This is a genomic window from Bradyrhizobium tunisiense, from assembly GCF_042263385.1.
GTDB lineage: Bacteria > Pseudomonadota > Alphaproteobacteria > Rhizobiales > Xanthobacteraceae > Bradyrhizobium > Bradyrhizobium tunisiense.
Genome location: NZ_JBHLEV010000003.1, coordinates 283,391 through 340,016, shown reverse-complemented (window position 1 = coordinate 340,016; position 56,626 = coordinate 283,391). Strand labels below are relative to the sequence as shown.

The window sequence follows — 56,626 nt, the reverse complement described above, 5'->3', positions numbered from 1 at the left end:
CACGCTGGCGCCGATCCGTCCCGCCGAACCGGCTGCATCCTGAAGTAGCCGGTTCGGTGCTTCCGGGCTGGCAGTGCCCGGGTCGGTAGGACCCGACCTGCAGGGCCCGCGCGGCGTGTCCGTGCCGCCGCGCCCGGCGACGTCAGTTCATCCCGATTTCCACCGCGATCCTGATCAGGTCGGAATGGTTCTTGGCCCCCAGCTTCTGCTTGAGCAGAGACGTGGTGTTGGCGACCGTCTTGTAGGAGATGCCAAGCGCCTCGGCGACTTCCACGATCTTGTCGCCGCGTCCAAGCAGGCGGAGAATTTCGAGCTCCCTCGGCGTCATCTGCGAGGCCGGGTTGGCCTTGATCGCCGCGCCGGAAAACGTCACGGCTTCCGCAAGCTGCGGCGAGATGAAGTTGTCGCCTGCGACCACCTTGCGCACCGCTTTCAGCAAAATCCTGGGATCGTCGCCCTTGGAGACATAGCCCTGAGCCCCGAGCTCGACTGCCCTCACCACGAAAGCCGGATCGTCGTTCATGCTGAACATGATGATCTTGGCGTCGGGATCGTCCTTGCGGATGCGTCGCATCAGCTCGAAGCCGGAGACATCGGGCAGGCTGATATCGATCACGGTGACGTCCGGCCGCTTGCTGACATAGGCGCGATGTCCGGACTTGGCGTCCGTCGCCTCATCGATACGAATCGAATGGTCCGAAGCGAACAGGGTGCGGCAACCGGACAGCACCACGGGATGGTCATCCACGATAAGGACCCGGGTACCCGGCTTGGCAGTATCTTGCATCGCGCACTCGCTTTTTCTTGACTCATAGACCGGCGGGAACAAATGGAAAGAGAAAATTCCGTCGATGAGCGTTAGAATTGACCTAATGTGGCAACGACTCTCGTTCAGAACGCAACTGTTTCTTCCACTCGGCGCGAGCTTTCTTGCAGCCCTGATCCTGGGCGGAGTGCTGCTCCACATCTTCGCAAGCGGTCAGTTGGCCGACGAGAACGAGCCGGCGCGACGTTCGATCCGAACGATCGCCAGCGCGCTCAACAGCACTTTGCGCGCGTCGGACAATCCGCAGAAGATTCTCGACGCCTTTGTCCAATCCTTGACAACGTCCTCGGACATCCAATTCCGGTCCGCGGAAGGTACGACTGTGCCTTCGCCAACGAACGACAGACACAACCTTAAAGCTGTTCCACAGTGGTTCATCAACCTGGTCATGGTACCGGACACGGATGCTGTGGCCCCGGTGCTGATCGATGGCAAACGTATCGGCGACATCGTGTTCCTACCGGACCTCTCAGCCGACCTGTTCGAGAAATGGATCGGCTTCCTGGCGTTAGCCAGCCTCGTCGCCATACTGACGGTGCTCACCGGGATTATCGCATACGTCTTCGCGGGATCGACCCTTCGTCCCCTGCAGCACCTCGGTGAAGGCCTGACGCGGATGCGGCGGGGCGACTACGCAAAGCCGATCCCGGTGGGAGGACCGTCGGAGATTCGGCGGAGCTGTATGGAAGCAAATGCGCTGGCTGCAACGCTGGCGCAATTGAGCCAGGACAATCGCGATCTGATGCACCGCCTGGTGTCGCTCCAGGACGACGAGCGGCGTGATCTCGCCCGCGAATTGCATGACGAACTCGGGCCGCTGCTGTTCAGCATCCGCGCCGGTACGATCGCGCTGATCGAAGCCTCGCCTCCGGTGGGAAATCTCGGCAACTCGGCCCAGGAGCTGCTGCAATCGGTCGAGGCGCTCCAGCAGACCAACCGCCGGATCCTCGATCGGCTGCGGCCGCTCTACATCGAGGAGCTGGGCCTTGCGGCCAGCGTGCAGACGCTGCTCCGAAACTTTCGCAAGCAGGCGCCGCATGTCGTCCTGACGGATGCGATCGATCCCGATCTCAACGTGATCGACGGGCCGTTGGCTCGGACCATCTATCGGGTGATCCAGGAGGCACTGACCAACGTGCTGCGCCACGCCAGGGCCAGCAGCGCCCATGTCCAGGCGACCGTCAGCGGCGAGGCGCTGGTGATCGAGATCTCCGACGACGGCGGCGGCTTTCCCGCCGACAATGTCTTCGGCCGTGGCCTGACCGGCATGCATGAGCGCGTGCGTGCGCTCAGCGGATCGCTGTCACTGCTGCGCGTGGATGGGCGAACCTATGTCCGCTGCCGCCTTCCGGCCGAACCCGCACGCGAGGTGCCGGTCGGCGGCTAGCATGCACAGCAGCCGTCAAGCGCGTTCTGTCGCGCCGGCTCGCACAGCGTGCTACGGATCTTGCCGTCCGGGCTGAAGCGAAACGAGGCGTGAATGCGCAGCGCGCCGGCGACGGAATATTCGAGATCGACGCCGTGGGACACTGGGCCGATCTCCTCCAGCCCGAAACCCGCCAGGGAGAAGGCGCTGAGCCGCGGCTGCCAATAGGCCTCGAGCTCGTTCCGGCCGCGATAGCGCCGCGCCCCGTTACACGTGCATTCGACCTGTGCATCGTCCGCATAGAGGTCGAGCAACGTCGCAAGGTCGCCCCTCCGGCAGGCGTCCACCCAGTCGACGACAATTCCCATCTGATCGAAATCGCTCACGCCGCAATCCTGTCTGCCGCGGGACACTACCGGCGGCTTAGGACCACACTCGTGAATGTGCGCTGAATAATATACCCCGGGCGATACCGGGTTCCCCTCGGGGGACCTCCGACGAGATCAGCTCTGCCGCCGGCCTCTTGCCCACACGGCAAAGGCGACCAGCACGGCGCCTGCGAGCGTGAACCAGGTGATGGCATATTGCAGGTGATCGTCCTTCAGATGCACGTCGAGCGGTCCCACGCGCGGAATGCCGTTCTCGGACGCCGGCTGCTCGAGATCGACATAGAACGGCGCAACCGCACCCCAGCCGAGCGCGCCCGCCATTGCCAGATGATCGCGCACGAACCAGAGCCGCTTGTCGCGATTCTCCGCCGGCGTCAGCCAGCCGGCCGCCTCGGGAAAGCGCAGATAACCGGTGAGCGCGACCGGCTGCCCGGTGACGAGCTTCTTCACCGCGCGATCCTCGACGCTGCGATCCTGCATGGTGTTCTCGACGAAGCCCGCATCGATCACGACGGTTTCGCCGCTGGGAAGCCGCGCTGGCAGGAACGCCCAAGTGCCCGGTCCGGAGGCGTCCTTGCGCACCGCCGAGCCGGAGGAATAGACCATCGCATCGGGCAACGCTGCGTAGGTGGCGGTGAAGCTGACGCGTCGGAATTCGTCGCGTGCGGGATTCAGCGCGGCCCATTGCGCCGGCGGCGGCAGCGCGACAGGGGCTTCCGCGAGACGCTCGGTGAGTGCCGCGATCAGCTCGTGCTTGGCCGTTCGCCGCTGCAATTGCCAGACGCCGAGCGCGACGAAGACGGCCGTCAGGAACAGCGTGAACAGCGCGAAGCCGGCCACGCGGGGCTTGCGCGCAGGCTCGTTCATTTCGCGCGGTCGACCAACCGGCCCGGCGCCGCCTTGTGGTGGAATTGCAGCGCGATCAGCAGCGACTTCATCGCACGCAGCGGCAACAGCGTGGTGGCCAGAATCAGCGGCAACCACAGCGCCGCATGCAGCCAGTATGGCGGCTGGTATTTGACCTCGACGATGAGTGCGGCCGCGACGACGATCCCGCCGGCCAGCATGATGATGAAGATCGCCGGACCATCGCCGGCATCGATGAAGGCGTAGTCGAGGCCACAGCGGTCGCAGGCGGGGGCAAGCGTCAGGAAGCCCGCATAGAGCTTGCCCTGGCCGCAGCGCGGACATTTGCAGGCAAGCCCACGCAGCGCGCTTTGCAAGACTGTGGTTTCGGGCTCGGGCCTGCCGGCGGTGTCGTTCATGATGGCGAACTCTATCACAATTTTCGTCGAAGCTTCCGGCTGCCCAAAAGCGAAAGGGCGGCCCAGCGGCCGCCCTTGCTGATCGGTTCGTCGCGCGCCTCAGTGCGCGCCGTGGGCCATGGACTCGGCGCCGTGTCCCCAGACGTAAATGCAGAGGAACAGGAACAGCCAGACCACGTCGACGAAGTGCCAGTACCAGGCGGCAAACTCGAAGCCGAGGTGCTGTTTCGGTGTGAAGTGGCCGGCATAGGCGCGGATCAGGCACACCAGCAGGAAAATGGTACCGACCAGCACATGGAAGCCGTGGAAGCCGGTCGCCATGAAGAAGGTCGCGCCATAGACGTTGCCACCGAACGAGAACGCCGCGTGGCTGTACTCATAGGCCTGCACGCAGGTGAAGAGCGCGCCGAGCACGACGGTGAGGATCAGGCCGTATTTCAGGCCCTGGCGATCGTTCTCGAGCAGCGCATGGTGCGCCCAGGTCACGGTGGTGCCCGACGTGAGCAGGATCAGCGTGTTCAGGAGCGGCAGATGCCAGGGATCGAAAGTCTCGATGCCCTTCGGCGGCCAGGTGCCCGGCACGGCGCAGGCCCCGGCCTGGGTGCCGAGGCCGCAGCCGAATACGGCATCGCGGGTGGCGTGGACGGCGTCGGCGGGAAACAGCGCGGCGTTGAAATAGGCCCAGAACCAGGCGACGAAGAACATCACCTCGGAGGCGATGAACAGGATCATACCGTAGCGGTGATGCAACTGCACGACGCGGGTGTGGTCGCCCTTGTACTGGGCTTCCTTGATCACGTCGCCCCACCAGCTCGCCATGGTGTAGAGCACGCCGACGGTGCCGACGCCGAACACGATCGGCGCGGCCGAGAACATGTGATGCATCCAGGCGATCGCACCGACCGCCATGATGAAGGCCGAGAGCGAACCGACGGCCGGCCACGGAGAGGGATCGACCAGGTGATAGTCGTGATGCTTGGTGTGCGCCGTTGCCATTTGCGGTCTCTCTCCTCAATCCCGTGCCTGTCAGGCACTTATCCCCTCGTTTCCGACCTCCCGGGCGCGAGCCCGGCGATCAGAGATTTCCCTTGCGCTTGTCGTTTTCACCCGAAGCCAGCGGCTTCACCACCGGATCCTTCACCGGATAGAAGGTGTAGGACAGCGTGATCGTGTTCAGCCCGTCGTTCTCGTGGTCGCTGACGATCGAAGGATCGACGTAGAACACGACAGGCATCTCGCGTTTCTCGCCGGGTGCCATGGTCTGCTCGGTGAAGCAGAAGCAGTTGATCTTCTGGAAATAGGAGCCGACCGTCAGCGGCGCGACATTGTAGGCAGCCTGCCCGGCCGTGGTGCGTGCAGCCTGGTTGGTCACGGTGTAGAACACGGTCGTGACCTCTCCGATATTGACCTCGATCTCGTTCTGCTCGGGCTCGAACTTCCAGGGCAGGCCGGGCCCGACATTGGAGTCGAAGCGCACCGTGATCTTCCGCGCGATCGGACCGGTGGCCGGCGCGGAGGTCGCAACCTGGGTCGTGCCGTTGAAACCGGTGGCACGGCAGAACCAGTCGTAGAACGGCACCGCGGCATAGGAGGCTCCGACCATCAGCGCGACCACGCCGCCGCAGATCGAGGCGACCAGCGCGTCGCGGCCGAGGCCCTTGAAAGGCGCGCGCCTCTTGCTGGCCGTCCGGCTCTGATCCCGCGATATGGTCGGCTCGTGATGCATGTTTCCTACATCGGCCGCACGAGAACTGCCGGTCCCTTGACCATGGTGACGGCAAAGAACAGCATCACGAGCACGCCGAGCGCCAAGGCAATGGCAATGGAGCGCTGACGACGGCTCTTCTTTTGCGCCTCGGTGAGGACGATTCCGTCTGTCTCGGGTTTGTCTGCCATCGCTGTGATCATGCGCCCCCAACCATCGGAGCCAGTGCCCGGAACACGACCTCGGCCAGCAGGGTCGCGAACAGCGCGAACAGATAGAGGATCGAGAAGGCAAACAGCTTGCGGGTCGCGCGCAGCGATTCGCTGCGCTCGCGACGCACATAGACGTTGATCGCGAGCACCAGCATGCCGGCCCCCAGGATCAGCGAGACGATACCGTAGACGGCGTCGAAATAACCGAGCGCCCAGGGCGCGGCGGCGACCGCAATCAGCACGATGGTGTAGAGCAGTATCTGCAGGCGCGTCGCATCGGGACCGGCGACGTTGGGCAGCATGGGAATCCCGGCGCGCGCATAGTCGTCGGAGCGGAACAGCGCCAGCGCCCAGAAATGCGGCGGCGTCCAGAAAAAGATGATGGCGAACAGCAGCAGCGGCTCGACGTCGACGGTGCCCGTCACGGCGGCCCAAGCCACTACCGGCGGCAGCGCGCCGGCGGCACCGCCGATCACGATGTTCTGCGCGGTCCAGCGCTTCAGGCCCATCGTGTAGATCACGACGTAGAAGAAGATGGTGAAGGCGAGCAGCGCGCCGGCGACCCAGTTGACGAGGATGCCGAGCGTCATCACCGAGAAGAAGGACAGCGTCAGGCCGAACGCCATCGCTTCGGGCCGGGTGATGCGGCCGCGCGGAATCGGCCGGTTCGCCGTACGCGACATCTTGGAGTCGATGTCGCCTTCGAGCGCCATGTTGAGCGCGCCGGAGGCGCCGGCGCCGACGGCGATGCAAAGCAGCGAGGTGAATGCGAGCACGGGGTGGAAGTGTCCCGGCGCCATCGCCATCCCGACCAGCGCGGTGAAGATCACCAGCGACATCACCCGCGGCTTCAGGAGCGCGATGTAGTCGCCGACCTCCGCCTCGGAGATGCGGGGATTGATGTCGATGGCGTTGTGGTCGAGGACGGACACTAATTCAACTCGCTTCGTTATAGCACCGCGGCGCCCGTCATGGGCGCCGCGGGAGATTGCTTACTGCACGCGGGGTAGCACTTCGAACTGGTGGAACGGCGGCGGCGAAGGCAGCGTCCATTCCAGCGTGGTCGCGCCCGCACCCCAGGGGTTATCGCCCGCCGGCACCTTTTTCGCGAAAGCTTCGATCACGCCGTAGAGGAAGATCAGCACGCCGAAGCCGGAGATGTAGGAGCCGAAAGACGAGACCAGGTTCCAGCCGGCGAATGCGTCGGGATAATCGATATAGCGGCGCGGCATGCCGGACAGGCCGAGGAAGTGCTGCGGGAAGAACACCAGGTTGACACCGATGAAGGTGACCCAGAAGTGCGCTTTCGCGAGCCACTCGTTGTACATGTAGCCCGACATCTTCGGGAACCAGTAGTACCAGCCAGCGAAGATCGCGAACACCGCGCCCAGCGACAGCACGTAGTGGAAGTGCGCGACGACGTAGTAGGTCTCCTGGAGCACGCGGTCGACGCCCGCGTTCGCCAGCACGACGCCGGTGACGCCGCCGACCGTGAACAGGAAGATGAAGCCCACCGCCCAGATCATCGGGGCGCGGAATTCGATCGAACCGCCCCACATGGTGGCGATCCAGGAGAAGATCTTCACGCCCGTCGGAACCGCGATGACCATCGTGGCGGCGACGAAGTAAGCCTGCGTCGCCGAGGACATGCCGACCGTGTACATGTGGTGCGCCCACACCACGAAGCCGATGCCGCCGATCGCGACCATGGCGTAGGCCATGCCGAGATAGCCGAACACGGGCTTGCGCGAGAAGGTCGAGACGATCTGGCTGATCATGCCGAAGCCGGGCAGGATCAGGATGTACACTTCGGGGTGGCCGAAGAACCAGAACAGATGCTGGAACAGCACCGGATCGCCGCCGCCCTCAGGCGCGAAGAACGTCGTGTGGAAATTGCGGTCGGTGAGCAGCATGGTGATGGCACCTGCGAGCACCGGCAGCGACAACAGCAGCAGGAACACCGTCACCAGGATCGACCACACGAACAGCGGCATCTTGTGCAGGGTCATGCCCGGCGCGCGCATGTTGAAGATCGTGGTGATGAAGTTGATGGCGCCGAGGATCGAGGAGGCGCCCGCCAGATGCAGCGACAGGATCGCGAAGTCGACGGCCGGGCCCGGATGACCCGAGCTCGACAGCGGGACGTACATGGTCCAGCCGGCGCCGACACCGTTGGCGCCCGGCTCGCCCTCGACGAAGGTCGACATCAGGAGCAGCGCGAAGGAGGCCGGCAGCAGCCAGAACGAGATGTTGTTCATGCGCGGGAACGCCATGTCCGGCGCGCCGATCATCAGAGGCACGAACCAGTTGCCGAAGCCGCCGATCATCGCGGGCATGACCATGAAGAAGATCATGATCAGGCCGTGAGAGGTCACGAACACGTTATAGGTGTGCGCTTCATGGAAGATCTGCACGCCCGGATACATCAGCTCGGCCCGGATCGCGATCGACATCGCGGCGCCGATGACGCCGGCGATGACCGCGAAGATCAGGTACATCGTGCCGATGTCCTTGTGGTTGGTCGAATAGACGTAGCGGCGCCATCCGGTCGGATGGGCATGCTCGTCATGTCCGTGGGCGTGATCGCCGTGTGCCGCTGCGCTCGTTGCCATTTTCAAATCCTGCCTTGCGTCCCATTCGGACCTGTGGAGGTCCCGCCCTTATGTCGCTTTCAGTCCTTCGAGCCGTGACCCGACGCTTATTGCGTCGGGCCGGCCGCGGAGGCGTAGGTGCTGGTGCCGCCGCTGGCAAATTTCTTCTTCGCCGCCTCGACCCAGGACGCGAACTCCTGGTCGTCGACCACGCGGATTGCGATCGGCATGAAGGCATGATCCTTGCCGCACAGTTCCGAGCACTGGCCGTAATACATGCCGATCTTGGTCGCCTTGAACCAGGTCTCGTTCAGCCGGCCCGGAATGGCGTCGATCTTGACGCCGAAAGCCGGCAGCGCAAAGGCGTGGATGACGTCGGCGCCGGTAACCTGGACACGAACCACCTTGTTGACCGGCACGACCATCTCGTTGTCGACGCCGAGCAGGCGGGGCTGCTTGTCCTGGGCCATCAGCGAGTCGAACTCGAACTTGCCGTTGTCGGGATAGGCATAGGACCAGTACCACTGCTTGCCCGTCGCCTTGACCGTCAGGTCCGCCTTCGGGATGTCGAGCTGCAGAAACAGCAGCCGGAACGACGGCACCGAGATGCCGACCAGGATCAGGACCGGAACGAGCGTCCAGGCCACCTCGATCAGCGTGTTGTGGGTGGTCCGCGACGGCACCGGATTGGCCTTCGCGTTGAACTTGACGACCACGATGACGAGCAACGCCAGAACGAACAGCGTGATCAGCGTGATCAGCACGAACAGGAAGTTGTGGAACCAGACGATGTTGTCCATCACCGGGGAACCGGACTGCTGGAGCGTCCACTCCCACGGCGCCGGCTGCCCGAGCTCGGCGAACGCCACACCGCCCGTCGCCAGCGTCAGACCCGCCACGGTCAATCCCAGCAACTGCCGGCCCATCCGGCCTATCGACATCCTCATGCCGTTCGCGCTCCCCTTACGAAATCACCCCAAGTGCGCCGCCCTATGTCCGGGAAACGCTTATTCGATCCGCCCGCCTGACAAACCGCCGCGCAAGAATACCTCTAAGAGGAATTGGGGCCAGATCGCTAGAACGCCGAAATCAAGCCTCTCAAACCATAATTCTTGATCTATCGCAATGCAGTCTTGAGCCTGACCTGCCAGCGATCACCCGCAAGATATTTCCTAGTAACATCAAACAAAAATACCGTTTCCCGGGATGCTGTGGCTTGACAGCGGAATTGCCCGCGGTAGGCACTGGCGGATGGCCGCGCAGGAACCTGATTCGTGCGGGCGGCGGCGATGCCAAGCGGCGTGGAATTTGCTTGGGAATCGCCTTCAAGACGCCGTCATTCCCGTATCAGTCCGCCAGATTAGTCCGCCAGGTGCGAGCGCCCCCGGCGAGCAAAGGGACCGACCCGATGGGGCTTTCGAAATCGACCGCAAGGCCGGCTACAAGGAAGGTTGACCGCCTCCCGTCGCTGGCGGCTCTGCTGGCTGCGATCGTCCTTCTGGCACTTCCCGGCCTTGCCCATGCGCAGGGCGCGGTACGCTCCGTCCATGGCGACTGGCAGATCCGCTGCGACACGCCGCCGGGCGCCCAGACAGAGCAATGCGCCCTGATCCAAAGCGTGGTGGCGGAGGACCGCTCCAATGCCGGCCTGACCGTCATCGTGCTGAAGACCGCCGACCAGAAGAGCCGCCTGATGCGCGTGGTCGCGCCGCTAGGGGTCCTGCTACCCTCCGGCCTCGGCCTCAAGCTCGACAACCAGGACGTCGGCCGCGCCGGATTCGTCCGCTGCCTGCCCAATGGCTGCGTCGCCGAGGTCGTCATGGACGACAAGCTGCTCGGCCAGCTTCGCAACGCCAAGACCGCCACCTTCATCATCTTCGAGACCCCGGAAGAAGGCATCGGCTTCCCGCTCAGCCTGAACGGGCTCGGCGAGGGTTATGACAAGCTGCCGTAGCGGTCTGGACCGCCGGTGAGCGATCCTATTGTTTCCGTAATGTGAGACTTGGCGCCCTCGCGGAACCGGTCCGAAACCATTATCTTGCCCTACATCTTCCGCTAATGGACGGACGCATGACAAACCCTGCCACGACCTCCCTGCTCGACCGCGCCAATCTCGATCGCGACCAGGTTCGCAGCGAGGTGGCGCGCGGGCTCGCTGGCGCCGACGACGGTGAGCTGTTCCTGGAATACAGCCAGACCGAAGCGCTGATGTTCGACAACGGGCGTCTGAAGCAGGCGACCTACGACACCTCGCAAGGGTTTGGCCTGCGCGCGGTCAAGGACGACGCGGTCGGCTACGCGCATTCCTCCGACGTGTCGCTGCCCGCGCTGATCCGCGCCGCGGACGCGGTCGCGGCCGTGCGCGGCGGCTATTCCGGCAGCTTTGCGTCCCCGCCCCCGCGTACCAATGTGCGCCTCTATGGCGACGACAATCCGCTGGACGCGCCGGGCTTCGAGACAAAAGTCAAACTGCTCGCCGAGATCGACGCTTACCTGCGCGACAAGGATCCTCGGGTGCGGCAGGTCAGCGTCAGCCTGGGCGCAACCTGGCAGGTGGTCGAGATCCTGCGGCCCGACGGCGAGAGCTATCGCGACATTCGCCCGCTCGTGCGCGTCAACGTCTCCGTCGTCGCCGGCCAGGGCGATCGCCAGGAGAGCGGCAGCAAGGGTTATGGCGGCCGGGCCGGCTATGCCGAATTCATCGAGAGCAAGAACTGGCGCGACGCCGCCGATGGCGCCCTGCGCGAAGCCCTGGTCAACCTGGAATCGATTCCGGCGCCGGCCGGCGAGATGGACGTCGTGCTTGGCGCCGGCTGGCCCGGCGTGATGCTGCACGAAGCGGTCGGCCATGGCCTCGAGGGCGACTTCAACCGCAAGAAGACGTCTGCATTCGCCGGCTTGATGGGCCAACAGGTCGCAGCCAAGGGCGTCACCGTGGTCGACGACGGCACGATTGCCTCGCGCCGCGGCTCGCTGTCGATCGACGACGAGGGCACGCCGACCAATCGTACCGTGCTGATCGAAGACGGCATTCTGGTCGGCTACATGCAGGACCGCCAGAACGCACGCCTGATGAACATGAAGCCGACCGGCAACGGGCGCCGCCAGGGCTATGCCCACGTGCCGATGCCGCGCATGACCAACACCTACATGCTCGCGGGCGACCGCGATCCGGCCGAGATCCTCGCCTCGGTGAAGAATGGCGTGTTCGCCGCGAATTTCGGCGGCGGCCAGGTCGACATCACCTCGGGCAAATACGTGTTCCAGTGCACCGAGGCCTACAAGATCGAGAACGGCAAGCTGGGCGCCCCGCTGAAGGGCGCCATGCTGATCGGCAACGGGCCGACCGACCTGCACCGGATCCGCATGATCGGCAACGACCTTGCGCTCGATACCGGCATCGGCACCTGCGGCAAGAACGGCCAGGGTGTGCCCGTCGGCGTCGGCCAGCCGTCGCTGCTGATGGAACGCATCACGGTGGGTGGAACGGGCGCATGAGCGTTGAAGAAAAGGTCACTGTCACGCCCAAGCGTAAGAGCAGCGGCTGGGGCGGACAGATCGTTCAGCTCGCCGGTATCGTCGCCGCCGTCTTCATCGCCAAGGGCGCGCTCGCCGAGCCGTTCTACGTGCCGTCGGGCTCGATGGAGCCGACGTTGCTGATCGGCGATGCGCTGCTCGCCTCGAAATTTCCCTATGGCTACGGCACCTCGTCGCTGCCGATTCAGATCAGCCTGCCCGAGACCGGGCGCGTGTTCGCGGAGACGCCGAAGCTCGGCGACGTCGTGGTGTTTCGCTGGCCCGGCGATCGTTCGCAGGCCTGGGTCAAGCGTGTCGTGGGACTGCCGGGCGATCGCATCCAGATGCGGCAGGGCCAGCTCTTCATCAACGACCGCCCCGCCGAGCTCAAGCCGGACGGCGTCGGTGCGGCCGAGGACGACAATGGCGGCAGCGAGCCCGCCTACCGTTATGTGGAGAAGCTGCCGAACGGCGTCTCGCACCTGATCTTCAAGATGCGCGACAACGGTCCGCTCGACAATACGCCGGAAGTGACGGTGCCATCAGGCCATCTGTTCGTGCTCGGCGACAACCGCGACAACTCCTCTGACAGCCGCGTGCCGCTGCGGTCCGGCGGCGTCGGCCTGTTGCCGATCGACAATCTGATCGGCCGTGCGGACGCGGTGCTCGGCTCCTGGGATCTCGGCATGCGCGGCCAGCCGGTGTGGACCTGGCTGTCGGGATTCAGGCTGGCACGGTTCTTCACCGCGGTACATTAAGTCACCTCATTGCACGACGATGAACCGTGACGAATTCCTCGCGCTCGCGCTGAGAAATCCCGTCAACGTCGCGATCATCGATGAACTGCATCGCCTCGGGCTGCCAGATGCCTGGCTGGTTTCCGGATGCCTGGTGCAGACCGTGTGGAACGTGCTCACGCGCCGCCCGATCGATCACGGCATCGCCGACTATGACGTGTTCTATTTCGATCCCGACACTTCGTGGGATGCGGAGGACGCGGTCATCCGCAAGCTGCACGCGCGGCTCGCGCATCTCGGCGTCAAAGTCGAGATCCGCAACCAGGCCCGCGTGCATCTGTGGTACCCCGCCAAGCACGGCTTGCCCTATCCGTCCCTGAGAAGCTCGAGAGAAGGCATCGATCGCTTCCTGACGCAGAACACGCAGGTCGGCGTCCGGCGCGCAGGAGATGGTTACGAGGTCTACGCGCCGCATGGGTTTGACGATGTCGTAGGGTTGATCGTGCGGCCAAATCCAAGCCCGAATTTTTCAGCGGCGAACTACGCGGCAAAGGCCACGCGATGGCGGGCGCTGTGGCCGGAGCTCACCGTGATCGCCACAGAGTGAGATCTCGTAGGTGATTGTCAGTGAGAGATCGCAGGTGGGCAAAGCGTAGCCTGCCCACTCGTCTGTCGTCATATCGCAAAGATCGTGGGCACGGCGCTTTGCGCCTTTGTCCACCCTACGGCAGCGCCGACGACGAAGAGAGCGGAGCTTATCTCACCACGCCCGAGGTAAATCCCGCCTTGCGGCGCGGCGGCTTGATTTCCTTTTTCAGGAAGCAGCGCGCCTCACGTCCGGTGTAGCCGGGGCGGGCATAGGTGAAGGCGCGGCATTTGTTGTCGGCGGTGCACGCGGCCTTGCAGGCCTCGACGCCCTCCCCCTCCTTCAGCTCGAAATTGCGCAGATCACCGCCGGGACGGTCGATCGACGTCTCCACGCCCTCGACCCGCGGCTCGATCACGCCGGCGCCGCGCACACCGGAGATGCAGCAACTGCCCGGCACGCGCGCCGGCACGGTGTTCTTCAGCCAGCACACCGCCGAACCGCCTTCGACGTCGGGATAGTTGAAGCTCCAGGAACGGCAACGGCGGTCACGCTCGCACAGCAGCGCGCAATCCTCGGGATCGCCTGAGGCGACCGGTGAGCTGAAATAGTCGCCGCCGGGCCGATCGAACGCAGTCTGGGCGCGCGCCGGCGCGCTCGCGCATGCGAGCGAGAGCAGCGTGACACATGCCACGACGCTTGGCAGGACCTTTGCCATGACGGCGCCGGACAGGCGGCCCTTCCCCATCGGAACAGCTTTCGAGTTATTGACGACGCTCAGGTTTTTTCAGCCGGTCATTTGATCGCCGCAAACCTGTATGGGCGATGAACGGCTGAAATCCCGAGCGGCGGCCTACCGCCTAGAACGCGTATTCGGCGTAGGCCGGTTCCACCGAGCCCTTCCAGGGACCGTTGAACTTGTCCAACATTTCCTCGGCCGGGGTCCGGCCGGAATCGATGATGCGGTCGAGCGGCTCCAGATGCCGCGTTTCGTCGCGACCGAGCTGGTCGATGCGGCCGCGCCGACGCAGGCCCGCATGTGCCAGAGCGAGGCATTCCTTGGCGATCTCGAACAGATAGCGGTCCTTGATCCGTGCCTTGAAGCCGAAGCGCGGCACGTCGTCGCGCAGGGCCTGACGCTCAGCCGCGCTCCAGTGCTTGACGATCTCCCAGGCGGCATCGAGCGCGACATCGTCGTAGAGCAGCCCGACCCAGAACGCCGGCAGCGCCGGCAACCGTCCCCACGGGCCGCCGTCGGAGCCGCGCATCTCCAGATAGCGCTTGAGCCTCACCTCCGGGAAGATCGTCGAGAGATGGTTTGCCCAGTCCGACAGGGTCGGACGCTCGCCGGGAAGGTTGTTGTTGCGGCCGTCGAAGAACGCGCGGAACGAGGAGCCCGACACGTCGATGTACTCCTCGCCGCGCTTGACGAAATACATGGGCACGTCGAGCGCGTAGTCGACATAGCGCTCGAACCCCATGCCGTCCTCGAAGGCCCACGGCATCATGCCCGACCGCGCATTGTCGGTGTCGCGCCAGATCTCCGAGCGGAAGGAGAGAAAGCCGTTCGGCTTGCCTTCGGTGAACGGCGAATTGGCGAACAGGGCGGTGGCGACCGGCTGAAGCGCGAGCGAGACGCGCAGCTTCTTGACCATGTCGGCTTCGGAGGAGAAGTCGAGATTGGTCTGCACCGTGCAGGTCCGGTACATCATGTCGAGGCCGTACTGGCCGACCTTCGGCATGTAGTTGGTCATGATCTTGTAGCGGCCCTTGGGCATCATCGGGATGTCCGCGCGCGACCAGGACGGCGTCATGCCGAGACCGAGGAAGCCGATGCCGAGCGGCGTTGCGATCTCGCGCACCTGCGCCAGATGCGCCATCAACTCGCTCTGGGTCTGGTGCACGTTCTCGACCGGCGCGCCTGACAGCTCGAACTGTCCGCCGGGCTCGAGCGAGATCGCACCACCGCCGGTGACGTCGTAGAGGCCGATGATGTTGCCCTTCTCCATGATCGGCTCCCAGCCGAGCAGGAGCTTCATGCCCTCGAGCAACGCGCCGATGCCGCGCGCGCCCTCGTAAGGCACCGGACGGTGGCCTTCGAGCGTGAACGGCGTCTTCTCGTGCTCGGTGCCCATGCGGAATTCGGACGGGTCCTTGCTGCCGGCCTCGAACCACGCGACGAGCTCGTCGCGCGATTGCAGCGGCGTCATATCGATCTGGTCTCGCGCCATATCAAACTCTAATCAAAAGGCGCTTCGACCGAACGCGCGCGGGTGACAGGATGGTCCGCGAACCCACCGGTTGCGCGGACGCGTGGATTTGCCGCGCGATCATCGCGACGGCATGCTTTCGTTGACGCCCGCGGGCGGTAGTTTCATCTCGCCGCACGAGCAGCCCAGGCGGTCGAGCAGCCCGCTGAGCTTGATGGCGTCGGCGTCGGACAGTTTCGAACCGACATACTTCTCGATCGCGGCCGAATAGGCACTCCACATCCGCTTCTGCAACTCGCGGCCGGCTTCCGTGATCTCGACGAATTGGCCGCGCTTGTCGATCTTGCATTCGCGCCGCGACGCCAGGCCCTCGTCGACCAGGCGGTCGATCAGGCGCGAGGTGGAGTATTGCGGGATCAGCATCTGCCGTTCGAGTTCGACCGGCCGCAGCTCGCCCGAGGGCGCCCGCGACAATTCGAGCAGGGCGTCATACCAGGCCAGCGGCGGGAAGCCGGCCTTCTTCAGGTCCTGCTCGACGCAATCGAGCACCCGGCTCGGCACGCGCATCAGGCGGATCCAGGCGGACGTCGCTTCGGTCGATGGTTTGCGTTTCATGGTCCCAGCTCAAGCTCGTCGCCGTCTCTTACCCCATTTGATGCAGCTGCATCAATCTTGACTATTCCAAGCAGCTGCATGTAATCGCAGTTTCGGCCGAACCAAGCTTCAAGAGAAGGAAATTCCATGAAACTGTATTATGCGCCCGGTGCCTGCTCGCTGTCCCCCACATAGCGCTCCTGGAAGCCGGCCTGCCCTATGAGCTGGTCAAGGTCGATCTCCGGGCCAAGACGCTCGAAAATGGCGAGGATTATCTGAAGCTGAACCCCAAGGGCCAAGTCCCTGCGCTGGGCCTCGACAGCGGTGAGATCGTGACGGAAGGCCCGGTGATTGTCCAGATGATCGCCGATCAGGCTTCAGCCAAGGCGCTGGCACCGGCCCACGGCAGTTCCGAGCGCTACAAGCTGCTGGAGTGGCTGAATTTCCTCACGTCCGAGGTGCACAAGAGCTTTGGTCCGCTGTTCGCGCCGGCCCTCAACGACGAAGCCAAAGCCTTCTTCAGGGATCGCGTCATGGGCAAGCTGAAATACATCGACAGCCAGCTCGCCGGCCGCGACTATCTCATGGGCAAGCAGTTCACGGTGGCCGACGGCTATCTCTTCACGATGCTCACCTGGGGCGACCGGATGAAGTTCGACCTCTCGGCGATGCCGAACCTCGCCGCCTACAAGGCGCGCGTCGCGGCGCGGCCTCAAGTGCAGGAAGCCCTGAAGAAGGAAGGGCTGGTCCAGGCGAAGTAAGGCCGGGGCTCAACATACGAGATGATGGAAAGGCCGGATCAATGATCCGGCCTTTCATTTGTGCGTAGCCCGGATGGAGCGCAGCGCAATCCGGGGGTCCGGCCCCCGTCAGGCCGCCGCCTTCTTCGGCGCGAAGCGGCCGTAGAAGGTTTCGCCCTTCGCGGCCATCTCCTCCAGCAGCTTCGGCGGCGTGAAGCGCGAGCCGTATTTCGCCTCCAGCTTGTGGCAGAGCTCGACGAACGTCTTGGGGCCCATGAAGTCGATATAGGACAGCGTGCCACCGGTGAACGGGGCGAAGCCGAAGCCGAGGATGGAGCCGACATCCGCCTCGCGCGGATCGGTGATGACATGGTCCTCGACCGTGCGCGCGGCTTCCACCGCCTGCACCACCAGGAAGCGTTGCTTCAGCTCCTCGATATCGAGCGTGTCGGGGTCGAGCTGCTTCGGCTGCAAGGCCGAGAGGCCCGGCCACAGGCTCTTCTGGCCCTTGCCCTTCTCGGGGTAGTCGTAGAAGCCCTTGCTGTTCTTGCGGCCCAAACGGCCCTGCTTCTCGACCATCTCCACCATCAGCTTCTTCTGGTCGGGGTTGATGGCGTTGGGACCGAGATCGGCCTCCGTCGCCTTCATGATCTTGAGGCCGAGGTCGAGCGCGACTTCATCCGACAGCGAGAGCGGACCGACCGGCATGCCGGCCATCTTGGCGCAGTTCTCGATCATCGCCGGCGGCACGCCTTCGAGGAACATCTCGTTGCCCTCGGCGACGTAGCGGCCGACGCAGCGGTTGGCGAAGAAGCCTCTGGAGTCGTTGACGACGATCGGTGTCTTGCCGATCTGCCGGACGTAGTCGAGCGCGGTCGCGAGCGCGAGGTCGCCGGTGTTCTTGCCCTTGATGATCTCGACCAGCATCATCTTCTCGACCGGCGAGAAGAAGTGGATGCCGACGAACTTGCCTTGGTCCTTGAAGCTCTCGGCCAGCGAGGTGATCGGCAGCGTCGAGGTATTCGAGGCGAAGATCACGTCGGGTTTGAGATGTTGCTGTGCCTTGGCGAAGGTCTCGGCCTTGACCTTGCGGTCCTCGAACACCGCCTCGATGACGAGGTCGACGTCCTTCAGCGCGACATAGTCCGCGGTCGGCGTGATGCGCGCGAGCAGCGCCTCGGCATCACCGGGCTTGGCGCGGCCCTTCTTGATCTGCTCCTCGATCACCTTCTGAGCATGCGCCTTGCCCTTGTCGGCGCTCTCCTGGTCGCGGTCGATCAGGACGACATCGAGGCCGGCGCGGGCCGAGACGTAGCCGACGCTCGCACCCATGAAGCCGGCGCCGATCACCGCGATCTTCTTCACCTTGGTCGGGGCTACGTCCTTCGGGCGGCGCGCGCCCTTGTTCAGCTCCTGCATCGACAGGAACAGGCTGCGGATCATCGCGGCCGCTTCCTTCGAGCGCAGCACCGAGGTGAAGTAGCGCGACTCGACGCGAAGCGCCGCGTCGATCGGCAACTGCAGGCCTTCATAGACGCAGCTCATGATGGCGCGCGCGGCCGGATAATTGTCGTAGGTCTCGCGGCGGTAGATCGCGTTGCCGGCCGGGAACATCATCATGCCGGCCTTGGAGAACACCGGGCCGCCGGGCAGCTTGAAACCCTTCTCGTCCCAGGGCGCGACCGCCTTGCCGCCGCCCTTGATCCAGTCCTTTGCGGCCTTGACGAGGTCGGCGGCAGGAACGATGGCGTGGATCAGGTTCAGCGCCTTGGCCTTGTCCACCGTGACAGGATCGCCCTTGAGCAGGATCGTCATCGCGTCCTGCGGCGGCACCAGGCGCGGCACGCGCTGCGTACCGCCGGCGCCGGGGAACAGGCCGACCTTGACCTCGGGCAGGCCGAGGCGCGTCTTGGGATTCTCAGCCGCCACGCGATAGTGGCAGCACAGCGTGATCTCGAAACCGCCGCCAAGCGCGAGGCCGTTGATCGCGGCCGCCCACGGCTTGCCTGAGGTCTCGATCGAGCGCAGCACCTGCGAGAAGCGACGGCTCTGGTCGAACAGCATCTGGTTCGCGGCGGTCTCGCCCTGCTCCTTGAAGACCTTCGCATAGGCCTGGTTCATGCCCTCGAGCATCGACAGATCCGCGCCGGCGCAGAAGGCTTCCTTGGCAGAGGTGATGACGACGCCCTTCACCGCGGCGTCCGCCGTGGTCGCCTTGACGATCGCGTCCAGCTCGCTGGTCGAGGTCTCGTCGAGCACGTTCATCGAACGGCCCGGAATGTCCCAGGTGACGAGCGCGATGCCGTCTGCGTCGGTCTCGACCTTGAAGTTCTTGTACGACATGTTGGTGGCTCCTCGGGCCGCAGCCGGTCTCAGGCGCGGCGGTTGAATTGAGATCTCGTCTTACCCCCTCCCCTTGTGGGAGAGGGTAAGAAGTCAGACCCGCTCGATGATGGTCGCGGTGCCCATGCCGCCGCCGATGCACAGCGTGACGAGGGCGGTGGACTTGTTGGTGCGCTCGAGCTCGTCGAGCACGGTGCCGAGGATCATCGCACCCGTGGCGCCAAGCGGATGGCCGAGCGCGATGGCGCCGCCATTGACGTTGATCTTGGCGTTGTCGATGTCGAAGGCCTGGATGTAGCGCAGCACGACCGAAGCGAAGGCTTCGTTGAGCTCGAACAGATCGATGTCCGACTTCTTCATGCCCGACCGCGCAAACAGCTTCTCGGTGACGTCGACCGGACCGGTCAGCATCATGGCCGGCTCGGAGCCGATATTGGCGAACGCGCGGATCTTTGCACGCGGCTTCAAGCCGTATTTCGCCGCCGCGTCCTTGCTGCCGAGCAGCACGGCGCCGGCGCCATCGACGATGCCCGACGAATTGCCGGCATGGTGTACGTAGTTGACGCGCTCGATCTCGGGATGGGACTGGATCGCGACGCCGTCGAAGCCGCCCATCTGCGCCATCATCGTGAACGAGGGCTGCAGCTGCGCCAGCGACTGCATCGTCGTCGAGGGACGCATGTGCTCGTCCTTGGCCAGGATGGTGAGGCCGTTGATGTCCTTCACCGGCACGATCGACCTGTCGAAGCGGCCTTCCTCCCAGGACTTCGCCGCACGCTGCTGGCTCTGCACCGCATAGGCGTCGACGTCGTCGCGCGAGAAACCGTATTTGGTGGCGATCAGATCGGCCGAGACGCCCTGCGGCATGAAATAGGCCGGCACGGCCATCGAGGGATCCATCGGCCAGGCGCCGCCGGAGGCGCCGATGCCGACGCGGCTCATCGATTCGGCGCCGCCGCCGATCACCAGCTCATGCTGGCCGCTCATCACCTGCGCGGCAGCGAAGTTCACGGCATCCAAGCCCGAAGCGCAGAAGCGGCTGATCTGCACGCCGGGGACGGCTTCGCCGAGACCGGCTTTCAGCGCGGCGAAGCGCGCGATGTCGGAGCCGGCCTCGCCGACCGGATCGACCACGCCGAGCACGACGTCATCGACGGAATCCTCGGGCAGGTTGTTGCGGTCCTTCAGCGCCTTCAGCGGCACGGTCGCGAGCGCGAGCGCGGTGACTTCGTGCAGCGCGCCGTCCGCCTTGCCGCGGCCGCGGGGGGTGCGAACGTGGTCGTAGATGAATGCCTCAGGCATGACGCCCTCCTGGTATGATGTTCGATACGATTGGGAGCAGGCAGCGGAAGCAGGCTCAGAATGCTTCCGCCGGCAATTCCATGATGGTGGCGCAGCCGGCCTGGATGCGCGCGAGATTGGCGGCGGTCTCCGGCAGCATCCGCTCCATAAAGAAACGGCCGGTGACCAGCTTGGTCGAGAGATAGGGCGTCGCCCCGCTCTCGGCAATCTTCGCCTGCGTCACCTTGGCCATCTTCGCCCACATATAGCCGAGCGCGACGAAGCCGAAGAGATGCAGGTAATCGGTTGCGGCCGCGCCGGCATTGTCAGGCTTGGCCATCGCGTTCTGCATCAGCCAGGTCGTCGCCTGCTGGAGATGGCCGAGCGAGGCCGAGAGGGGCGTGATGAAGGGCTTGAGCGCCTCGTCGCCGCCGTTCTCCTTGGCGAAGGCCATGACCTCGCCGAAGAACGCCATGATGGCGCGGCCGCCGTCGCGCGGCAGCTTGCGGCCGACGAGGTCGAGTGCCTGGATGCCGTTGGCGCCTTCGTAGATCATCGCGATGCGCGCATCGCGCACGAACTGCTCCATGCCCTGCTCGGCGATGTAGCCGTGACCGCCATACATCTGCTGTGCCTGCACCGCATTGGCAAAGCCGTAATCGGTGAGGAAGCCCTTCAGCACCGGCGTCATCAGGCCCATGTGGTCGTCGGCGGCCTGGCGGTCCTTCGGATCTTCGGAGCGATGAGCGACGTCGCTCTTCAGCGCGGTCCACATCACGAAGGCGCGCGCGGCCTCGTTGAAGGCGCGGATCGAGAGCAGCGTGCGGCGCACGTCGGGATGCACGATGATCGGATCGGCCTGCTTGTCCGGCGCCTTGGCGCCGGTCAGCGCGCGGCCCTGGATGCGCTCGCGGGCATAGGCGACCGCGTTCTGATAGGCGACCTCGGACTGTGCAAGGCCCTGCACGGCGACGCCGAGCCTCGCCTCGTTCATCATCACGAACATGCCCTGCATGCCCTTGTTCTCTTCGCCGATCAGCCAGCCGGTGGCGTTGTCGTAGTTCATCACGCAGGTCGAATTGCCGTGGATGCCCATCTTGTGCTCGATCGAGCCGCAGACGACGCCGTTGCGGGCACCGACTGAGCCATCCGGATTCACGAGGAACTTGGGCACCACGAACAGCGACACGCCCTTGATGCCGGCGGGCGCGCCCTCGATGCGGGCGAGCACGAGGTGGATGATGTTGTCGGCGAGATCGTGCTCGCCGGCGGAGATGAAGATCTTGGTGCCGGTGATCTTGAAGCTGCCGTCGGCCTGGCGCACCGCCTTGGTGCGGAGCATGCCGAGATCGGTGCCGCAATGCGGCTCGGTCAGGTTCATGGTGCCGGTCCATTCGCCCGCGACCATCTTCGGCACATAGGTCTTCTTCTGCTCGGGCGAGCCATGAACGATCAGCGCCGCGGTCGCACCCATGGTGAGGCCGCCATACATCGAAAACGCCATGTTGGCTGAGATCTGGAATTCGTTGACGGCCTGGCTCAGCGTCACCGGCAGCCCCTGCCCGCCGAACTCGGTCGGCGCCGACAGGCCGAGCCAGCCGCCCTCGGCGACCTGCTTGTACGCCTCCTTGAAGCCCTTCGGCGTGGTCACGCTGCCGTCGTCGGCGCGCTTGCAGCCTTCGAGATCGCCGACGCGGTTGAGCGGCTGCAGGACCTCTTCGGCGAGCTTGGCGGCTTCGCCGAGGATGGCTTCGCGCACGTCGCTCGACGCATCGGAGAAGCCGGCGAGATTATCGTAGCGGTCGATCTGGAAGACGTCGTTGAGCAGGAAGTTCACGTCTTCGACGGGGGCTTTGTAGATCGGCATGGTGGTCTCCCGGCATGGGGCTTGAAGGGACGATGTTGGGCTTATGATCGGGCGGCGGCAAGCTGCTCGGCCATCAGGCGGTGCAGCATGTTGATCGCCTTGAGCGGACGCACCATCACCTTGAAATGGGTGATGCGTCCCTCGGCATCGAAACTGATGATATCGACGCCGTTGATCTCGATGCCGTCGATGACATTCTTGAATTCGAGCACGGCGCCATTGTCGCTGCGCCATTCACCGACATAGGTGAAGCCGGGGCCGCCGAGCACCTTCTCGGCGCTGGAAAGGTATTTGAAGGTGATGTCGCGCCCGCGCTGCGGCGAATGCACGACGGGGCTTTCGAACACGGCGTCGGGATGCAGGAGGTCCCAAAGCGCGGCGCGGTCGTGAGACTTCATGTAGGCGTACCAGGAATCGAGGCCGGTCATTCTCGGTGCCTCCCTAAAGGCCTGGACAAAAAAACGCGAAAACAACCCCATGCACAGTAGCGAGGCAATTGATTTCGCTGGACTTTTCGGGTCGAATCTTTCGTCCGGCCCGATGTATCCCTATATGCACATTGACGCATATGCGCCAATACGCATAAAGTCAAGCATGATGGTCGAGGTTGAAACAAGGAGGCCGGGTATGGCCCTGGGCGACGCGATCCTCGCATGCCTGACGGAACGTCCGATGACGGGCTACGAGCTCGCCAAAACATTCGATTCCTCGATCGGCTTCTTCTGGAAGGCCGACCATCAGCAGATTTACCGCGAGCTCTCCAAGCTGCGCGACCGCGGCCACATCCAGGGCCGCGAAGTCGTGCAGACGGGTAAGCCCAACAAGCTGGTTTATACGCTTACTCCGGAAGGGCGAACAGCGCTGCGGCACTGGGCCGCGCGACCAAGCACGCCAGCCTCGACCAAGGACGACCTGCTGGTCCGCCTCCATGCCCTCGACAGCATCGACATCGAGCCGTTGCGCACCGACCTGATGGCGCGCCTGGAGCACCATCGCGACCGCCACGCCAATTACGAGCGCATCCTGAAGAAGCGCTTTCCGGACGGCACCGCCGAGGGAAGGCTCGACCTCGGCAACCTGCTGCTGCTCCGCCTGGGCGCCCGCCACGAGCAGATGGTGGCCGACTTCTGCGAGGAGACGCTCGCCGCGCTGTCGGCAATGAGCGGCAAGGGGACTGTGGTGCCGCTGGAGGACAGCAAGCGCGAGAAGGGCTGAAGGGCACCACGTTGCACGAGCCTCTCGCCGCCGCCTCACCGCCATCGCAGCGAAGGCGGGCGATCCAGCATTCCAGAGACGGCGTGGCCAGAATCGAGAAGGCGCGACAAACTGGATGCCCCGGTCAAGCCGGGGCATGACAGCGGTAGCGATGGCGAGATCGCCGATCCATCGCGGGTTCCCCCGCCCAACTTTAAGACAGCGGTGCCGCATTCCTTAACCCGTTATTTACCGTAACGGACAAAAGTCGGTTTTCGAGGCAGACGACCCGCGCCAAATTCGGTTGTGTTTGCAACTGGCACGCGTGGGAAGGCTGGAGGCGTCGGGTGGGCGCCGGAGTCGGAACCGGACAGAGTCATGAATTCGCGCGTATCGTGGAGTGTTGACGGCATCGACCCATCCGTCCGGGAGCGGGCCGAAGCTGCTGCGCGCAGAGCCGGCATGTCACTCAACGATTGGCTGAATTCCACGCTCGGCGAGACCGCCCCGCCAGATTTTCGCGGACCTTATGACCAGCGTCCGCACCACATGCCGCAAGCACCGAGTCAGGAAAGCCGCGAAGTCGCCGACATCCACCAGCGGCTCGACGCGATCACCCAGCAGATCGAACGCATCTCCAAGCCCGCGCAGCGCCAGGACACTTCAAGACAGGACGCTTCGCGACAAGACCCTTCACGGCAAGACGTCTCACGCGAGCAGGGCGTCGCGCGCCAGCTCAACGATGCGATCTCGCGGCTCGACGCGCGGCTGTCGCAAATCTCCAAGCCGCAGCAGCCTCCGGCGCCGCGGCCGGCACCTTCATCTTCACCTGCGCCGTCTCCCGTCGAGACGCGCCAGCGACAGGCCGACGCGGTCGAGCGCGCGGCAGCGCAGGTCTATCGCAACTCCCCTCCCCTGAGCCCGGCTTCGTTCGACGTCGCCGTCGCCGAGATCACCGCGCGGCAGAGCGAGCTCGACGGCTTTACGCCCAGGCAGATGCCGCCGCGTACCGCGCCCTCCATTGCGCCCCATGCGGCTGCCTTCGCGCCCCCCATGACACCAATGGCGGCGCCACCCGCGCCTGCCTATGCTCCGCCGCCACAGCAGGCGGGGCCGGATTTCTCGTCGCTCGAGCGTCATCTGCTCAAGATCACGAGTCAGATCGAGTCGCTGCAGCGCCCCGACAATACCGAGCAGGCGATCAACGCCTTCCGCAGCGAGCTCGCCGAAATCCGCACCGCCATCACCGAGGCGATGCCGCGGCGCGCGATCGAATCGATCGAGAACGAGATCCGCTCGCTGCATCGGCGGATCGACGAGACGCGTTCGAGCGGCACCGACGGCCAGGTCCTGTCGGGCATCGAGCACGCGCTGTCCGACATCAAGCAGGTGCTGCGCACGCTGACGCCGGCGGAGCAGCTCACCGGCTATGACGAGGCGATCCGCAATCTCGGCGCCAAGCTCGATCTGATCCTGCGCGCCAATGACGATCCCTCGACGGTGCATCAGCTCGAAAGCGCGATCGCGGCGCTGCGCGGCATCGTCTCCAACGTCGCGTCCAACGAAGCGCTGGCCCGCCTGTCCGAAGACGTGCAGCTGCTGTCGTCCAAGGTCGACCAGGTTACCCGCGCCTCCGGCCAGGGCGACAGCTTTACGGTGCTCGAGCAGCGCATCGCCGCGCTCACCGCGGCGCTGGAAACGCGCGAGCGGCCCCAGCCGTCCGAAAGCACCGAACATCTCGAATCTGCGATCCGCGCTCTGTCGGACCGCTTCGACCGCATGCAGGTCGGCAACGATTCGGCCTCGACCTTCGCGCATCTCGAACAGCGCGTCTCGTATCTGCTGGAGCGGATCGAAGCCGCCTCCGACCCGCGCAACGGCAATTTGAGCCGCGTCGAGGACGGGCTGCACGACATCCTGCGGCACCTGGAGCGGCAGCAGGCAACTTACTCTGCGCTGGCGGAAAGCCGCAGCTCCGTGTCGCCTGCCGATTCCGGCATGGTGGATCTCGTCAAGCGCGAGCTGTCCGACATCCGCTTCAACCAGGCCGAGACCAACCGCAGCACCCAGGACTCGCTCGACGCCGTCCATAGCGCGCTCGGCCACGTGGTCGACCGCCTCTCGATGATCGAGGGCGATCTGCGCGCGGTGCGGACCGCGCCGCCGGCCCCTGCGCCGCAGCCCATGCCCATGGCGATGGCCGCTCCCATTGCCCCTGCCATGGAGGCCGCGCCTGTCGCGCGCGAGCCGCGGCAGCAAGCACAGCAGCCGAAATACGATCCCAAGCCCGAACTTCCGAATCCCGCCGCGCAGCAACAGGCACAAGGCGCCTTCGCCGCTGCGCCGCGTGAATTCCATGCCGCGGCCCCTGCCCCGCCGCCGGTGCCCGCGCCGATGGCGTCGCAAGTCGCACCACCCTTGCCGCCGCGCGCGATCAGCGAAATCCTGGAGCCGCACACGGCGCCCGCGCGCGCCGCGCTCGCCCCGGAATTGCCGCCGGATCATCCGCTCGAGCCGGGCACACGGCCGGGCGGACGCGTCGCATCGCCGTCGGAACGTATCGCCGCCTCCGAGAGCGCGATCAGCGGCATCCCCGCTGCTGCGAAAGAGCCGGTCTCCTCGTCGAGCTTCATCGCCGCCGCCCGCCGTGCCGCCCAGGCCGCCGCAGCGCAGCCGGAAAAGCCGGCGCGCGGTGCCAAGGGTGGCGCGAAGGCCGGCGCAGATCGCGCCAAGGACAAGGACGGCGGCTCGACCATCACCTCGAAGATCCGCTCGCTGCTGGTCGGCGCGAGCGTGGTGGTGATCGTGCTCGGCACTTTCAAGATGGCGATGAATCTCCTGGAGGGCAGCCCGACGCCGGCACCTCAGGCCATGGACAACACCTCGAGCCAGCCCGCTCCGCCGGCCCCGCCGCCGCCGGTGATCGAGAACAAGCCCGCCACGCCCGAGCAGGTCACGCCATCGATGACGTCGCCGACGCCGATCGGACGGCAATCCCAGAACAACGCCGCACCGGCTCCAGCCGCCAACTCGGCCTCGGTCGAGATTCCGACGGCGCCAGCCACGACACCGCCCGCACCTGCGACCAACAGCGACATCACCGGTGCGCTGTCGGGCACGAGCCGCGCCAAGCTCAGTCATATCCAGGTGCCGCCGAGCGAAAAGCTGCCTGACGGCATCGGCGGCCCGGGCCTGCGCACCGCTGCGATGAAGGGCGATGCGACCGCGGCCTACGAGATCGGCGTGCGCTTTGCCGAGGGCAAGGGCGTTGCGACGAATTACGACGAAGCTGCCAAGTGGTACGACCGCGCGGCGCAGGCCGGTGTCGTGCCGGCCACCTTCCGCCTCGGCACGCTCTACGAAAAGGGCTTGGGGGTGAAGAAGGACGCCGACATCGCCCGCCGCTACTACACCCAGGCCGCCGAGCGCGGCAACGCCAAGGCGATGCACAATCTCGCCGTGCTCGACGCCGACGGCGGCGGACGCGGCGCCAACTACAAGAGCGCGGCGCAGTGGTTCCGGAAAGCGGCCGATCGCGGTGTCGCCGACAGCCAGTTCAATCTCGGCATCCTCTATGCCCGCGGCATCGGCGTCGAGCAGAACCTCGCCGAATCCTACAAATGGTTCAGCCTGGCCGCCGCGCAGGGCGATGGGGATGCGTCCGGCAAGCGCGACGACGTCGCCAAGCGCCTCGACCCGCAATCGCTCGCCGCCGCCAAGCTCGCGATCCAGACTTTCAGCGCCGAGCCGCAGCCGGATGATGCCGTCAACGTTCCGGCCCCGAACGGCGGCTGGGACAGCGCGCCGCAGGCGAGCACGAAGCCGGCCGCGAAGGCTGTGGCGACCAAGCGCTCGGCCTCGGCAGCGCACTAAGCGACTTACTGCGCTCTCTCCTCCTGTCGTCGCCCGGCTTGACCGGGCGACCTAGTATTCCAGAGGCCGACGTTAAGAAGCTCGCTCTCACAACAACGGGGGCGGCGTACTGGATGCCCCGGTCAAGCCGGGGCATGACAGTGGAGGAGGTGGTGGAAGCCGCGGCGCGCGGTGAGCAACCACCTGATCTCACATAACACATTCACCACGCCCGAAATTCGCGGTCCCTCCCAGCCGCAAATTCCGCTATTGAGGGGCGCGGCAATCGGTCCGATCGTCCCGCGGGCGTTCCGCGATCGTCGATCCGTCTCGCCGGCGCGTGGTCCCATGCAGCTCTATCTTCCGATCGCCGATCTTCCGGTCAACGTCTTCCTGGTGCTCGCCATGGGCGCTGCGGTCGGCTTCGTCTCGGGCATGTTCGGGATCGGCGGCGGCTTCCTGATGACGCCGCTGCTGATCTTCATCGGCATCACGCCGGCGGTCGCGGTCGCTTCCGTCACGAGCCACATCGCGGCCTCCTCCTTTTCCGGCGCGCTGTCTTATTGGCGGCGGCGGGCGATCGATCCGGCGCTGGCGAGCGTTCTGCTCTGCGGCGGCGTGACCGGGACAGCGCTCGGCGTGTGGACCTTCACGCAGCTTCGCGCGCTCGGCCAGCTCGATCTGATGATCGCGCTCTCTTACGTGGTGTTGCTCACCACCGTCGGCAGCCTGATGTTCTCCGAAGGCCTGCGCGCCCTGATGCGGACCCGGCGCGGCGCGCTGCCGCCGCGGCGCACCCACAACTGGATCCACGGCCTGCCGCTGAAGATGCGGTTCAAGCGTTCGAAGATCTATCTCTCGGTCATTCCCATCGTGGTCGTCGGCGTCATGATCGGCTTCATCGGCGCCATCATGGGCATCGGCGGCGGCTTCATCCTGGTGCCGATCATGATCTATCTCTTGCGGGTGCCGACCTCGACGGTGATCGGGACCTCGATGGTCCTGACGCTGGTCACGATGCTGTTCGCGACCATGCTGCACGCGGTGACCAACCACCTCGTCGACGCCGTGCTGGCGCTGATCCTGATGGTCGGCGGCGTCACCGGCGCGCAGTTCGGCGTCCGTGCCGGGCAGAAGATCCGCGGCGAGCAACTGCGGCTGCTGCTGGGACTCTTGATCCTCTCGGTCGGAATCCGCTTCGCGATCGAGCTGGTGATCCGCCCCGCGGATCTCTTCACCATCCGTGAGCTCGGAGTTACCGGATGACGCGCGCGCTCGTGGCGGCTCTTCTCGTTCTGCTGGCCTGCGGCGCCGCGCGCGCCGAGCGGCTGATCGTGTCGGTCTCCAACCACCGCGTCACGGTGACCCCGAACTATTCCGGCGAGGAGCTGGTGCTGTTCGGCTCGGTCGAGAAGGACGCGACGACTCCCGCCGATCGCACGGCTTATGATCTCGTGGTCACCGTGATGGGCCCGCGCGCCGACATGGTGACGCGGCGCAAGGAGCGCACCTTCGGGATCTGGATCAACACCGATTACCGGCAGTTCCTGCAGGTACCGAGCTATCTGGCACTGTTCGCCAACCGCCCCTTCGACGCGATCACCTCGCCCGAGATCGCGCGACGGCAGCAGATCGGGCTGAACAACGTGCTGCTGACGCAGCGGGTCAGCGGCGACTTTGCCGACGTGGTGCCGAACGATGCGTTTCGCTCGGCCTTCATCCGCCTGCGCACCCAGCGCGGGCTCTACCGCGAGGATGGAAGCGCGGTGACGTTCCTGACGCCGACGCTGTTCCGCACCGGCATTCCATTGCCGGCGGAGGTGCCGATCGGCACCTATGAGGTGGAGATCAAGCTGTTTGCGAACGGCGCGTTCATCGGCAAGACCGAGACCGCGTTCGAGATCGTCAAGGTCGGCTTCGAGCAGTTCGTCGCCACCACCGCCAGGCAGAACGGGCTGATCTACGGCCTCGTCACCGCGGCAATGGCGCTGATGACGGGCTGGATGGCGTCGATCGTATTTCGGAAGGATTGAGACGGTCATTCCGGGGCGCGCGCAGCGCGAGCTATGGTGCGCAATTGCGCATCTGAGAATCCATTTATCCGCGGAGTTGGTGGCCCGATGGATTCCGGGCTCGACGCTTCGCGTCGCCCCGGAATGACGACCCTCACGGCGCCTCGACCACCGTCGGCACGCCCGGCTCCAGCAGGCGCAGCCGTGGTCCGAAACCGAGCGCGTCGAACGTCTTGCGCAGATCCTCGCTGTTCTGGCGGAAATGCGCCCAGCCTTCAGTGTGCACCGGCACGATCATCGCATTAGGAAAGGCGCGCGCGGTCTCGATGGTGTCGTTGGTATCCATGGTGAGATGGAACGGCCCGCGCGTCTGCGCAGCGCCGGCGAAGGGCAGCACCACGCCGCATTTGAAGCGGCGCGCGACTTCAGCGACGCCGTCGAACCAGGTGGTGTCGCCGCTGATATAGACCGAAATCGTGTCCTTGCGGCTCGAGGACACCACAAAGCCGATCACGTCGCCCGACAGCGGCTCGATGCCGGCCGGGCCATGGCGCGCCGGCGTTGCGGTGATGGTCAGCGTGTTGCCGTCGCGATCCTTCAGATGCGAGGTCGCCCAGGGCGCAAGGCCCTCGACATGGCCGCCGAGGCGCTTTGCGCCCGCTTCCGTCGTCAGCACGCGCTTGACCTTATGGAGATAGTCGCGGCCGGAATTGTCGAGATTGTCCGAATGCTGGTCATGGCTGAGCAGCACGGCATCGACCAGGCCGATCGCATCGGGCTTCAACGCGGGGCCGATGGTCTTCTCCAGCTTCACATGCGGGAGCTGGTAGGCGCCGGGCGCATCGAAGGTCGGATCGGTGAGGAGGCGGAAGCCATCGATCTCGATCAGCGCAGTGGGGCCGCCGATCAGGGTGATGGAAATGGGCATGATGAACTCCTGTTACGAGACGGGCCTCGCCGGCCGCGTCACGAGATAGATGCCGAGCGCGACCGGGATGATGCCGAGGAGGTCGCGGGCCTCGACGTGCTCGCCGAGCACGAGATACGCGAACAGCATGCCGAGCGGCGGCATCAGGAAATGATAAGCGCTGGCGGCGGTCGCGCCGCACACTTTCAGGAGATGAAACCAGAGCCAGTAGGCCAGGATCGAGCCGCCCAGCACGAGGAATGCAAAGGCGCCGATCAGGCCCGGCGTGAAATCGATCGCGTGAATGTCGGCGAAGGTCAGCGCGACCGGCGTCAACACGACGCCGGCAGCGAGATTTTGCACGCCGTTGCCGATCCACAGGGAGCCCTTCGGCGCGAGCAGCTTGAACAGGATCGTGCCGGCGACGAGCGAGGCCAGAGAAGCCAGCGTGAAGGCGATGCCGTGCAGGGAATCCGTGCCCACCGACAGGCGATGCCAGACGATCGCGGTCACGCCGATGATGCCGAGCAGCAATCCGCTTGCCTTGCGCCAGGTCATGCTTTCGCCAAGCAGCAAGGCCGCCAGCGCCGCGGTGAAGACCGGATTGGCCGACACGATCAGGCCGCCGAGGCCGGCGGAGACGGATTGCAGGCCCGTGTAGCCGAGGCCGAGATAGAGCGCGTTGTTTGCGATGCCGAGCACGGCGAAGATCACCGCATCGCGCCAGGATAGCGACCAGGTCTCGCCGCGGAGCAGCGTGGCGCCCAGGATCAAGATGCCCGCGAGCGAGAAGCGCGCGGCAAGCAAGATCAGCGGCGGACAATGGGTGACACCGATCTTGCCGGCGACGAAGGCGTAGCTCCAGAGCAGGCAGAACAGTCCGATGGCAAGCGGCAGCGTGTTGAAACGGCGGCCGGGAACCGACATCGAGGGGGCGAGCGACATGCGGGCATTCTCCTGAAACCTCGATCTAGGGAGGCCGCTTGTCATTTGGAAATTAAATGATTAACTCAGATCCAGTGGCATTTCGAATGGAGGCGGCCATGCTCGATCTCGAGCTGCTGCGCAGCTTCGTCTCGGTGGTGGAGGCCGGCGGCTTCACCCGCGCCGGCGAGCGCGTCCATCGCACGCAATCGACCGTGAGCCAGCAGATCAAGCGGCTGGAGGAAGACGTCGGCCAGGTGCTGCTGCATCGCGACGGCAAAAACGTGCGCCCGACCGAGGCCGGCGAGCGGCTGCTCTCTTATGCGCGACGGCTGCTCTCTCTGGCCGAGGAGGCGCGCGACGTGCTGCGCCAGCCTGATGGCGAAGGTGCGATCCGGCTCGGAATTCCCGAGGATTTCGCGGCATACCGGCTGACCAAATTGCTGGGCGCGTTCTCGCGCTCGCATCCGGGCCTGCGGCTCGACGTGCGCGCCGACCAGAGCAAGCACCTTGCGCGCGATCTCGAGCGCGGCGAGCTCGACCTCGCGCTGTTCAAGCGTGCGGCCGGCGAGAACGGCGCCATCGCGGTGTGGCCGGAGCGGGTGCACTGGGTCACCAGCAAGAACCATCCGGTCGATGTCCACGCGGCGTCCGTACCGCTGATCGGCTTTCCGACCGGCTGTCTCTACCGTGCCGGCGCCATTCACGCGCTGGAAAGCGCCGGCCGCGCCTGGCACATGGCCTATTCCTCATCGAGCCTCTCCGGCATCCAGGCCGCGGTGGCCGCCGGCATGGGCCTCAGCATCCTGTCGGAGATGTCGATCCAGTCCGACCACCGCGTGCTGACGGCGAAGGATGGTTTTGCGCCGATCGACAAGACCGAGGTCGCGCTGATGGCTTCGCCGGACGCGAGCCCGGCAACGCTGCGGCTTGCGGGTCGTCTCGCCGAGTTTTGCGATGCGGTGCAGGCCAAGGCGGCTTGACGCCGGCTTGCGCCGCGCGATGGCCACCGCCGCTCAATTCGCCGCGGACATCAGCCTGTCGCCGCACGCACTCGCATGAAACTTGCCGCCGCATTGGCGCTTGATGGCGGCGCAGCGGGCCGCGGGCGATGCATTCTGCGGGACCGTGAAGCCGCAGCTCAGGCCGTCGGCGCTGCGCCCGGGCTTGCCGGCGGCAAACGCGGCACTGGAGGCGCTGATGCAGACGACGAGCAGGGCCGCCGCGGCGATTTCGATCAGCAGTCTCATGAGGATGTTCCTCCACACTGATGGCTGAATTGATCCGCAATCTAGCACCGAATCCCGGTTTCTCCGTGCTCGTCCGGGTTCCCAAAGCGGCCCATTCCTTGCATAAATTGACGCCAGCGCAGTGCACGGCCGCGCCGGTGACGATTCCGGTGCAGGGGCAGGACGCGTAGGGTGAGTAGTGTTCTTTCGACCAGGAAGTGACGGCTTTGCAAGATCAATCGTTCCAGCCCAGTTTTCCCGCCTCCACGCAGCCCATCGACGAACTCGCGCTGGCTGAGATCAAGGGCGCGATCCTGGCGAAGTTGCGCCTTGCCATCGGCAAGGATGCCGGCATGGCAACCAGGCACGATTGGTATCTGGCCGCTGCGCTCACGCTGCGCGACCGCATCGTGCATCGCTGGCTCACCGCGGAGAAGCACAGCTACGACGCAGGCCGCAAGCGCGTCTATTATCTCTCGCTCGAATTCCTGATCGGACGCCTCTTCAGCGACGCGCTCAACAATATGGGCCTTTTGAAGATCTTCGAGGTCGCGCTCGGCGATCTCGGCGTCTCGCTGCCGGAGCTGCGCAAATGCGAACCGGACGCCGCGCTCGGCAATGGGGGCCTCGGGCGGCTCGCAGCCTGCTTCATGGAGAGCATGGCGACGCTGTCGATCCCCGCGATCGGCTACGGCATCCGCTACGATTACGGCCTGTTCCGCCAGATCATCAACCAGGGCTGGCAGCAGGAATATCCGGACGAATGGCTGAGCTTCGGCAACCCTTGGGAATTGCAGCGGCCCGAAGTGATCTACGACATCAATTTCGGCGGCGGCGTCGAGCATGTCGACGACAAGGGCCGCGACCGCGCGATCTGGCATCCGGCCGAGACCGTGCAGGCGATCGCCTATGACACGCCGATCGTCGGCTGGCGCGGCCAGCACGTCAACGCGCTCCGCCTGTGGTCGGCGCGCTCACCCGATCCGCTCAAGCTGGATGCCTTCAACAAGGGCGACTACGTCAGCGCCAGCGCCGAGCAGTCGCGCGCCGAGGCGATCTGCAAATTCCTCTATCCGAACGACGAGAGCCCGGCGGGCCGCGAGCTGCGGCTGCGTCAGGAATATTTCTTCGTGTCGGCCTCGCTTCAGGATCTGGTGAAAAGGCATCTTTCCTCCGACGGCCAGCTCCGCAGCCTGTCGTCCAAGGTCGCGGTGCAGCTCAACGACACCCATCCGAGCCTCGCCGTCACCGAGCTGATGCGCATCCTCGTCGACCTCCACAATTTCCGCTGGGACGAGGCCTGGAAGATCACGGTCGCCACGCTCTCCTACACCAACCACACGCTGCTGCCCGAGGCGCTGGAGACCTGGCCGGTCGAGCTGTTCGAGCGGCTGTTGCCGCGGCATCTGGAGATCATCTACCGCATCAACGTGCAGCATCTGGCGCTCGCCGAGGCGCGCTGCCCCGGCGACATCGACTTCCGCGCCTCGGTCTCGCTGATCGACGAGAAGAGCGGTCGCCGCGTGCGCATGGGCCAGCTTGCCTTCGTCGGCTCGCACCGCATCAACGGCGTCTCGGGGATGCATTCGGACCTGATGCGCGAGACCGTTTTCCACGACCTCAACCATCTCTATCCCGGCCGCATCACCAACAAGACCAACGGCATCACCTTCCGCCGCTGGCTGATGCTGGCGAACCCGAAGCTGACCGATCTGTTGCGCGAGACCTGCGGCGAGGCCGTGCTCGACGACCCGACCCAGCTCTCGCTGATCGAAGCGCGCGCCAGCGACGTCGAATTCCAGAAGAAATTCCGCGCCGTCAAGCTCCACAACAAGACCGCGCTGGCGCGCCTGATCGGCGAGCGGCTCGGCATCAAGGTCGACCCGACCGCGCTGTTCGACGTGCAGATCAAGCGTATCCACGAATACAAGCGCCAGCTCCTCAACGTCATCGAGACGGTCGCGCTGTACCAGGCGATCAAGGACGACCCCAACGGCAACTGGGTGCCGCGGGTGAAGATCTTCGCCGGCAAGGCCGCGGCGAGCTACAAATACGCCAAGCTGATCATCAAGCTGATCAACGACGTCGCGGAAGCCGTCAACAACGATCCGGCGATCGGCGGCAAGCTCAAGGTCGTGTTCCTGCCCGACTACAATGTCAGCCTGGCCGAGGTGATCATTCCAGCGGCCGACCTTTCCGAGCAGATCTCGACCGCCGGCATGGAAGCCTCCGGCACCGGCAACATGAAGCTGGCGCTCAACGGCGCCATCACCATCGGCACGCTCGACGGCGCCAATATCGAGATCCGCGACCATGTCGGCGCCGAGAACATCGCGATCTTCGGCATGGAGGCCGGCGACGTGATGATCCGCCGCAAGCAGGGGCTCGACGCCTCCGACGTGATCCGCAGTTCGCCGAAGCTGCAGCGCGCCATCAATGCGATCGGCGCCGGCGAATTCTCGCCCGGCGATCCCGGCCGCTTCGAATCCATCGCGCACGCGCTGCGCTATCTCGACCATTACATGGTCAGCGCCGATTTCGATTCCTATTACGAGGCGCAGCGCAGCGTCGATGCGCGCTGGCTGGTCTCGCCGGCATGGACCCGCGCCTCCATCCTCAACGTCGCGCGCATGGCGTGGTTCTCCTCGGACCGCACCATCCGCGAATACGCGGAGGAGATCTGGAACGTGCCGGTCAATCCGACCACGCCGCAGCTGCCGAATTTGCGCGACGTCGCAGGCTGATTTTCCGCAGCGTGGAAGTGGCGTTACGCCTTGGGTAATTGCGCAACGACGCAATGACTGCGATATGACGACCGTCATTCCGGGGCGGCTCGCAGAGCCGAACCCGGAATCTCGAGCTTCCGGGTTCGATGCTCCGGAACGACAGACGGAAATGAAAATGCACGCCAAGCTCCCGCACCCCTTCGACGACGTCACGCGCGTCACTGCCGGCGACTCCAGCTGGCAGGGGCACACCAGCGACGATTACTGGGCCTTCGTCGGCCCGTTCGGCGGCGCCACCGCCGCGACGATTTTGCGCGCGCTGATCGATCATCCGCAACGCGCCGGCGATCCACTGGCGCTGACCGTCAATTACTGCGCGCCAATCGCGAAGGGCCCGTTCGATCTGGACGTGCGGCTGGTGAAGGCCAATCGCTCCAGCCAGCACTGGAGCGTCGAGCTCAGCCAAGGCGGCGGCGAGGTCGCAACGCTCGCCACCGCCGTGTTCGCCGAGCGCCGGCCGTCCTGGCAGCACAGCGTGGCGAAGTGCCCGGACGCGAGGCCGTTCGAAGAGACACTGCCGTTCCCGAAGATCGCGGCGTCCTGGGCCAATCAGTATGAGTTCCGCTTCGTCGAGGGCGAGATGCGGATCGGCCCACAGCAATCCGAGCCTGCCGGCACCTATTCGAAGCTCTGGATCAGCGACCGCACGCCGCGCAAGCTCGACATGCTGTCGCTGATGGCGATGTCGGACGCCTTTTTCGGCCGCGTCTTCCACGCCCGGCGCGCGCTGGTGCCGTTCGGCACGGTGTCGCTCACGACGTATTTCCACACCGACAGCGAGGCGCTCGCGAGCGAAGACATCACGCGCGTGCTGGCGACGGCGGACGCAAAGATCTTCCACAAGAGCTATGGTGACCAGAACGCCGAGCTGTGGTCGCCGAACGGACGGCTGCTCGCGACGAGCACGCAGATCGCGTATTTCAAGGCGTAGCTGTTCTTACCCATTCCTCTTGTGGGAGAAGGTAAGAAAAAAGGGCGGCCTCGCGGCCGCCCTTTTGCATTGAAGACGGAGCGATCACTCCGCCGCGAGCTTCACGTCCGGCGCGGCCGCGCGCACCTCGGCGTCGACCTGGGCTTCGAACTTTGCGAAGTTCTTCTGGAACATGCCGACCAGGGCGCGGGCGGTCTTGTCGAACTCGTCCTTGTCCTTCCAGGTGTTGACCGGGTTGAGGATCTCGGCGGGCACGCCGGGCAGCGCGGTCGGGACCGCGAAGCCGAAATATTTGTCGGTGCGGAATTCGACGTTGCGAAGCGAGCCGTCGAGCGCGGCGGTGAGCAGTGCGCGCGTCACCTTGATCGGCATGCGCGAGCCGACACCGTACTTGCCGCCGGTCCATCCGGTGTTGACCAGCCAGCAATCGACATTGTGCTGGGCAATGAGGTCACGCAGCATGTTGCCGTAGACGGATGGATCGAGCGGCAGGAAGGGCGAGCCGAAGCAGGTCGAGAATTCCGGCTGCGGCTCGTTGCCGAGACCGCGCTCGGTGCCGGCGACCTTGGCGGTGTAGCCGGACAGGAAGTGATACATCGCCTGCGCCGGCGTGAGCTTTGCGATCGGCGGCAGTACGCCGAAGGCGTCGGCGGCGAGCATCACCACGTTCTTCGGCTGCGGCGCGCGGCCGGTGCGCGAGGCGTTCGGGATGAACTCGAGCGGATACGCGGAGCGCGTGTTCTCGGTCTTGGAGCCGTCGTCGAAATCCACCACGCGGGTGTCCTCGTCGAGCACGCAATTCTCAAGCACCGCGCCGAAGCGCGTCGAGGCCGCGTAGATCTCCGGCTCGGCTTCCTGCGAGAGCTTGATGCACTTGGCGTAGCAGCCGCCCTCGAAATTGAAGACGCCATTCGGGCCCCAGCCGTGCTCGTCGTCGCCGATCAGCGTGCGGTTGGGATCGGCCGACAGCGTGGTCTTGCCGGTGCCCGACAGGCCGAAGAAGATTGCCGCGTCGCCCTTGGCGCCGACATTGGCCGAGCAGTGCATCGGCATCACGCCGCGCTCGGGCAGATAATAGTTCAGCGTGGTGAAGACCGACTTCTTCATCTCGCCGGCATAATAAGACCCGCCGATCAGGACGATCTTGCGGGCGAAATCGATCGCGACGACGTTTTCCGACCGGCAGCCATGACGTTTGGGATCGGCGCGGAAGCTCGGCATGTCGATGATGGTGAGCTCCGGCACGAAGGTCGGCAGCTCGATCGCCTCGGGACGGATCAGCAGCGTGCGGATGAACAGCGAGTGCCAGGCGAGCTCGGTGAAGACGCGCGTCTTGATCCGGTAGGCAGGATCGGCACCGCCGTAGAGGTCCTGCGCGAACAGCTTCTTGCCTTCGGCGTGCTTGAGGAAGTCCTGATAGAGCGTCTCGAACTGCTCTGCGGTGATGGACTGGTTGCCGGCCCACCACATTTTCTTGTCGGTGGTGGCGTCACGCACCGTGAATTTGTCCTTCGGGCTGCGCCCGGTGAACTCGCCGGTGTCGGCGCAGAGCGCGCCGTCAGCGGACAGCACCGCCTCGCCCGCAGCGAGCGAGTATTGATAGAGTTGCGGCGCACCGAGGTTCCAGTGAACCTGCTTGAGATTCTTTAAGCCGAATTTGTCGGCGCCGAAGGCACCGTTGCGCACGCCCGTCTCTTGCACGAAAAAATCCTCCTAGAACCCGCGACACTCAGCGCGACCATGGTTGGACGCCATCGCGGTCACCGTGATGAATGGGCCATTCGGCCTCGGCTGAACGACCTAATAATGATGAACGCTGGCGTTGCCAAGCTGATCCCGCAGGATTTGGTTTATTCAAGGACCGCGCCAAACGTCGCGCATGTCTGCCTTGAGCGCATGCGTCAAGAAATCACAAATGATCGCGCAACCAAACGCGTGTTTGCGCGTTACGTCAGGTTATTGCGACGCACAATCCCGCCGTAGCTTCTTATCTTACCTCACCTTCGCCGATCAGCGCGAACGGCCCCCACATCGCGGGGTAGGCGTTGCGTGGCGACGAGGTGTCATCGACAAAGGTCAACATCGCGCGGCGCAAGGCTTGGGCACGACCGATCCTTGGTTCGTTCTTGAGCAGTTCGAACGTCGATGTGGTCAAGCGGGTGGCGGCTTCCGAATCCACGGCCCAATGCGAGACCAGGAGCGCGCGGGCGCCTGCGTAGAAGAACGAGCGCGCCAATCCCGACAGCGCCTCGGCGCCTGGCTTGTCGCCGGCGATGGTGTTGCAGGCGGACAGCACCACCCAATCGGCGTTGAGCTTGAGCTGGGCCACCTCGCTCGCGGTCAGAAGACCGTCGTCGAACTCCGACGGCCGCTCGGGAATGGACAGCGCAAGCGAGGGCTCACCCAGTCCCTTGACGTCGCCGGCAACGAGGCCGTGGGTGGCGAAGTAGATGATGCCGTATTGAGCAAGCGCTGCACGCTTCAGCGTCGTTTCGCTGGCATCGCGCCCGAGATGGATGTCGGCATCGGTGGCGCCGACGTCCCTCGCCACGGCGTTCAGCTCGTCGGCGGTATCGGGCAGTTGCGGCAGCGCCTGCGCCAGCCGCGCGCGGTCGACGCCGGCGCCGCGCCAGAAATCGGTATAGGCGATCGTCGCGATGCTGCGCGCGGCGACCTTGCCACCGGCAGCGCGACGGTCGGCGGGGCCTTCGGCTGCGGGGTTGAAGACGGGATCACCGAAGCCGGTCATCGGCTTCGTGCCTTGATCCCTGCGCGCGAAGGCACGCAGCGATTTCAGGCTGATCACCGACAGCAGCACCGAGACGGCCTGACGCCGGAGCAGCCAGGCAGCGTCGCGATAGCCCTCGAGCCTGTCCGGGATCGCAGCCTGCGGCCTCTCCGTCACCAATAGATGAAACGGCAACGCGGTCAGGGCCGCCGACGGCACCACCAACAGGTTGCGCTTGTCCTTCGTCAACGCCTCAACCGGGCCGAGCAGCGCGACATAGAGCTCGTTTGCGAACGCGAGGTCGAACAGTCCCGACTTGCCGGAGGCATCGCGCGCCTTGCCGACGTCCAGCCCCCTGCGGAAAGCCGCCACCTTCCGTGCCATCGCGTCCGCACCGAGCGAAATCTCCTTCCACTCGGCGCCCTCGCGCGTGATCGCGATGACATAGCTCTGCTTGTCGACGACGGAATAGATCACCATCGCCTCGTCGGCGGACAGCAGCGGCTGGATATCCTTCACGGCCAATGGCAGCGGGTTGGAGAGCGAGGCGTAATCGGGAAATTCGACGGCCAGCGTCTTCTGCAAGCCTGCACGCTCGTTCGCTATCGTTGCAATCCGCGCGCGGCTGCGCTGCTCGGCCGCGGCGTCCCGCTGGGCCGACTGCTTCGACACGGCGGCGATGATCGCCTTGTCGAGCGCCTCGGCTTCAGCCGTGAGATCCTGGTCCCGGCGCACCAACTCGGCAAGCCGGTCGCTGCCGGCGGCCAGCCGCACCGCGAGCTTGTTCACGGCGGAGGCGGCGGAAGATTGCGTGCCGCGCTGAACAGCGCCAAGCGCGTCGTCAAGCGCCTTGTCGCCCGCCAGCAGCGCCTGCTGCCGCGCAGCGAACAGGACCGGCAGCACGACACGCAGCTGCGCGCGATCGCCGGCAAGCGTCCTCTGCGCGAAGGGCAAAGCGTCTGCGGTCCGGCCCGACACCTGAAGGAAATAGGCGAGATTGCTGGTCGAGGTCGCGACATCGGGATGACCGGGTCCGAGCGCACGCTCACGGATCGAGAGGGCGCGGCGATAGAGCGGCTCGGCCTCGGCATGGCGCTGCTGGTGCTCGTAGAGCCCGGCGAGATTGTTCAGCGAACGCGCCACGTCGGGATGATCCGGTCCCAACACCTTTTCGCGGATGGCGAGCGAACGCTTGATCGGCACCTCGGCATTCACGTCGCGGTTGAGGTCGCGATCGACCTGACCGATGTTGTTCAGGACGGTGGCGACCGCGGGATGCTCGGGCCCGGCCGCCTTCTGATAGATCGCGAGCGCGCGCCGGAACAGCGGCTCGGCGTCGGCATGACGCTGCTGTTTCACATAATGCGTGGCGAGATTGTTGAGGGCCTGGCCGACGTCGGGATGCTCGCGCGACAGCCCCTGCTCGCGAACGGCAAGCGCACGCTTGAACAGCGGCTCGGCCTCGGTGAAGCGGCTCTGCCGCTGATAGAGCGCCGCCAGATTATTGAGGAGCGGCGCGATCTCGACGCTGCCCTGACCGGTCCCCTTCTCCATCAGCGCGATGGCGCGCGTGTAGAGCGGCTCGGCCTGATCGTCGTGGCCCTGGTCGGCGTGGATCTGCGCGAGATTATTGAGCGCGGCGGCCAGGTCGCGATTGTTGCCGGTCTTCTCGAGCGAGGCCACCATGGCCTGCGCCAGCGGCAGCGCCTCTGAATATTTGCCTGCGCCCCGGAGCGCGGTGACGCGCGCGCTCTGCGCCGACAGATCGCCCTTCTGGGCAAGACCGGGCACGGCAAAGGACGCATTGATCGCGAGCGCCAGCCCCGCAGCCAATGCCAAACGACGACGCGCCATGAACCCTCTCGCTGCGAGCCTCAAGACCTACCGTCTTGGGTCGCAGCGATGGGGCGCGGCGTTCAAAGCGTTGCGTTCCAGGGGTACTCATAATTCGGCGCTTGGTTTGGGCGCCCCCGGGTGTCCGTCCCCGTCAACAGCGGTACAAAGCCGGTCGTCGCCGGAGGTCGCGGATGGGCCCAAAAACGGAATCACCTTCAACGGCGGGTTTCAGCAAAGGTGCTTCGAGCCAGACCGCGCAGGTGTTCGAGCTTGGCTTGCAGATCTAGAAGCTTCCCATCGAATTCAAGCTTCCGTTCGCTCGCAGGGCAGGTCGCGATCAAGCTGGCAGTCCGAAGAATGGAGACCTCGAGAAGGAGTATGGCGCGCCGAACATCTCCTTCCAAATCGGGCCGAGGACGTGCCGCTGGAAATTGAATGACGTTGTGCATGGCTAAACCGAGATGTCCCGTCACGTTACCAGATACTTCGCCGTCCTGATCAATTCGACCCGTTGTGAAGGTTCGGGAAGCTTGGCCAGTTCTGCTGCAAGCAAGTCGAGTATTTCGCTGCGCCTTTCCGGACGCCTTTCCTTGCTCAAGAGTTCTCTGAAGCGTTTGACGTTCTGAGTGGTCAGGAAGGCATCGCTTATCGGATGGCTCACCTCATTTCTCCTTCGGACCATAAGACGCTAATCTGGTTCGCGCCGTATGCGAACAGTCACCCAAGATCGAACCCTGCAAAGTGTGCTCAAGTTTCGCAGCGTCAGGCACTCATTGAGCAATTGCCTGCTGAATCCGAGAGAGAAATGGACCGCCGGACATGCGACGGTCAGTTTTCGTTCGGTGCAGCTTGGGGAAGCCATGGGCGGCGGCCATAGCCAGCTGCCAACGGACGAAAGAAAGTAGTATAATTACGTGATTGAAAGCTGTCCGGTTTAGTTATCTCAACGATATTGGTGGCATTCCTAGTCACCGCTGCGAACGCAGGCAGCGCCTTTGGCAGGACTCGTCACGATTCCAAGTCGGATCTTGTAGTGAGCACCGCCATCGATTGCGGCAGCATGTCTCACCTGTCGTGCCGGCACAACGATTTCTCATGGCCAAATTCTGCAAACACTACTCAATTCCGGCATCGAAGCATGTCTTGATCCAGATCAGTGCCAAATGCATTATTCTGCTTCAGCAGTTTTTAAATGGATGAAATGGATCACCCGCTCAGCCGCTCTCCGGTCGTCCGCACACGCAACCCGGAAGAGATGAGAGACGCGCTGCGCACGGTCTATGGGGCAACCGGATTTGATGTCACGGATTCAATCGATTTCGAAGGAGTAGCGAATTATCTGGTATTGCCTCACATCGGGCTCGGCTTTTGTGGATATGCTGCCAGAACGGTCGTCGATTTTCCCGAGGGCGATTTTGCAAGACTACAAGTTGGCCTCAAGGGGAAAGCGGGAGTCGTTCTAGGCGCCACGACGCTGCCCGTGGACGAGCAGCATTCCGGCATTACCCCGCCAGGGCAGCCCGCCACCATCATCTTCGAAGGCGGGTTCGAGCAGCTGATCCTCCGCATCAAGACGAGTGCGCTGGAGAAGGCGTTAACAGCACTTTTGGGAGTACCACCTCGTGGGGAACTGTTGTTTGACCCCATCGCGCCGCTGAAGCAGCCTGCAGCTCATCTGTTGCGCCAGCTCACAATGTTCTTGGCTGACCAGCTCAATTCAACGGCAGCGCAGTTACCTAGACCGACGCTGATCGAACTCGAGCAAGCGCTGATCATGACGTTTCTCTCGGCTCAGAAACACAACTACACCGAACTATTGGAGAGCCCCGCCACGGAGCCTGCGCCTCTCATAGTCCGCTCGGCCGAAGAATACATCGAAGCTAATTGGGCTCGTGCTGTTGTCATCGAGGAGTTGGCGTCACAAACGAACACCAGCATTCGCAGCCTCTACGCAGCTTTCAAGAAGTATCGCGGATATTCGCCGATGCAGTTTGCAAAGTCCGTTCGGCTCCGACGTGCCAGGCAAATGCTCCTGGAAGGAAATCCAAGAACCTCCGTCTCCCAAATCGCCTTCAAATGCGGCTTTGCCAATTTAGGTCATTTCGCCAACGACTTCCGGAATATGTTCGGAGAACTTCCCTCGGAGGTTCTCGCGCGTGGACGGCGCTTGAAATAGAGCGGCTCATCCGCACCGGGTCAGCAAGTCCCGCCCTAACCGATCAGAAAACTTCCGCTCGGCGCTCAGAGCCGACCTCGATTTCGGGAATACACGCCCTAATCGTCCACCTTGCTGCGCGCTTCGCCAGCGAGACGAACCAGCATCTTGCGCAGCGACGTGCCGTCGGTGACCCGCTCCGGGAAATCCAGCCGCAGCGCGGTCTGGCCGTCCTGCATGTCGAGACCTTCCGGATCGCAGCCGGTACAGCGCCAGTCGCCTTCGGCCGCACCCAGGAGCTTCGTCGCATAGAGGCTCAGGGCGTCGCGATGGTCGGCGTTCATATGCGCGACAGCCCCCTCCTCCGCGGCCAGGAGGTCCTCGGCGCCGGTGAGGTCCGTGAGGAACCGCTCGGGCTTGAGATCGACGATCCGGCCGAAGCCGGCCACCAGATGGGTTCCCGTGGGACGGATCCGAAAGAACGAGAAATCCTTAAAGGAAACAAAGCCTTCGGCCGAAGGATGGGCATTGAGATAGCGCCGCTGGAGCAACTCCTTCTCGGCGTCGTCCTGTTCTGCCCGGCCCGACAGCATGATCCGGGCGCCTTCCAAGGGATCGCCGGCCGCCCGCTCGTCCAGCATGAGCGAGACCCGGCTGTCCGCCAGGATGTTCTTGGTATGCACGGCGAGGCCCGAGATCAGCAAAATCGGCGAGCCATCGGGATGGCTGGCCAGATTGACCAGGGAACAATAGGGATCGCCGCTGCCGGCCATGAGAGTTGCCAGCGCCCCCTGCCGTGATCGACGCAGCAGGGATTTTGCGAGCCTTCCGGGGTCGAAATCAGGGGTCAGTTGCATCGGCTTTCTCGGTTCAGGTGGTTGCAAGGAGGGCCTTTTTTCGGGTAAACGAGGGCCCGGTTATGGGTCGACATGCGGCGAATCTGCCGTGTTTCGTGGAACTTGGTCACACTTCAGCCCAGCTTGCATTGCTCGGTGACAAGGTTCGAATGCCGATTTCGGCACCCATGTATGCGGCGCATCAGTGGATTGCTCGCCGTTTCAAGCCACGACCCAAACGGAAAGCAGAAAGCAGAGGCTCATGCCCACAATCGCTTTGGTCGACGACGACCGCAACATTCTCACATCCGTCTCGATCGCGCTGGAAGCCGAAGGCTACCGCATCATGACCTACACCGACGGCGCCTCCGCGCTCGACGGTTTCCGCACCACCCAGCCTGACCTCGCCATCCTCGACATCAAGATGCCGCGCATGGACGGCATGGAGACGTTGCGCCGTCTCAGGCAGAAGTCCGACCTGCCGGTGATCTTCCTGACCTCCAAGGACGAAGAGATCGACGAACTGTTCGGCCTCAAGATGGGCGCCGACGACTTCATCCGCAAACCGTTCTCGCAGCGCCTTCTGGTCGAGCGCGTCAAGGCAGTGCTGCGCCGCTCGGCGCCGAAGGACCCGACCGTCGCGCCGAAGGAGAACGATGCCAAGGCGCTCGACCGCGGCCTTTTGCGCATGGATCCGGAGCGGCATACCTGCACCTGGAAGAACGAGCCGGTCACGCTGACCGTCACCGAATTCCTGATCCTGCAGGCGCTGGCGACCCGGCCCGGCGTGGTGAAGAGCCGCAACGCGCTGATGGATGCCGCCTACGACGACCAGGTCTATGTCGACGACCGCACCATCGACAGCCACATCAAGCGGCTTCGCAAGAAGTTCAAGGTGGTCGACAACGAGTTCGAGATGATCGAGACGCTCTACGGCGTCGGCTACCGTTTCAAGGAAGCCTGAGGCTCATAGCTTCACGAAAGACTGAGGGCATCGCCGGTTCTGATTCCATCGGGACCGGGATGGCTCTAGGATGCGGGGACCTTCTCGACGAGCCGTCCTAACGCGGGCGTAAGCATTGCTTGACCGAACGCAGCCTGATTCGAACCAGAGCGCCGGGGATGCCACGTCCGACGGCGTTCAGGAGCACGTCGCCGAAGACAAGCGGCAGGGCTTTCGGCCGCTGAACTGGCTGACGCGCGCCGGGCAGTTCTTCTTCGCGCTGTCCTTCTCCAGCCTGACCCGCCGCATCGTCTCGCTCAACCTCGCCGGTCTCGTCGCGCTGGTCGCGAGCATCCTGTATCTGTCGCAATTCCGCGCCGGCCTGATCGACGCGCGGGCGCAGAGCCTCCTGGTTCAGGCCGAGATCATCGCCGGCGCGATCGCGGCCTCCGCCACCGTGCAGACCAACGCCATCACCATCGACCCCGACCGGCTGCTCGACCTCAAGCCGGGCGAGACCTATGGCGGCCCGGACGAATATTCGCCGCTGGACTTCCCGATCAATCCGGAGCGCGTGGCCCCGGTGCTGCGCACGCTGATCTCGCCGACCAAGACGCGTGCCCGCATCTACGATCCGAACGGCAGCCTGCTGGTCGACAGCCGCAATCTCGAGAACGTGCTGCGCTACAATCTGCCGCCGCCGGCCGAGAAGCCCGGCATCGTCGAGCGCGGCATGGTCGCGGTGCGCACCTGGCTCAATCGCGGCGACCTGCCGCTCTACCGCGAGCTCGGCCCCGAGAACGGCAACGGCTATGCGGAGGTGGGCGATGCGCTCCAGGGCCAGAAGCGCTCGATGGTGCGGGTCAATGCACGCGGCGAGGTGATCGTCTCGGTCGCGGTCCCCGTGCTGCGCTCGCGCGCCATCCGCGGCGCCTTGATGCTCTCGACGCAGGGCGACGACATCGACCAGATGGTCACCGCCGAGCGCCTCGCCATCCTGAAGGTCGGCGGCGTCGCGGCCGCCGTCATGATCATGCTGTCGCTGCTGCTCGCGAGCACGATCGCGGGTCCCGTGCGCCGGCTCGCCGACAGCGCCGAGCGCGTCCGCCGCCGCATCAAGGCCCGCATCGAGATCCCGGATTTCACCCGCCGCCGCGACGAAATCGGCCACCTCTCCGGCGCGCTGCGCGACATGACCAGCGCGCTCTACAGCCGCATCGAGGCGATCGAGATGTTCGCTGCGGACGTCGCGCATGAGCTGAAGAACCCGCTGACCTCGCTGCGCTCGGCGGTCGAGACGCTGCCGCTGGCGCGCAACGAGAACAGCCGCGCGCGTCTGCTCGAGGTGATCGAGCACGACGTCAAGCGGCTCGACCGGCTCATCTCCGACATCTCCGACGCCAGCCGCCTCGATGCCGAATTGCAGCGCCAGGACGCGATCCCGGTCGACCTGCGCCGCCTGCTGACGACGCTGGTCTCCGTCGCCAATGAAACCAAGCTCGGCCACGACGTCGCGGTCGAGATGCGCTTCGAAGGCCGCAGCGCGTCCGACACGTTCGCCGTGACCGGTCACGATTCACGGCTCGGGCAGGTGGTCTCCAACCTGCTCTCCAACGCACAATCCTTCTCGGAAGCCGGCAGCAAGGTACGTCTCATTTGCCGCCGCGTCCGCGGAGAGATCGAGATCGTGGTCGACGACGACGGCCCCGGCATTCGCGACGACGCGCTGGAGCGCATCTTCGAGCGCTTCTACACCGATCGTCCGCATCAGGGCTTTGGCCAGAACTCCGGCCTCGGCCTGTCGATCTCCAAGCAGATCATCGACGCGCATGGCGGACGCATCTGGGCCGAGAACCGCGCAGGCCCACCGGATGACGAGGGCGTTCCGACCGTATCAGGCGCGCGCTTCGTCGTGAGGCTGCCGGCGCTATGAGCGACGGCGGGCCCAGCGTTCACGCCTCCGCGGTCAAGGTCGGGCCTCTGGCGGTGCTGATCCGCGGGCCCTCAGGCTCCGGCAAGTCGCGCCTTGCCTTCGATTTGATCATGGCGGGCCGCGCCGGGGTGGTCGAAAGGGCCGTTCTGGTCGGGGATGACCGTGTCCATCTGGCGACAGTCGGCGATGAAATTGAGGTCCGCGCCGCTTCTCGCCTGGCGGGCCTGATCGAGATCCGCGGCTTGGGGATCCGCCGGTGCGACTACGTGGAGCATGCGACCGTCGGTCTCGTGGTCGATCTGGACGCCGCCGACGCGGAACGCCTGCCGCCGGCCGATTCCCTGAAAACAAGCATTTTCGGTGTCGAAATACCGCGAATCCCGGTTGGACGCGGCTATTCACCGCTCCCTTTAGTTGTCGCGGCCTTGACCACTACCAAGAGTTCATCTTCCGTTAACCCTTCGGGCGATTGTTTGAAGGGAAATGGTAACCATATGAACCCCACTATCGCGACCGAATAGACCGGCGCAGCTCCCCTCATCCATCCGTCTAGATTCAGGGAGATACGCAACATCCCCTCTTGCGCAGGGGCTCTGGATGGTCAAAGTGGCGCGTTCGTGCGGTGCACCAAAAGCGCCCGCGAGGAGTTTTCCGATGATTGGTCTAGTACTTGTGACCCACGGGCGCCTTGCCGACGAATTCAAGGCAGCGCTTGAGCATGTCATGGGCCCACAAAAGCAAATCGAAGCGATCACGATCGGTGCCGAAGACGATTCCGATCTTTGTCGAAGCGACATCATCGAGGCGGTTAACCGCGTCGATTCCGGCGACGGCGTTGCGATCCTCACCGACATGTTCGGCGGCACACCGTCGAACCTCGCAATATCCTGCATGAGCCGGCCCAAGGTCGAAGTGCTCGCGGGCATCAACCTTCCCATGCTGGTGAAGCTCGCCAAGGTGCGCGAGGAGCGTCCGCTGCCGGACGCGATCGCGATGGCCCAGGAAGCTGGCCGCAAATACGTCACCATCGCCAGCCGGGTGCTCGCCGGCAAATGAGCGAGGAGGCGCCACAAGCGGGGACAGGCGTGCCCGCGGGCGCGATCTCCAAGGATCTCCTGATCATCAACAAGCGCGGCCTGCATGCGCGGGCCTCGGCGAAATTCGTCCAGGCGGTCGAACGCTTCGACGCGCAGGTCTGGGTGACGCGCGGCGGCGAGACCGTCGGCGGTACCTCGATCATGGGCCTGATGATGCTCGCGGCCGGACCGGGTACCACGATCACCGTCGCGGCGTCCGGCGCGGAAGCGGAAGCCGCGCTCGCGGCGATCACGGAGCTCGTTGAAAGCAAGTTCAACGAGGAAGGGGTTTAGATTCTCCGCGTCATTCCGGGATGGCGCGAAAGCACCAGGCCCTTGCTGCGCATCGTCCCGGAATGACCTTCGGTCACTTCCCCGGCGGCGCGATGTAGACGTTCCAGACCATCGCCGGGCCGGGCTTGCCGTGGGCAAAGCGGCGTGTGGTCATCACGATGCGCTCGGCGTTCGGCGCGGTTTCGGAGACCCATTTCTCGAACTTGGGCAGGCGTTCGTCGGTCGCATCGAACACGCCGATGAACCCGTATCGCTTGACGTCGTCGAGCGAGGTCAGCCCGGACGCCCAGGCTTCGTTCGGCGTGAACGGGCTCGGATGATCGGGGCTGTAGAATACCATCGGCTGAATCGTCTCCATCGACCCGACGACGACCGCCCAGCGCGAGGCGAAGCGGGCGTGCCAGGCCTGGGTCAATTCGCGCGCCAGATCCGAACGCGCGCCATAGGTCGCGGTGTTGCCGGCATTGGCGCCCATCTCGCGCGCGGCGATCCAGGGCGAGCCGGCGAGCGTCGCGGCGCTGAGCACGAACCAGATCGCGGCGATATTGAACAGGCTCGCGCTCTGCACCCGCAATGCGGGAATCGCGACCAGCGCCAGGGGCACCAGGAAGAACAGCGAGATGCCCCAATCCGTTTTCATGTAGATGCTGAAGACGAGCGCGCCGAGCGGCGGGCCGACCGCGACGATCATCTGGATCGTCCACACGTTCAGCGCCTGAGAAAGATTGACGCCCGAATTGGCGCCGCGCGCCCAGGCGCGCGTGACGATGCGCAATGGCGCGCGCAGCAGCAGTGTGAACCAAGGCGGCACCAGCGCCATCGCGAGCCCGGCCAGCACCACCGGCAAGGCCAGCAGCCCCAGATTATGCAGCATGTAGCCGGCGACGAGCTGATGCACCTGGCTCGCGTCCTGGAGGCTGTAGGTATCGCCGGCATAGGTCAGCGGCACGAAATGCGCATCCGCCAGCCAGACGATGTGCGGGATCATCGCCACCACCATCGTCGCGATCGCCACCCATGGCGCCGGCGACGCGACGAATTTCAGCCGCTCGGGATGGATCAGCGCCGCCATGCCGACGGCGCCGATCATGGTCAGCACCCAATATTTGGTCATCAGCGCCAGCGCGCCGGCGAGACCGAGCAAGACGCCTGACTGCCAGCTCCGCTTCTCGAAGGCGTTGAGATAAGCAAGCACGAGCAGCGGCAGCGTGACGAGCTGAAGCAGGTCCGGATTGTACTTGAAGCCCTTGAAATTGAAGATCGGGTAGAGCGCGATCATCACCACGACCAGGAACGCGCGGCGCGCATCCACCACGCGCAGCGCGAGGAGCCAGCAGATCACCATGCCGACGCCGACGGTCGCCATCGCCAGCGCATAGGTCGCCCAGTCCGCCGCCGGGAACACCGTGAACCAGAGGCCGGCGACCCAGCCCGACAGCGGCGGGTGCTTGCCGTAGCCCCAGAGGAATTTCTGGCCCCAGCCATAGGCCTCTGCGACGTCCATGTGAACGTCCTGCGCGGCCTTGAGATTGATCAGGATGAGGGTCCAGAGCACCGCATGCAGGATCGCGAGCTGGATCACCAGCCACAATCTCGCCTCAGGGCGGACCGCGCAGGCAACCAGCCAGGCCCGGAAGCGGTTGAAGCTCAGGCGGGTCTTCGTGCGCGCCCTATGGGTGGGAAGAGACGTGGTCGACATGGGGGCTTGCGTAGCGCGTTTCGTCCCGCCGTGGAATCAGCTTGGCGTGAACAAAGGCCCTGAAAATACAGCAATATGGTTGCCGCACGGGGATGTGAGTGGTATCCCGCGCCCATGACGACCGTCCCCATTTCGAACATCCGCAATTTCTCCATCGTCGCCCATATCGACCATGGCAAATCGACGCTGGCCGACCGCCTGATCCAGATGACGGGCGGCCTCTCCGACCGCGAGATGGCGGGCAAGGAGCAGGTGCTCGATTCCATGGACATCGAGCGCGAGCGCGGCATCACCATCAAGGCGCAGACGGTGCGCCTCCAGTACCGCGCCAAGGACGGCAAGGACTACATCTTCAACCTGATGGACACGCCCGGCCATGTCGACTTCGCCTACGAAGTCTCGCGGTCGCTGGCAGCGTGCGAAGGTTCCCTCCTGGTGGTCGACGCCAGCCAGGGCGTCGAGGCGCAGACGCTCGCCAACGTCTACCAGGCGCTCGACAACAATCACGAGATCGTCCCGGTCCTGAACAAGGTCGACCTTCCCGCCGCCGAACCCGAGAAGATCAAGCAGCAGATCGAGGACGTCATCGGCATCGACGCCTCCGACGCGGTGATGATCTCGGCCAAGACCGGCCTCGGCGTCCCCGACGTGCTGGAGGCCATCGTCACCCGCCTGCCGCCGCCGAAGGGCGACCGCGACGCGACGCTCAAGGCGCTGCTGGTCGACAGCTGGTATGACGTCTATCTCGGCGTCGTCGTTCTCATTCGCGTCGTCGACGGCGTCATGAAGAAGGGCAGCCGCGTGCGCATGATGGGCACGGGCGCGGCCTATGACGTCGAGCGTGTCGGATTCTTCACGCCGAAGATGACACAGGTCGACGAGCTCGGCCCCGGCGAGATCGGCTTCATCACCGCCGCGATCAAGGAAGTCGCCGACACCCGCGTCGGCGACACCATCACCGACGACAGGAAGCCGGTCACCGAAATGCTGCCGGGCTTCAAGCCGGCGATCCCCGTGGTGTTCTGCGGCCTGTTTCCGGTCGACGCCGACGATTTCGAGACGCTGCGCGGCGCCATGGGCAAGCTGCGCCTCAACGACGCCAGCTTCTCGTTCGAGATGGAGACCTCGGCCGCACTCGGCTTCGGCTTCCGCTGCGGCTTCCTCGGCCTGCTGCACCTCGAGATCATCCAGGAGCGGCTGTCGCGCGAGTTCGATCTCAATCTGATCGCGACCGCGCCGAGCGTCATCTACAAGATGAAGCTCACCGACGGCAGCGAGCTCGAGATCCACAATCCCGTCGACATGCCCGACGTGGTCAAGATCGCAGAGATCCAGGAGCCCTGGATCGAGGCCACGATCCTCACCCCCGACGAATATCTCGGCAGCGTCCTGAAGCTGTGCCAGGACCGCCGCGGCTCGCAGAAGGAGCTGACTTACGTCGGCGCCCGCGCGATGGTGAAATACGATCTGCCGCTGAACGAGGTGGTGTTCGATTTCTACGACCGCCTGAAATCGGTTTCCAAGGGCTACGCCTCGTTCGACTATCATCTGACCGACTACAAGCCGGCCGATCTCGTCAAGATGCAGATCCTGGTCAACAACGAGCCGGTCGACGCGCTCTCGATGCTGGTCCACCGCACCCGCGCGGAAGGGCGCGGCCGCGCCATGGTCGAGAAGATGAAGGAGCTGATCCCGCCGCACATGTTCCAGATCCCGATCCAGGCGGCGATCGGCGGCAAGGTGATCGCCCGCGAGACGGTGCGCGCGCTGCGCAAGGACGTCACCGCAAAATGCTACGGCGGCGACATCACGCGTAAACGAAAACTTCTGGAGAAGCAGAAGGAAGGCAAGAAGAAGATGCGGCAGTTCGGCAAGGTCGACATCCCGCAGGAAGCCTTCATTGCCGCGCTGAAGGTGGATAGCTGAGGCGGGGCTTGGGAGGGCCGGCCCGGTCTTCGGGGCCGGGAAACAGGCGGCCTCCGGGCGGCAAAACAAAAGTGCGAAAACAACCCCATGCACAGTAGCCGCCCCCTTGGCGGCATTGGCGCTTTTTCGCTTTTTGCGAATCCGGTTTGATCCGTCAGGCAAAACAGGGGTATGGTGGCACTATCGGAGAGGGCCGGATGAAGCCGGCACGATAGTCCATCTGATTTTTTCGAGTCTCGATCATTCATGCATGGAGCAATTTCATGGTCCGTGCAAATATCACGCGTCGCAAAGATACTTGGCAGCCTAGGCGTTGCGGCATACCGGGCTTCTGCAATAGCGTCAGCGTCGTTAATTGTTTCGGCCCGCGCGCAATCCCGCTCGGGAAACATGCGTGCTCGTTCCCACGCGTATTACGGACCTCGATAGCGCCATCGCGTCACGGAACGATTGCGTGGGCGCTGGGCAAGTGGTTGTTGGCTCGGGTCGGCGCTCGCGTTATTGTGGTTGAGCCTCAATCAGAGGAGGTGTCATGCAGCGACGGGAATTTCTCGCACTGATCGGCGCCGCGGCGGCCTGGTCACCCCTTGCTCGCGCGCAACAGCCGAAGAAAGTCCCCCATATTGGCTTCTTGACCACCGGCTCGATCGAGCAAACCCGGACTTCGATGGCTGCCTTTCATCAAGGACTGCGCGAACGCGGTTATGTCGACGGAGAGAATATCATCGTCGAGCTTCGAGCAGCCGATTCAAAGGCCGAACAACTCCCGGCCTTGGCGAGTGACCTCGTCCGTCTCAATCCTGCTCTTATCGTTGCACAGAATTCGCTTGCTGCGCGGGCAGTGCAGCAAGCTACCAAAACAATTCCTGTTGTTGTGCCAGTTATGGGCGACCCCGTCGAAGACGGACTCGTCGCCAGCATCGCCCGACCAGGAGGTAACATCACGGGACTAACCTTCATCGGCCCGCAGCTTGTTCCCAAGCGGCTCGCGCAATTGAAGGAAGCATTGCCCAAGGCGTCTCGCATAGCAGCGATCTGGCACCCGGCCGCATACGGCAAGACGACAACTCAAGGCATGATCAGCGCTGCGGAGTCCGCATCAAAAACCGTGGGCGTTCATTTGCAACTGATTGCCGTCCAGGATCCTGACGGGCTGGGCGAGGCGTTTTCCGCGCTTGCGGGCGCGCGTGCCGATGCAGTCTTCCTATTTCCCAGCCCGATGTTCTTCATTGCACGCAAGCGCATCGCCGAGCTCGCCGCAGAGCATCGGCTGCCACTGTTTGCCATTGGCAAGGAATTTGTTCAACTCGGTGCGCTCCTGTCCTACGGAGCGGATATCATCGACTTGAACCGGCTAGCCTCTGATTACGTCGATAAAATCCTCAAGGGCGCCAAGCCCGGGGATCTGCCGGTCGAGCAACCAACCAAGTATGAACTATTCGTCAACCTCAAGACTGCAAAGACACTCGGGATCGAACTACCTGCTACATTGCTGGCCCACGCGGACGGGGTAATAGAATGATTGACTGATCGGAGCGTGCCCACGAGATTGCGTGCTGTCGGGAAGAATGGCAGGCACGGCGCTCGAAGGGCTTCGATTGCGCCTTTGTTTTTCGAGCTACAGCGGACGCATTGCCCTAACATCCTGCTCTTCAGATCGGCCTTGTCTTCCCGCGAATGGCCATCGACCGTTTCAGGACCTGCTCGGCATCGGCATAGCGGCCTTGATACTTGTAGAGACCGGCGAGGTTTTCCAGAACGCCGGCGAGATCCGGATGGTCGGGGCCGAGGGTTTTCTCGAACGTGGCCGCCGACCGCTTGAACAGCCGCTCGGCCTCCGCGTTACGGCCCTGACGCCCATAGAGCGCAGCCAGATTGTTCTGTGCCTGCGCGATGTCGGGATGATCCGGGCCGAACGCCTTCTCGGTCACCGCCATCGATCGCTTCAGCAGGCGCTCGGCATCGGCATAGCGATGGCGATTGATATAGGCGTCGGCCAAATTGTTCATCAGCACCGTGGCTTCGGGATCGTCGGGACCGAGCGCCTTCTGCAGCACGGCGAGGCCTCGCTTGAACAGCGGTATGGCCTGATCGTACTGGCCCTGATGGCTGTAGACCGCGCCGAGGTTGCTCAACGCCATCACGATCGACGCATCATTGGGGCCGACCGTCTTCTCGCTGATGGCGATCGAGCGCTTGAGGAGCGGCTCCGCTTCTGCGTAACGCTCTTCCGCGCGATAGAGATCGCCCAGATTGTTCAGCACCATGGCGACTTCGGCATGATTCGGACCGAGTGTCCTCTCCCGGATCGCCAGCGCGCGCTTGTACAGCGGTTCGGCAACAGCGTATTGGCCGAGATTGTAATGGATCGTGCCAAGGTCGTTCAGCGGCATCGCGACGTGGGCATCATCAGGGCCGAACTCCTTCTCGCGAAGGGCCAGCGACTTCTGGGCGAGCGGCAGCGCTTCCATGTACTTCCCGGCCCGATAAAGCACCTTCATCTGCCGCGCGAGCGTGCCCGACTCGTCCTCGTCGGCATCGGACGGCACGCCGAACGACAGGCCCAAGGCAAGCGCCGTGACTGCAATGCAGATCGATGCTTTCAGGGTCCTCATCGCGCCTTCCCTCGTGGTGGCTACCGGGACTTACGCGCGGTTGGTGCTCCCGGACGCCGGACAGGTTCAATGCAGCCGTGGCTCGTGGGCCCATCGCCGGGCGGTCGCCAAGTACCAGGCAGGAGGATGAACGCAATCGACCGCGCACCGCCGCAGCTGTATGCCATTGGCAGGCGTCAGCAATTCATCATTGCCCGAGCTGTTGCAGCACGGCGAACCACAACGCGAGCGGCTCCCGGAGTGCGCCCGGCTCGGACGGCTTCTGGCGCACGGCGGTGTGCACCATGACGAGCTTGGAGGCGGGATCGACCAGGATGAACTGACCGCGGATGCCGAGCAGGGCAAATCGGCGCGGCTCGCCGGGGAGGAGCCACACCTGGTAGCCGTAACCGAAATACGGCGTGGCCACTTTCGGGGCGAGATGGCCATCGGCCGGCCGCACAATCGTGGCATCCAGCAACCATTGCCGGGGGATCAATTGACGGCCTTCCCAGGCGCCGTCATGGGCGAGCAACCGGCCCAGGCGCGCATAATCGCGCAAGGTCGCGTTGAAGCAGCAAAAGGCGACCTCCTGTCCGCTGCCGTCGATCGCCCACGAGGCATCCGCTTCGGTGCCGATGGGGTCCCAGATCCGGTCGCGGAGATAGTCGGCGACCGGCGTGCCCGTGGCGGCGCGCAGGACCAAGCCGAGTATCTCCGTTTCCACGCTGGCATAGTGGAATTTGGTGCCTGGCGGCGCGGTCCGTGTGTTGAACTGCGCGACGATGGCGGCGGGGTCTTTCGGCGGGCCGGCGAACAGGGCCCGCCCAAGCCGGGCGATGTCGTCGTTCCCGTCATAGACTTCCGAGAATGCGACGCCTGACGACATGTTCAACAAGGCCCGGATGGACGTGTCGCCATATTCCGTGCCTGCAAGGCCGCCGACGTAGGTCGAGACAAGGTCGTCGATCGACTTGATCCGTCCCTCCGAGACCGCGATCCCGACCAGCATGGCCACCACCGTCTTCGCCATGGACTGCGAGACAAAGCGGTGGTGGTCGGTCCGCGCATATTGATAGTGCTCGTACAGGATGGTGTCATCCCTCGCGATCAGGAGGCCCGTCACCGGGTTGCGCTTGAGGTAGTCCGCAATGCCGAGCTTTTCGGTGCCAAAACTGTAGGTGACCTGTGGCTCCGGCGCGCGCTTGAATTGCCAGGGCGCCGTCGAGCGAGCGACCCGGCGCGAGGGATAGATCTCGCCGAAATGGCTGTAGCTGCCGACGAGCTTATCGAGCGGGGGAGCGGCTCCGCGCGTGCCGACCGGATAGCCTTCAGCCGCACCGTAGAGCTCGGCATCGGGACCGCTATCCGAAAAGACCGGCCCCGGCGCGGCGGGCGCGCTTCGGACGTCCTGCGCGCACGCTAGGGGCGACCAGATCGCGGACGCAAAAATGACGGGCAGGAAAAGCCAGCGGCACCCGCGCGGCCTAAACGACGCTCCCCAGTTCATTGCACTTGCCTCCCCGCACGTTGGTGGGTGCGCGCTTCACGAGAACAACATCGCAGGCTGGTGACGCGCCGCATGCTATCATTGCGGGTGGGCCGTGTCAGCCTGCGGTGGCAACCCGCCTTGCTCTCGCCCCGCGGATCAGTCACCATCCCTGCCGCGCACCATCAACAAAACCAACAGCGCCGAGGAAACGCATGAGCAACCCGTCACGCTTCGACTATGGCTGGGTCGTTGTCGCCGCGGGTGCGCTGATGACGTGTGTCGGGTTCGGCACGATGCTGTCGCTGGCGGTGTTTTTGCAGCCGATCTCGGAAGAGATGGGCTGGTCGCGCGCCGGCGTGTCGGCGGCGGCGACGCTGGACTTTCTCTGCATGGGCGTGGCCGCGTTCTTCTGGGGCACGCTGTCGGACCGGTTCGGCACCCGCATCGTGGTGCTCGCGGGAAGCCTGCTGCTCGGACTCGGCCTCGTCACCGCGAGCCAGGCCACGAGCCTCTGGCAATTCCAGCTCTTCTTCGGCGTATTGATCGGCATTGCCGCCGGCAGCTTCTATGCACCGATGATGGCGCTCGCGAGCGCCTGGATCGAAAAGAATCGCAGCCTCGCGGTGGCGCTGGTCTCGGCCGGCATGGGCGTGTCGCCGGTGACGATCGCGCCGGCCGCGAGCTGGCTGATCACGGCCTATGACTGGCGCACCGCGATGCTGGTGATCGGGTGCGCGGCCTGGGCGCTGCTGATCCCCGCCTGCTTCCTGGTGCGTCCGGCGCCGCTGGCCGCCGGCAACACGAATGCAGACGCCGCACCGACCGTGGAGCTGACCGCGGCGCAGGCGCTGCGCACGCCGCAATTCATCGCGCTCGCCGCGGCCCATTTCGCCTGCTGCGCCGCGCATTCCGGTCCGATCTTCCACATGGTGTCCTATGCGATGGTGTGCGGCATCGCCCCGCTCACGGCGGTGACGGTCTACAGCGTCGCCGGCGTCTCGGGCCTCGGCGGGCGCCTGCTGCTGGGCGCGCTGGCCGATCGCATGGGCGC

General features: G+C 64.6%; 49 protein-coding genes and 1 pseudogene (1 of these 50 only partly in view). 23 read left to right on the top strand and 27 right to left on the bottom strand.

What is annotated here, in order from left to right; all coding sequences use genetic code 11:
- Positions 1-142: 142 nt before the first annotated feature.
- Positions 143-787, bottom strand: a complete 645-nt coding sequence (locus ACFDR6_RS14825; RefSeq protein ID WP_094890791.1) for a response regulator transcription factor — start codon at positions 785-787, stop codon at positions 143-145.
- 85 nt (positions 788-872) lie between these two features.
- Between ACFDR6_RS14825 and ACFDR6_RS14820 the strand changes: the two genes are divergently transcribed.
- On the top strand, positions 873-2,213 hold the full coding sequence (locus ACFDR6_RS14820; protein ID WP_375858727.1) for an ATP-binding protein: 1,341 nt from the start codon (positions 873-875) through the stop codon (positions 2,211-2,213).
- Here the strand turns inward: ACFDR6_RS14820 and ACFDR6_RS14815 are convergent.
- The 9 genes from ACFDR6_RS14815 to coxB form a co-directional block, all read right to left on the bottom strand.
- A complete protein-coding gene (locus ACFDR6_RS14815) occupies positions 2,210-2,578 on the bottom strand; it encodes a nuclear transport factor 2 family protein (protein ID WP_212079707.1) in 369 nt (122 codons plus the stop codon). The genes ACFDR6_RS14820 and ACFDR6_RS14815 overlap by 4 nt on opposite strands.
- 117 nt (positions 2,579-2,695) lie before the next feature.
- Positions 2,696-3,448: an SURF1 family protein gene (locus tag ACFDR6_RS14810; protein WP_375858726.1), complete on the bottom strand. Its 753-nt coding sequence runs from the start codon at positions 3,446-3,448 to the stop codon at positions 2,696-2,698.
- Positions 3,445-3,846 (bottom strand): DUF983 domain-containing protein, encoded by a 402-nt coding sequence (locus ACFDR6_RS14805; RefSeq protein WP_212079705.1) that lies wholly within the window; start codon positions 3,844-3,846, stop codon positions 3,445-3,447. The genes ACFDR6_RS14810 and ACFDR6_RS14805 overlap by 4 nt, the downstream gene beginning before the upstream one ends.
- Positions 3,847-3,945: 99 nt before the next feature.
- A complete protein-coding gene (locus tag ACFDR6_RS14800) occupies positions 3,946-4,842 on the bottom strand; it encodes a cytochrome c oxidase subunit 3 (protein ID WP_212079704.1) in 897 nt (298 codons plus the stop codon).
- A gap of 79 nt (positions 4,843-4,921) precedes the next feature.
- Complete coding sequence (locus ACFDR6_RS14795) at positions 4,922-5,572, bottom strand: cytochrome c oxidase assembly protein (RefSeq protein ID WP_375858725.1); 651 nt, start codon at positions 5,570-5,572, stop codon at positions 4,922-4,924.
- 5 nt (positions 5,573-5,577) lie between these two features.
- On the bottom strand, positions 5,578-5,754 hold the full coding sequence (locus ACFDR6_RS14790) for a cytochrome c oxidase system small membrane protein (RefSeq protein WP_212079702.1): 177 nt from the start codon (positions 5,752-5,754) through the stop codon (positions 5,578-5,580).
- Positions 5,751-6,695 carry a heme o synthase gene (locus tag ACFDR6_RS14785; RefSeq protein WP_212079701.1) on the bottom strand — a complete coding sequence of 315 codons (945 nt, stop codon included), beginning with the start codon at positions 6,693-6,695 and terminating at the stop codon, positions 5,751-5,753. The genes ACFDR6_RS14790 and ACFDR6_RS14785 overlap by 4 nt, the downstream gene beginning before the upstream one ends.
- Positions 6,696-6,755: 60 nt before the next feature.
- A complete protein-coding gene (gene ctaD, locus ACFDR6_RS14780) occupies positions 6,756-8,375 on the bottom strand; it encodes a cytochrome c oxidase subunit I (RefSeq protein ID WP_212079700.1) in 1,620 nt (539 codons plus the stop codon).
- A gap of 86 nt (positions 8,376-8,461) precedes the next feature.
- Positions 8,462-9,301, bottom strand: a complete 840-nt coding sequence (coxB, locus tag ACFDR6_RS14775) for a cytochrome c oxidase subunit II (RefSeq protein WP_212079699.1) — start codon at positions 9,299-9,301, stop codon at positions 8,462-8,464.
- Positions 9,302-9,762: 461 nt separating this feature from the next.
- Between coxB and ACFDR6_RS14770 the strand changes: the two genes are divergently transcribed.
- The 4 genes from ACFDR6_RS14770 to ACFDR6_RS14755 all read left to right on the top strand — a co-directional run bounded on the left by ACFDR6_RS14770 (position 9,763) and on the right by ACFDR6_RS14755 (position 13,214).
- A complete protein-coding gene (locus ACFDR6_RS14770; protein ID WP_212079698.1) occupies positions 9,763-10,308 on the top strand; it encodes an invasion associated locus B family protein in 546 nt (181 codons plus the stop codon).
- Positions 10,309-10,424: 116 nt separating this feature from the next.
- Positions 10,425-11,852: a metalloprotease TldD gene (tldD, locus tag ACFDR6_RS14765; protein ID WP_212079697.1), complete on the top strand. Its 1,428-nt coding sequence runs from the start codon at positions 10,425-10,427 to the stop codon at positions 11,850-11,852.
- Positions 11,849-12,628 (top strand): signal peptidase I, encoded by a 780-nt coding sequence (gene lepB / locus ACFDR6_RS14760; protein ID WP_212079696.1) that lies wholly within the window; start codon positions 11,849-11,851, stop codon positions 12,626-12,628. Before tldD ends, lepB begins: the two co-directional genes overlap by 4 nt.
- Positions 12,629-12,647: 19 nt before the next feature.
- Complete coding sequence (locus ACFDR6_RS14755; protein WP_375858724.1) at positions 12,648-13,214, top strand: nucleotidyltransferase family protein; 567 nt, start codon at positions 12,648-12,650, stop codon at positions 13,212-13,214.
- Between the two features lie 148 nt (positions 13,215-13,362).
- On the opposite strand, the gene ACFDR6_RS14750 is transcribed toward ACFDR6_RS14755, so the two are convergent.
- The 3 genes from ACFDR6_RS14750 to ACFDR6_RS14740 all read right to left on the bottom strand — a co-directional run bounded on the left by ACFDR6_RS14750 (position 13,363) and on the right by ACFDR6_RS14740 (position 16,018).
- Positions 13,363-13,941 carry a PAN domain-containing protein gene (locus ACFDR6_RS14750; RefSeq protein ID WP_375858723.1) on the bottom strand — a complete coding sequence of 193 codons (579 nt, stop codon included), beginning with the start codon at positions 13,939-13,941 and terminating at the stop codon, positions 13,363-13,365.
- Positions 13,942-14,053: 112 nt separating this feature from the next.
- The gene (locus ACFDR6_RS14745; RefSeq protein ID WP_212079693.1) at positions 14,054-15,424 is read right to left on the bottom strand and encodes a glutamate--cysteine ligase; all 1,371 of its coding nucleotides are present in this window, start codon (positions 15,422-15,424) and stop codon (positions 14,054-14,056) included.
- A 99-nt stretch (positions 15,425-15,523) separates the two neighbouring features.
- The gene (locus ACFDR6_RS14740) at positions 15,524-16,018 is read right to left on the bottom strand and encodes a MarR family winged helix-turn-helix transcriptional regulator (protein WP_212079692.1); all 495 of its coding nucleotides are present in this window, start codon (positions 16,016-16,018) and stop codon (positions 15,524-15,526) included.
- A 126-nt stretch (positions 16,019-16,144) separates the two neighbouring features.
- On the opposite strand from ACFDR6_RS14740, the pseudogene gstA reads away from it, so the two are divergent.
- Positions 16,145-16,758, top strand: a pseudogene (gene gstA / locus ACFDR6_RS14735) (glutathione transferase GstA).
- A 108-nt stretch (positions 16,759-16,866) separates the two neighbouring features.
- On the opposite strand, the gene ACFDR6_RS14730 reads toward gstA, so the two are convergent.
- The 4 genes from ACFDR6_RS14730 to ACFDR6_RS14715 all read right to left on the bottom strand — a co-directional run bounded on the left by ACFDR6_RS14730 (position 16,867) and on the right by ACFDR6_RS14715 (position 22,656).
- Positions 16,867-19,080, bottom strand: a complete 2,214-nt coding sequence (locus ACFDR6_RS14730; RefSeq protein ID WP_375858722.1) for an FAD-dependent oxidoreductase — start codon at positions 19,078-19,080, stop codon at positions 16,867-16,869.
- A gap of 93 nt (positions 19,081-19,173) precedes the next feature.
- On the bottom strand, positions 19,174-20,382 hold the full coding sequence (locus tag ACFDR6_RS14725) for an acetyl-CoA C-acetyltransferase (RefSeq protein ID WP_317242130.1): 1,209 nt from the start codon (positions 20,380-20,382) through the stop codon (positions 19,174-19,176).
- A gap of 55 nt (positions 20,383-20,437) precedes the next feature.
- Positions 20,438-22,228, bottom strand: a complete 1,791-nt coding sequence (locus tag ACFDR6_RS14720) for an acyl-CoA dehydrogenase C-terminal domain-containing protein (protein WP_212079688.1) — start codon at positions 22,226-22,228, stop codon at positions 20,438-20,440.
- Positions 22,229-22,269: 41 nt separating this feature from the next.
- Positions 22,270-22,656: a nuclear transport factor 2 family protein gene (locus ACFDR6_RS14715; protein ID WP_375858721.1), complete on the bottom strand. Its 387-nt coding sequence runs from the start codon at positions 22,654-22,656 to the stop codon at positions 22,270-22,272.
- A 199-nt stretch (positions 22,657-22,855) separates the two neighbouring features.
- Here ACFDR6_RS14715 and ACFDR6_RS14710 point away from each other — a divergent pair, with 199 nt between their 5' ends.
- From ACFDR6_RS14710 to ACFDR6_RS14695, 4 genes are all read left to right on the top strand, one after another.
- Positions 22,856-23,443, top strand: coding sequence for a PadR family transcriptional regulator (locus ACFDR6_RS14710; protein ID WP_212079687.1), 588 nt, complete (start codon positions 22,856-22,858; stop codon positions 23,441-23,443).
- A gap of 357 nt (positions 23,444-23,800) precedes the next feature.
- Positions 23,801-27,295 (top strand): tetratricopeptide repeat protein, encoded by a 3,495-nt coding sequence (locus tag ACFDR6_RS14705; protein ID WP_375858720.1) that lies wholly within the window; start codon positions 23,801-23,803, stop codon positions 27,293-27,295.
- Between the two features lie 327 nt (positions 27,296-27,622).
- Positions 27,623-28,540, top strand: coding sequence for a sulfite exporter TauE/SafE family protein (locus tag ACFDR6_RS14700; protein ID WP_317242127.1), 918 nt, complete (start codon positions 27,623-27,625; stop codon positions 28,538-28,540).
- The gene (locus tag ACFDR6_RS14695) at positions 28,537-29,307 is read left to right on the top strand and encodes a TIGR02186 family protein (RefSeq protein WP_212079684.1); all 771 of its coding nucleotides are present in this window, start codon (positions 28,537-28,539) and stop codon (positions 29,305-29,307) included. Before ACFDR6_RS14700 ends, ACFDR6_RS14695 begins: the two co-directional genes overlap by 4 nt.
- 133 nt (positions 29,308-29,440) lie before the next feature.
- On the opposite strand, the gene ACFDR6_RS14690 is transcribed toward ACFDR6_RS14695, so the two are convergent.
- Together ACFDR6_RS14690 and ACFDR6_RS14685 are read right to left on the bottom strand one after the other, a co-directional pair.
- Positions 29,441-30,214 (bottom strand): MBL fold metallo-hydrolase, encoded by a 774-nt coding sequence (locus tag ACFDR6_RS14690; RefSeq protein WP_375858719.1) that lies wholly within the window; start codon positions 30,212-30,214, stop codon positions 29,441-29,443.
- Between the two features lie 12 nt (positions 30,215-30,226).
- A complete protein-coding gene (locus ACFDR6_RS14685) occupies positions 30,227-31,138 on the bottom strand; it encodes a DMT family transporter (RefSeq protein WP_375858718.1) in 912 nt (303 codons plus the stop codon).
- A 98-nt stretch (positions 31,139-31,236) separates the two neighbouring features.
- Between ACFDR6_RS14685 and ACFDR6_RS14680 the strand changes: the two genes are divergently transcribed.
- Complete coding sequence (locus ACFDR6_RS14680; protein ID WP_317242124.1) at positions 31,237-32,100, top strand: LysR family transcriptional regulator; 864 nt, start codon at positions 31,237-31,239, stop codon at positions 32,098-32,100.
- 33 nt (positions 32,101-32,133) lie between these two features.
- Here ACFDR6_RS14680 and ACFDR6_RS14675 read toward each other — a convergent pair whose 3' ends face one another.
- Positions 32,134-32,367: a hypothetical protein gene (locus ACFDR6_RS14675; protein WP_212079680.1), complete on the bottom strand. Its 234-nt coding sequence runs from the start codon at positions 32,365-32,367 to the stop codon at positions 32,134-32,136.
- A gap of 20 nt (positions 32,368-32,387) precedes the next feature.
- Here ACFDR6_RS14675 and ACFDR6_RS14670 point away from each other — a divergent pair, with 20 nt between their 5' ends.
- The 3 genes from ACFDR6_RS14670 (at position 32,388) to ACFDR6_RS14660 (ending at position 36,063) form a co-directional block, all read left to right on the top strand.
- Positions 32,388-32,537, top strand: coding sequence for a hypothetical protein (locus ACFDR6_RS14670; RefSeq protein WP_375858717.1), 150 nt, complete (start codon positions 32,388-32,390; stop codon positions 32,535-32,537).
- Positions 32,538-32,573: 36 nt separating this feature from the next.
- Positions 32,574-35,090, top strand: a complete 2,517-nt coding sequence (locus ACFDR6_RS14665; protein ID WP_375858716.1) for a glycogen/starch/alpha-glucan phosphorylase — start codon at positions 32,574-32,576, stop codon at positions 35,088-35,090.
- 157 nt (positions 35,091-35,247) lie between these two features.
- Positions 35,248-36,063, top strand: coding sequence for an acyl-CoA thioesterase (locus ACFDR6_RS14660; RefSeq protein ID WP_375858715.1), 816 nt, complete (start codon positions 35,248-35,250; stop codon positions 36,061-36,063).
- An 84-nt stretch (positions 36,064-36,147) separates the two neighbouring features.
- On the opposite strand, the gene ACFDR6_RS14655 is transcribed toward ACFDR6_RS14660, so the two are convergent.
- From ACFDR6_RS14655 to ACFDR6_RS14645, 3 genes are all read right to left on the bottom strand, one after another.
- Positions 36,148-37,764 (bottom strand): phosphoenolpyruvate carboxykinase, encoded by a 1,617-nt coding sequence (locus tag ACFDR6_RS14655; protein WP_212079677.1) that lies wholly within the window; start codon positions 37,762-37,764, stop codon positions 36,148-36,150.
- A 286-nt stretch (positions 37,765-38,050) separates the two neighbouring features.
- Positions 38,051-40,645 (bottom strand): CHAT domain-containing tetratricopeptide repeat protein, encoded by a 2,595-nt coding sequence (locus ACFDR6_RS14650; protein ID WP_375858714.1) that lies wholly within the window; start codon positions 40,643-40,645, stop codon positions 38,051-38,053.
- Positions 40,646-41,096: 451 nt separating this feature from the next.
- Positions 41,097-41,288: a hypothetical protein gene (locus ACFDR6_RS14645; RefSeq protein WP_212079675.1), complete on the bottom strand. Its 192-nt coding sequence runs from the start codon at positions 41,286-41,288 to the stop codon at positions 41,097-41,099.
- Positions 41,289-41,819: 531 nt separating this feature from the next.
- Between ACFDR6_RS14645 and ACFDR6_RS14640 the strand changes: the two genes are divergently transcribed.
- The gene (locus ACFDR6_RS14640; RefSeq protein ID WP_375858713.1) at positions 41,820-42,803 is read left to right on the top strand and encodes an AraC family transcriptional regulator; all 984 of its coding nucleotides are present in this window, start codon (positions 41,820-41,822) and stop codon (positions 42,801-42,803) included.
- A gap of 98 nt (positions 42,804-42,901) precedes the next feature.
- Here the strand turns inward: ACFDR6_RS14640 and ACFDR6_RS14635 are convergent, their stop codons facing one another.
- Entirely contained in the window at positions 42,902-43,639 is a 738-nt protein-coding gene (locus ACFDR6_RS14635) for a HugZ family pyridoxamine 5'-phosphate oxidase (RefSeq protein WP_375858712.1), read from the bottom strand.
- A gap of 241 nt (positions 43,640-43,880) precedes the next feature.
- On the opposite strand from ACFDR6_RS14635, the gene ACFDR6_RS14630 reads away from it, so the two are divergent.
- The 5 genes from ACFDR6_RS14630 (at position 43,881) to ACFDR6_RS14610 (ending at position 47,864) form a co-directional block, all read left to right on the top strand.
- Complete coding sequence (locus ACFDR6_RS14630; RefSeq protein ID WP_008542552.1) at positions 43,881-44,582, top strand: response regulator transcription factor; 702 nt, start codon at positions 43,881-43,883, stop codon at positions 44,580-44,582.
- Between the two features lie 115 nt (positions 44,583-44,697).
- Complete coding sequence (locus tag ACFDR6_RS14625) at positions 44,698-46,494, top strand: sensor histidine kinase (RefSeq protein ID WP_212079672.1); 1,797 nt, start codon at positions 44,698-44,700, stop codon at positions 46,492-46,494.
- A complete protein-coding gene (locus ACFDR6_RS14620) occupies positions 46,491-47,015 on the top strand; it encodes an HPr kinase/phosphorylase (protein ID WP_375858711.1) in 525 nt (174 codons plus the stop codon). The genes ACFDR6_RS14625 and ACFDR6_RS14620 overlap by 4 nt, the downstream gene beginning before the upstream one ends.
- 133 nt (positions 47,016-47,148) lie before the next feature.
- A complete protein-coding gene (locus ACFDR6_RS14615) occupies positions 47,149-47,550 on the top strand; it encodes a PTS sugar transporter subunit IIA (protein ID WP_007597752.1) in 402 nt (133 codons plus the stop codon).
- Positions 47,547-47,864: an HPr family phosphocarrier protein gene (locus ACFDR6_RS14610; RefSeq protein ID WP_212079670.1), complete on the top strand. Its 318-nt coding sequence runs from the start codon at positions 47,547-47,549 to the stop codon at positions 47,862-47,864. Before ACFDR6_RS14615 ends, ACFDR6_RS14610 begins: the two co-directional genes overlap by 4 nt.
- Positions 47,865-47,937: 73 nt before the next feature.
- Here the strand turns inward: ACFDR6_RS14610 and ACFDR6_RS14605 are convergent, their stop codons facing one another.
- Positions 47,938-49,563: a glycosyltransferase family 39 protein gene (locus ACFDR6_RS14605; RefSeq protein ID WP_375858710.1), complete on the bottom strand. Its 1,626-nt coding sequence runs from the start codon at positions 49,561-49,563 to the stop codon at positions 47,938-47,940.
- 114 nt (positions 49,564-49,677) lie between these two features.
- On the opposite strand from ACFDR6_RS14605, the gene lepA reads away from it, so the two are divergent.
- Complete coding sequence (lepA, locus tag ACFDR6_RS14600; protein ID WP_212079668.1) at positions 49,678-51,489, top strand: translation elongation factor 4; 1,812 nt, start codon at positions 49,678-49,680, stop codon at positions 51,487-51,489.
- 532 nt (positions 51,490-52,021) lie between these two features.
- Positions 52,022-53,011 (top strand): ABC transporter substrate-binding protein, encoded by a 990-nt coding sequence (locus ACFDR6_RS14595; protein ID WP_317242115.1) that lies wholly within the window; start codon positions 52,022-52,024, stop codon positions 53,009-53,011.
- Between the two features lie 130 nt (positions 53,012-53,141).
- Here the strand turns inward: ACFDR6_RS14595 and ACFDR6_RS14590 are convergent, their stop codons facing one another.
- On the bottom strand, positions 53,142-54,104 hold the full coding sequence (locus ACFDR6_RS14590; RefSeq protein ID WP_375858709.1) for a tetratricopeptide repeat protein: 963 nt from the start codon (positions 54,102-54,104) through the stop codon (positions 53,142-53,144).
- A 187-nt stretch (positions 54,105-54,291) separates the two neighbouring features.
- Positions 54,292-55,593 (bottom strand): serine hydrolase domain-containing protein, encoded by a 1,302-nt coding sequence (locus tag ACFDR6_RS14585; RefSeq protein ID WP_317242113.1) that lies wholly within the window; start codon positions 55,591-55,593, stop codon positions 54,292-54,294.
- Between the two features lie 194 nt (positions 55,594-55,787).
- Between ACFDR6_RS14585 and ACFDR6_RS14580 the strand changes: the two genes are divergently transcribed.
- A protein-coding gene (locus ACFDR6_RS14580; RefSeq protein WP_375858708.1) for an MFS transporter crosses the window boundary here: on the top strand, positions 55,788-56,626 show its 5' portion. It continues 382 nt past the right edge of the window; the window shows 839 of its 1,221 coding nt (coding positions 1-839); its start codon is at positions 55,788-55,790; its stop codon lies beyond the right edge, outside the window.

What these genes read in the sequence shown, in the direction of transcription:
- ACFDR6_RS14825 (WP_094890791.1), bottom strand. Translation starts at nt 787, where the DNA reads ATGCAAGATACTGCCAAGCCGGGTACCCGGGTCCTTATCGTGGATGAC.
- ACFDR6_RS14820 (WP_375858727.1), top strand. Translation starts at nt 873, where the DNA reads ATGTGGCAACGACTCTCGTTCAGAACGCAACTGTTTCTTCCACTCGGC.
- ACFDR6_RS14810 (WP_375858726.1), bottom strand. Translation starts at nt 3,448, where the DNA reads ATGAACGAGCCTGCGCGCAAGCCCCGCGTGGCCGGCTTCGCGCTGTTC.
- ACFDR6_RS14805 (WP_212079705.1), bottom strand. Translation starts at nt 3,846, where the DNA reads ATGAACGACACCGCCGGCAGGCCCGAGCCCGAAACCACAGTCTTGCAA.
- ACFDR6_RS14800 (WP_212079704.1), bottom strand. Translation starts at nt 4,842, where the DNA reads ATGGCAACGGCGCACACCAAGCATCACGACTATCACCTGGTCGATCCC.
- ACFDR6_RS14795 (WP_375858725.1), bottom strand. Translation starts at nt 5,572, where the DNA reads ATGCATCACGAGCCGACCATATCGCGGGATCAGAGCCGGACGGCCAGC.
- ACFDR6_RS14790 (WP_212079702.1), bottom strand. Translation starts at nt 5,754, where the DNA reads ATGATCACAGCGATGGCAGACAAACCCGAGACAGACGGAATCGTCCTC.
- ctaD (WP_212079700.1), bottom strand. Translation starts at nt 8,375, where the DNA reads ATGGCAACGAGCGCAGCGGCACACGGCGATCACGCCCACGGACATGAC.
- coxB (WP_212079699.1), bottom strand. Translation starts at nt 9,301, where the DNA reads ATGAGGATGTCGATAGGCCGGATGGGCCGGCAGTTGCTGGGATTGACC.
- ACFDR6_RS14770 (WP_212079698.1), top strand. Translation starts at nt 9,763, where the DNA reads ATGGGGCTTTCGAAATCGACCGCAAGGCCGGCTACAAGGAAGGTTGAC.
- tldD (WP_212079697.1), top strand. Translation starts at nt 10,425, where the DNA reads ATGACAAACCCTGCCACGACCTCCCTGCTCGACCGCGCCAATCTCGAT.
- lepB (WP_212079696.1), top strand. Translation starts at nt 11,849, where the DNA reads ATGAGCGTTGAAGAAAAGGTCACTGTCACGCCCAAGCGTAAGAGCAGC.
- ACFDR6_RS14755 (WP_375858724.1), top strand. Translation starts at nt 12,648, where the DNA reads ATGAACCGTGACGAATTCCTCGCGCTCGCGCTGAGAAATCCCGTCAAC.
- ACFDR6_RS14750 (WP_375858723.1), bottom strand. Translation starts at nt 13,941, where the DNA reads ATGGGGAAGGGCCGCCTGTCCGGCGCCGTCATGGCAAAGGTCCTGCCA.
- ACFDR6_RS14745 (WP_212079693.1), bottom strand. Translation starts at nt 15,424, where the DNA reads ATGGCGCGAGACCAGATCGATATGACGCCGCTGCAATCGCGCGACGAG.
- ACFDR6_RS14740 (WP_212079692.1), bottom strand. Translation starts at nt 16,018, where the DNA reads ATGAAACGCAAACCATCGACCGAAGCGACGTCCGCCTGGATCCGCCTG.
- ACFDR6_RS14730 (WP_375858722.1), bottom strand. Translation starts at nt 19,080, where the DNA reads ATGTCGTACAAGAACTTCAAGGTCGAGACCGACGCAGACGGCATCGCG.
- ACFDR6_RS14725 (WP_317242130.1), bottom strand. Translation starts at nt 20,382, where the DNA reads ATGCCTGAGGCATTCATCTACGACCACGTTCGCACCCCCCGCGGCCGC.
- ACFDR6_RS14720 (WP_212079688.1), bottom strand. Translation starts at nt 22,228, where the DNA reads ATGCCGATCTACAAAGCCCCCGTCGAAGACGTGAACTTCCTGCTCAAC.
- ACFDR6_RS14715 (WP_375858721.1), bottom strand. Translation starts at nt 22,656, where the DNA reads ATGACCGGCCTCGATTCCTGGTACGCCTACATGAAGTCTCACGACCGC.
- ACFDR6_RS14710 (WP_212079687.1), top strand. Translation starts at nt 22,856, where the DNA reads ATGGCCCTGGGCGACGCGATCCTCGCATGCCTGACGGAACGTCCGATG.
- ACFDR6_RS14705 (WP_375858720.1), top strand. Translation starts at nt 23,801, where the DNA reads ATGAATTCGCGCGTATCGTGGAGTGTTGACGGCATCGACCCATCCGTC.
- ACFDR6_RS14700 (WP_317242127.1), top strand. Translation starts at nt 27,623, where the DNA reads ATGCAGCTCTATCTTCCGATCGCCGATCTTCCGGTCAACGTCTTCCTG.
- ACFDR6_RS14695 (WP_212079684.1), top strand. Translation starts at nt 28,537, where the DNA reads ATGACGCGCGCGCTCGTGGCGGCTCTTCTCGTTCTGCTGGCCTGCGGC.
- ACFDR6_RS14690 (WP_375858719.1), bottom strand. Translation starts at nt 30,214, where the DNA reads ATGCCCATTTCCATCACCCTGATCGGCGGCCCCACTGCGCTGATCGAG.
- ACFDR6_RS14685 (WP_375858718.1), bottom strand. Translation starts at nt 31,138, where the DNA reads ATGTCGCTCGCCCCCTCGATGTCGGTTCCCGGCCGCCGTTTCAACACG.
- ACFDR6_RS14680 (WP_317242124.1), top strand. Translation starts at nt 31,237, where the DNA reads ATGCTCGATCTCGAGCTGCTGCGCAGCTTCGTCTCGGTGGTGGAGGCC.
- ACFDR6_RS14675 (WP_212079680.1), bottom strand. Translation starts at nt 32,367, where the DNA reads ATGAGACTGCTGATCGAAATCGCCGCGGCGGCCCTGCTCGTCGTCTGC.
- ACFDR6_RS14670 (WP_375858717.1), top strand. Translation starts at nt 32,388, where the DNA reads ATGGCTGAATTGATCCGCAATCTAGCACCGAATCCCGGTTTCTCCGTG.
- ACFDR6_RS14660 (WP_375858715.1), top strand. Translation starts at nt 35,248, where the DNA reads ATGCACGCCAAGCTCCCGCACCCCTTCGACGACGTCACGCGCGTCACT.
- ACFDR6_RS14650 (WP_375858714.1), bottom strand. Translation starts at nt 40,645, where the DNA reads ATGGCGCGTCGTCGTTTGGCATTGGCTGCGGGGCTGGCGCTCGCGATC.
- ACFDR6_RS14640 (WP_375858713.1), top strand. Translation starts at nt 41,820, where the DNA reads ATGGATGAAATGGATCACCCGCTCAGCCGCTCTCCGGTCGTCCGCACA.
- ACFDR6_RS14635 (WP_375858712.1), bottom strand. Translation starts at nt 43,639, where the DNA reads ATGCAACTGACCCCTGATTTCGACCCCGGAAGGCTCGCAAAATCCCTG.
- ACFDR6_RS14630 (WP_008542552.1), top strand. Translation starts at nt 43,881, where the DNA reads ATGCCCACAATCGCTTTGGTCGACGACGACCGCAACATTCTCACATCC.
- ACFDR6_RS14620 (WP_375858711.1), top strand. Translation starts at nt 46,491, where the DNA reads ATGAGCGACGGCGGGCCCAGCGTTCACGCCTCCGCGGTCAAGGTCGGG.
- ACFDR6_RS14615 (WP_007597752.1), top strand. Translation starts at nt 47,149, where the DNA reads ATGATTGGTCTAGTACTTGTGACCCACGGGCGCCTTGCCGACGAATTC.
- ACFDR6_RS14610 (WP_212079670.1), top strand. Translation starts at nt 47,547, where the DNA reads ATGAGCGAGGAGGCGCCACAAGCGGGGACAGGCGTGCCCGCGGGCGCG.
- ACFDR6_RS14605 (WP_375858710.1), bottom strand. Translation starts at nt 49,563, where the DNA reads ATGTCGACCACGTCTCTTCCCACCCATAGGGCGCGCACGAAGACCCGC.
- lepA (WP_212079668.1), top strand. Translation starts at nt 49,678, where the DNA reads ATGACGACCGTCCCCATTTCGAACATCCGCAATTTCTCCATCGTCGCC.
- ACFDR6_RS14595 (WP_317242115.1), top strand. Translation starts at nt 52,022, where the DNA reads ATGCAGCGACGGGAATTTCTCGCACTGATCGGCGCCGCGGCGGCCTGG.
- ACFDR6_RS14590 (WP_375858709.1), bottom strand. Translation starts at nt 54,104, where the DNA reads ATGAGGACCCTGAAAGCATCGATCTGCATTGCAGTCACGGCGCTTGCC.
- ACFDR6_RS14585 (WP_317242113.1), bottom strand. Translation starts at nt 55,593, where the DNA reads ATGAACTGGGGAGCGTCGTTTAGGCCGCGCGGGTGCCGCTGGCTTTTC.